At 39.2% G+C, this 57,671-nt stretch carries 38 protein-coding genes and 2 tRNA genes (1 of these 40 running past the window's edge); 32 read left to right on the forward strand and 8 right to left on the reverse strand.

Annotated elements, in window-relative coordinates; genetic code table 11:
- Positions 1-136: 136 nt before the first annotated feature.
- The gene (locus ACTJKN_RS25585) at positions 137-883 is read right to left on the reverse strand and encodes a DeoR/GlpR family DNA-binding transcription regulator (protein ID WP_440828458.1); all 747 of its coding nucleotides are present in this window, start codon (positions 881-883) and stop codon (positions 137-139) included.
- Between the two features lie 246 nt (positions 884-1,129).
- On the opposite strand from ACTJKN_RS25585, the gene ACTJKN_RS25590 reads away from it, so the two are divergent.
- From ACTJKN_RS25590 to ACTJKN_RS25610, 5 genes are all read left to right on the forward strand, one after another.
- Positions 1,130-4,222 (forward strand): SusC/RagA family TonB-linked outer membrane protein, encoded by a 3,093-nt coding sequence (locus ACTJKN_RS25590; RefSeq protein ID WP_440828459.1) that lies wholly within the window; start codon positions 1,130-1,132, stop codon positions 4,220-4,222.
- Positions 4,223-4,226: 4 nt separating this feature from the next.
- On the forward strand, positions 4,227-5,828 hold the full coding sequence (locus ACTJKN_RS25595) for a SusD/RagB family nutrient-binding outer membrane lipoprotein (RefSeq protein ID WP_440828460.1): 1,602 nt from the start codon (positions 4,227-4,229) through the stop codon (positions 5,826-5,828).
- 15 nt (positions 5,829-5,843) lie between these two features.
- Positions 5,844-6,608: a DUF4397 domain-containing protein gene (locus tag ACTJKN_RS25600; protein WP_440828461.1), complete on the forward strand. Its 765-nt coding sequence runs from the start codon at positions 5,844-5,846 to the stop codon at positions 6,606-6,608.
- 275 nt (positions 6,609-6,883) lie between these two features.
- Positions 6,884-10,114, forward strand: coding sequence for a SusC/RagA family TonB-linked outer membrane protein (locus ACTJKN_RS25605; RefSeq protein WP_440828462.1), 3,231 nt, complete (start codon positions 6,884-6,886; stop codon positions 10,112-10,114).
- A gap of 8 nt (positions 10,115-10,122) precedes the next feature.
- On the forward strand, positions 10,123-11,775 hold the full coding sequence (locus ACTJKN_RS25610) for a RagB/SusD family nutrient uptake outer membrane protein (RefSeq protein WP_440828463.1): 1,653 nt from the start codon (positions 10,123-10,125) through the stop codon (positions 11,773-11,775).
- 67 nt (positions 11,776-11,842) lie between these two features.
- Here the strand turns inward: ACTJKN_RS25610 and ACTJKN_RS25615 are convergent, their stop codons facing one another.
- Entirely contained in the window at positions 11,843-13,675 is a 1,833-nt protein-coding gene (locus ACTJKN_RS25615) for an outer membrane protein assembly factor BamB family protein (protein WP_440828464.1), read from the reverse strand.
- Between the two features lie 373 nt (positions 13,676-14,048).
- On the opposite strand from ACTJKN_RS25615, the gene ACTJKN_RS25620 reads away from it, so the two are divergent.
- The 3 genes from ACTJKN_RS25620 to ACTJKN_RS25630 are packed head-to-tail and all read left to right on the forward strand — an operon-like array spanning position 14,049 to position 19,424.
- A complete protein-coding gene (locus ACTJKN_RS25620) occupies positions 14,049-17,093 on the forward strand; it encodes a SusC/RagA family TonB-linked outer membrane protein (protein ID WP_440828465.1) in 3,045 nt (1,014 codons plus the stop codon).
- A gap of 10 nt (positions 17,094-17,103) precedes the next feature.
- The gene (locus tag ACTJKN_RS25625; RefSeq protein WP_440828466.1) at positions 17,104-18,699 is read left to right on the forward strand and encodes a SusD/RagB family nutrient-binding outer membrane lipoprotein; all 1,596 of its coding nucleotides are present in this window, start codon (positions 17,104-17,106) and stop codon (positions 18,697-18,699) included.
- A gap of 56 nt (positions 18,700-18,755) precedes the next feature.
- The gene (locus ACTJKN_RS25630; RefSeq protein WP_440828467.1) at positions 18,756-19,424 is read left to right on the forward strand and encodes an N-acetylmuramoyl-L-alanine amidase; all 669 of its coding nucleotides are present in this window, start codon (positions 18,756-18,758) and stop codon (positions 19,422-19,424) included.
- Between the two features lie 18 nt (positions 19,425-19,442).
- Here the strand turns inward: ACTJKN_RS25630 and ACTJKN_RS25635 are convergent, their stop codons facing one another.
- Complete coding sequence (locus tag ACTJKN_RS25635) at positions 19,443-20,045, reverse strand: porin family protein (protein WP_029280581.1); 603 nt, start codon at positions 20,043-20,045, stop codon at positions 19,443-19,445.
- Positions 20,046-20,282: 237 nt separating this feature from the next.
- On the opposite strand from ACTJKN_RS25635, the gene ACTJKN_RS25640 reads away from it, so the two are divergent.
- The 5 genes from ACTJKN_RS25640 to ACTJKN_RS25660 all read left to right on the forward strand — a co-directional run bounded on the left by ACTJKN_RS25640 (position 20,283) and on the right by ACTJKN_RS25660 (position 28,906).
- Positions 20,283-20,498 carry a hypothetical protein gene (locus tag ACTJKN_RS25640; protein ID WP_025141830.1) on the forward strand — a complete coding sequence of 72 codons (216 nt, stop codon included), beginning with the start codon at positions 20,283-20,285 and terminating at the stop codon, positions 20,496-20,498.
- A gap of 183 nt (positions 20,499-20,681) precedes the next feature.
- Positions 20,682-22,373 (forward strand): S41 family peptidase, encoded by a 1,692-nt coding sequence (locus ACTJKN_RS25645; RefSeq protein ID WP_440828468.1) that lies wholly within the window; start codon positions 20,682-20,684, stop codon positions 22,371-22,373.
- Between the two features lie 28 nt (positions 22,374-22,401).
- Positions 22,402-23,727, forward strand: a complete 1,326-nt coding sequence (locus ACTJKN_RS25650; protein ID WP_440828469.1) for an alpha-L-fucosidase — start codon at positions 22,402-22,404, stop codon at positions 23,725-23,727.
- 202 nt (positions 23,728-23,929) lie between these two features.
- A complete protein-coding gene (locus ACTJKN_RS25655; protein ID WP_440828470.1) occupies positions 23,930-26,188 on the forward strand; it encodes a GH92 family glycosyl hydrolase in 2,259 nt (752 codons plus the stop codon).
- 111 nt (positions 26,189-26,299) lie between these two features.
- Positions 26,300-28,906 carry a glycoside hydrolase family 2 protein gene (locus ACTJKN_RS25660; protein WP_440828471.1) on the forward strand — a complete coding sequence of 869 codons (2,607 nt, stop codon included), beginning with the start codon at positions 26,300-26,302 and terminating at the stop codon, positions 28,904-28,906.
- A gap of 596 nt (positions 28,907-29,502) precedes the next feature.
- On the opposite strand, the gene ACTJKN_RS25665 is transcribed toward ACTJKN_RS25660, so the two are convergent.
- From ACTJKN_RS25665 to ACTJKN_RS25680, 4 genes are all read right to left on the reverse strand, one after another.
- On the reverse strand, positions 29,503-29,829 hold the full coding sequence (locus ACTJKN_RS25665; RefSeq protein WP_025141835.1) for a 2Fe-2S iron-sulfur cluster-binding protein: 327 nt from the start codon (positions 29,827-29,829) through the stop codon (positions 29,503-29,505).
- 42 nt (positions 29,830-29,871) lie between these two features.
- The gene (locus ACTJKN_RS25670; RefSeq protein WP_029274634.1) at positions 29,872-30,882 is read right to left on the reverse strand and encodes an NAD(P)/FAD-dependent oxidoreductase; all 1,011 of its coding nucleotides are present in this window, start codon (positions 30,880-30,882) and stop codon (positions 29,872-29,874) included.
- Positions 30,883-31,039: 157 nt separating this feature from the next.
- Positions 31,040-31,570 (reverse strand): hypothetical protein, encoded by a 531-nt coding sequence (locus ACTJKN_RS25675; protein ID WP_440828472.1) that lies wholly within the window; start codon positions 31,568-31,570, stop codon positions 31,040-31,042.
- 11 nt (positions 31,571-31,581) lie between these two features.
- Complete coding sequence (locus tag ACTJKN_RS25680; protein WP_440828473.1) at positions 31,582-33,708, reverse strand: prolyl oligopeptidase family serine peptidase; 2,127 nt, start codon at positions 33,706-33,708, stop codon at positions 31,582-31,584.
- A 245-nt stretch (positions 33,709-33,953) separates the two neighbouring features.
- Here ACTJKN_RS25680 and ACTJKN_RS25685 point away from each other — a divergent pair, with 245 nt between their 5' ends.
- The 3 genes from ACTJKN_RS25685 (at position 33,954) to ACTJKN_RS25695 (ending at position 36,396) form a co-directional block, all read left to right on the forward strand.
- Positions 33,954-34,703, forward strand: coding sequence for a UDP-2,3-diacylglucosamine diphosphatase (locus ACTJKN_RS25685; protein WP_440828474.1), 750 nt, complete (start codon positions 33,954-33,956; stop codon positions 34,701-34,703).
- Between the two features lie 442 nt (positions 34,704-35,145).
- Positions 35,146-36,219, forward strand: coding sequence for a peptide chain release factor 1 (gene prfA / locus ACTJKN_RS25690; RefSeq protein ID WP_057933254.1), 1,074 nt, complete (start codon positions 35,146-35,148; stop codon positions 36,217-36,219).
- A gap of 103 nt (positions 36,220-36,322) precedes the next feature.
- Positions 36,323-36,396, forward strand: a tRNA-Asp gene (locus tag ACTJKN_RS25695).
- 276 nt (positions 36,397-36,672) lie between these two features.
- On the opposite strand, the gene ACTJKN_RS25700 is transcribed toward ACTJKN_RS25695, so the two are convergent.
- Positions 36,673-37,359 (reverse strand): hypothetical protein, encoded by a 687-nt coding sequence (locus tag ACTJKN_RS25700; RefSeq protein WP_440828475.1) that lies wholly within the window; start codon positions 37,357-37,359, stop codon positions 36,673-36,675.
- Positions 37,360-37,793: 434 nt separating this feature from the next.
- On the opposite strand from ACTJKN_RS25700, the gene ACTJKN_RS25705 reads away from it, so the two are divergent.
- From ACTJKN_RS25705 to ACTJKN_RS25780, 16 genes are all read left to right on the forward strand, one after another.
- Positions 37,794-37,867, forward strand: a tRNA-Asp gene (locus tag ACTJKN_RS25705).
- Between the two features lie 245 nt (positions 37,868-38,112).
- Positions 38,113-39,324, forward strand: a complete 1,212-nt coding sequence (locus ACTJKN_RS25710; protein ID WP_440828476.1) for a site-specific integrase — start codon at positions 38,113-38,115, stop codon at positions 39,322-39,324.
- Between the two features lie 1,270 nt (positions 39,325-40,594).
- A complete protein-coding gene (locus ACTJKN_RS25715) occupies positions 40,595-42,370 on the forward strand; it encodes a hydroxysqualene dehydroxylase (RefSeq protein ID WP_440828477.1) in 1,776 nt (591 codons plus the stop codon).
- A gap of 1 nt (position 42,371) precedes the next feature.
- Positions 42,372-43,595, forward strand: a complete 1,224-nt coding sequence (locus ACTJKN_RS25720) for a sensor histidine kinase (RefSeq protein ID WP_440828478.1) — start codon at positions 42,372-42,374, stop codon at positions 43,593-43,595.
- A gap of 3 nt (positions 43,596-43,598) precedes the next feature.
- Positions 43,599-44,237: a response regulator transcription factor gene (locus ACTJKN_RS25725; RefSeq protein WP_440828479.1), complete on the forward strand. Its 639-nt coding sequence runs from the start codon at positions 43,599-43,601 to the stop codon at positions 44,235-44,237.
- Positions 44,238-44,431: 194 nt separating this feature from the next.
- On the forward strand, positions 44,432-45,379 hold the full coding sequence (locus ACTJKN_RS25730; protein WP_440828480.1) for a hypothetical protein: 948 nt from the start codon (positions 44,432-44,434) through the stop codon (positions 45,377-45,379).
- Positions 45,379-46,068, forward strand: coding sequence for a hypothetical protein (locus tag ACTJKN_RS25735; protein ID WP_440828481.1), 690 nt, complete (start codon positions 45,379-45,381; stop codon positions 46,066-46,068). Before ACTJKN_RS25730 ends, ACTJKN_RS25735 begins: the two co-directional genes overlap by 1 nt.
- 11 nt (positions 46,069-46,079) lie before the next feature.
- The gene (locus ACTJKN_RS25740) at positions 46,080-47,372 is read left to right on the forward strand and encodes a hypothetical protein (RefSeq protein WP_440828482.1); all 1,293 of its coding nucleotides are present in this window, start codon (positions 46,080-46,082) and stop codon (positions 47,370-47,372) included.
- 170 nt (positions 47,373-47,542) lie between these two features.
- Positions 47,543-48,106 (forward strand): phage integrase SAM-like domain-containing protein, encoded by a 564-nt coding sequence (locus ACTJKN_RS25745; RefSeq protein ID WP_440828483.1) that lies wholly within the window; start codon positions 47,543-47,545, stop codon positions 48,104-48,106.
- A 49-nt stretch (positions 48,107-48,155) separates the two neighbouring features.
- The gene (locus tag ACTJKN_RS25750) at positions 48,156-48,407 is read left to right on the forward strand and encodes a tyrosine-type recombinase/integrase (RefSeq protein WP_440828484.1); all 252 of its coding nucleotides are present in this window, start codon (positions 48,156-48,158) and stop codon (positions 48,405-48,407) included.
- Positions 48,408-48,903: 496 nt separating this feature from the next.
- Positions 48,904-51,126 (forward strand): hypothetical protein, encoded by a 2,223-nt coding sequence (locus tag ACTJKN_RS25755; protein ID WP_440828485.1) that lies wholly within the window; start codon positions 48,904-48,906, stop codon positions 51,124-51,126.
- 86 nt (positions 51,127-51,212) lie between these two features.
- A complete protein-coding gene (locus ACTJKN_RS25760) occupies positions 51,213-52,592 on the forward strand; it encodes a hypothetical protein (RefSeq protein ID WP_440828486.1) in 1,380 nt (459 codons plus the stop codon).
- Between the two features lie 171 nt (positions 52,593-52,763).
- Entirely contained in the window at positions 52,764-53,882 is a 1,119-nt protein-coding gene (locus ACTJKN_RS25765; RefSeq protein ID WP_440828487.1) for a hypothetical protein, read from the forward strand.
- Positions 53,883-53,884: 2 nt separating this feature from the next.
- The gene (locus tag ACTJKN_RS25770; protein ID WP_440828488.1) at positions 53,885-55,816 is read left to right on the forward strand and encodes a hypothetical protein; all 1,932 of its coding nucleotides are present in this window, start codon (positions 53,885-53,887) and stop codon (positions 55,814-55,816) included.
- 420 nt (positions 55,817-56,236) lie between these two features.
- Complete coding sequence (locus tag ACTJKN_RS25775; protein WP_440828489.1) at positions 56,237-57,355, forward strand: hypothetical protein; 1,119 nt, start codon at positions 56,237-56,239, stop codon at positions 57,353-57,355.
- Positions 57,356-57,364: 9 nt separating this feature from the next.
- Positions 57,365-57,671: the 5' portion of a hypothetical protein gene (locus ACTJKN_RS25780; protein WP_440828490.1), read on the forward strand. 101 nt of this gene lie beyond the right edge of the window; only the first 307 of its 408 coding nucleotides appear in the window; the start codon lies at positions 57,365-57,367; its stop codon lies beyond the right edge, outside the window.

Raw genomic sequence — 57,671 nt, forward strand, 5'->3', positions numbered from 1 at the left:
GGTGAGCTAGCATCGGATACCTTAAAATCTAATTTAAGATACAAAAAAAAGAGCAGAGAAACCAAGGTTATCTGCTCTTTTTCAGCCCAATTATTAAGAGGACTTTTTCAGTGCCCTCGTTTTTGTCGGGACTTTTTTATAAAATATTAAGCTCTTTAGCGCGGTAACCGGCTAAAGATTCATGTCCTACTTCTAACTCTGTTATCAAATAACTAATGCTTTCTATCGGGCAAACCCTTAATCTTAAAGCAATATCCAGTTTCTCGGAGATGCAAAGCACGGCCGTTTTTTTTGCACAACCCAACATGGCTTTTTTAAGTTGGTTAATTTCCCAGTAAGTATCCGTTAAGCCCTCATCTGGGTGGATGGCGCTGGTTCCCATCAGGCATAAATCGGCCTTAATTTCCGATAACTGTGTAATTACTTGCCCGCCGTAGGTAACCTGCGAATTTTTCGAAAACAAGCCTCCAATCAAAATCACTTCAATATTATTGTATTTAGCCAGTTCTACTGCAACCAGCGGACTAATGGTGAAAAATGTAGCAGATAGGCCCTGTGGAAGTCGTTTCACAAATTCTAAAATCGTTGTTCCTCCTCCGGTTAAAACTACCATGCCATCTTTTATCAACTGAACGGCTTTTTTGCCAATCGCAATCTTACTATCTCTGGCATATACCGTACTATCGTCAAAAGAACTGTGATAAGATTTCGATAAAGCACCGCCATGAACCTTATAAAGTAAGTTTTCATCAACAAGCTCTTGTAAATCCCGTCTGATGGTATCTTCCGAAACATTAAGCAGTTGGACCAGATCAGAAGTTAATACGCGGTTATGTAAATTAATCTGGCGCATAATGAAGTCGTGGCGTTCTTTTTTCAGCATAAAGCAGGGTCTGGTTTTAAACGAATGTATAAAAGATTTTTAGAATTTTTAAATTTTGCGTGTTTTTGCGCTTTTGTGCGATAAAGTTTTGAAAAATATCGCAATTATTGCATTTGATTTTGTTTTTATATCCAAAAACATTTCTATATTTACGATAACTAAATGTTGAGATGCGTTATTATGCGTGTTTAAACAAAAACCGGAACAACAACTAATTTCATTTTAACCATTTCTTAAAGCAGTTTTATGAAGAAAAAACTACTCCTAACTTTTCTTGGTGGGTTTTTTTTGATTGCGCATCTTTTTGCGCAACAAATTACCATAACCGGGAAGGTCACATCCGATGATGGACCGGTGCCAGGCGTATCTGTTCGTGTAAAAGGAACAAATACTGTTGCACAAACTAATTCTACCGGACTTTACAGTATTAAAGCGCTTAAATCTGATGTTATAGTATTCACATATGTGGGTTATATAACTCAAGAAAAAGCCGTTGGCTCAAGCACCACAATTAATATCGTGCTCAGGCAGAATGCGAGCTCGCTAGATGAGGTTGTGGTTACCGCTTATGGGATTGAACGGAATGCTAAAAGCTTAGGCTACTCAACGCCCACTGTGCGCGGAGATGAAGTTACCCAAACAGGCCGCGAAAATTTTATCAATGGTTTGGCTGGAAGAGTTCCGGGACTTTTTGTAAACCCAACATCTGGCGATCCAGGAGCATCTTCCCAGATCATTTTAAGGGGTATTGTTTCCATGACGGGTGATAACTCCCCGTTGATTGTTTTGGATGGGGTGCCGATTGATAATTCTGTCTTAAATCAGGGCAGTACAGCTATGAATGGCAATAATAGGAGTCAGGATTACACCAACAGGGCATCAGATATCAATCCGGCAGATATAGAAAGTTATACTATTTTAAAAGGGCCTGAAGCTACGGCACTTTATGGTAATTTAGGCGCAAGTGGAGCCATAGTAATCACTACCAAGAAAGCTAAAGCGGGTAAATCAAGTGTCTCCTATAATGGTTCTTTAAGAATTGAAACTGTTAATAATTCGCCTGAGGTTCAGCAGGTTTATGGCCAAGGTGATGCCAATGGTGTTTTTAATGGGGGCTCCTTTAATTTTTTTGGGCCAAAGTATCCCGAAGGATTGCCTGTTTACGATAATGTGGGAAGTTTCTTTAGAACCGGTACCGCACAAAAGCATAATGTGGTAATAGAAGGAGGCAAAGAAGCATTAACATACAGGTGGTCTAATGAGTACACAGACAACAAAGGCACTATTCCAACAACCAGATACCAAAGGTTTGTATCTAGTGTAACCGGAGTAATTCCTATTTCGGATAAAATTAAGGTAACAACCCGATTTAGCTATACAAATGCATACAACAAGAAGGCAAATAAGGGTGTTCAGGGTTATTTAATGGGGTTATTGAGGTTTCCGTCGAGATTTGATGTAAACAATTGGATCGATCCTGTTGGGAACAGGGTAGTTACAACAGGTACAATTTATAATGAGAGTGATAATCCATTTTGGGATGTAAATAAAAACTTGTCAGAAGATAAAACGAATGCAATTGTCGGTAATGCAAATCTATCATACAGGCCAACTAAATGGCTAACAGTTACAGGTATTTTAGGAACTAATCTTTCAAATACAACCGGGTTGACGGTTTATCATACACAATCTTTTTCTGGCTCTGGAAGCGCGGCTACACCAACAGGCGGTACCATTAATACATACCAGGCTTTAAATAAAAGGTTGGATGGTTCTGTAACAGCATCTGCGGTGCATAAATTCTGGAAATTTAATAACACCTATATCATTGGTGCCAATTTTTCTGATGTAAACAATACCATTAACTCTGCCAGAGGGCAGAATATGTTCGATCCCGATTTTTATAGCATCAACAACACTTTGCCATCAACGCAGTCGGCCAAGCTTGCCATTAACCGTTACCGGAATGCGGGTGTTTTTGCCCAGGCTGTACTTGGTTATCAGTCTTTATTTTACTTAACATTATCTGGCAGGTTAGATGCAGCATCGAGGTTGATGCCAAGTAATCCATACTTTGCTTATCCATCAGCAAGTTTTGCATTTAATTTTACGGAGCTAGAAGCAGTTAAAAGTTGGAATATTTTCAGTAGTGGAAAGTTGAGGGCTTCTGCAGGTATAACGGGTAAGGAGCCGTACAAGGCGTATGCACTGGCTACCCGTTTATTAACCGTAAATAGCACTGGTGGCGGATTTAACTACGATCTTGCCAATGGTGGAAATCCTGATTTAGTACCCGAACAGACTAAAAACTTCGAAACCGGATTTGAGTTCGGCTTTTTGAAGGATAGAATTAGTGTAGATTTTACGTATTATAAACTCAATAGTCACAAGCAGATTATAGCACCAAGGATCAGCTATGGTACCGGTTCAGTAATCAGGTTAATGAACGGTGGCGATGTTGTTAATAAAGGTGTTGAAATACAATTGAAAGGATCGCCCATTCGATCCAAGGATTTTAACTGGGATATGACCTTCAATTTTACCCATAATAAAGGTATAGTACTGTCGATAGCTGATGAGCTTCCCGAGCTTTACGATTCTGATACCTGGGTTGCAAATGGACTAAGGGGAGCCGTTTTTCCTGGTGCAAGTACTCTTGCTATTGCAGGATGGGTTAACCAACGTAATAACAGGGGTGATCTTTTGATTAACCCGGCAACAGGCTTGCCGATTTTAGGAAGTGATCAGGAATTTCCTGTAATTGGTGATCGGACACCCAAATTTAACCTCGGTTTTGTGAATAACTTAAACTACAAAAATTTTAATCTTTCGTTTTTGTTGGATCTAAGGGTTGGCGGAGATGTTTATAACCAGACCCAATACGAGCTTTACAGAAGGGGTTTGAGTATGAAAACACTTGATAGAGATGTACCAAGGGTAATTACAGGAGTGCTAAAAGACGGCTTGGAAAATACTGCAAATCCAACAGTTAACACTATTTTGGTTACTCCATCGGCAAATACAAATTACTATAGTTCTACAACAAGCGGCATAGCGCCTGAAATGTTTGTAGAAAAAAATATCAAATCTTTAAGATTAAGAGATGTTACCATTTCTTATGATTTTCCCGCAAAAATGCTTTCCAGAACTAATTTTCTACAGGGTTTGGGCGCCTATGTAACCTTAACAGATGTTTTTTTAATTACGAATTATTCGGGTACTGATCCAGACGCAAACGCTAACAACCCATCGTTGGGTGGCGCTGGTGGCTATGGTATCGATTATGGGAATATGGGGAGACCGCTAGGGGTTAATATTGGTTTTCGTTTAAAATTGTAAGAATATGAAATATCTTAAAATAATAATATTTTCGGTCGTTGTGTTATGCATAACAGGCTGCAAAAAATGGCTCGATGTTAATACAGATCCTGCCACACCACAAGTTACAAAAGCTGAATACCTGTTGTCGCCAATTATGTTTCAAATGGCAAACAATACAGCTACGGATAACAGGTTAATTTTTAAATATACTCAGGATATGTTTGGGCAAGATGTAACAACATTTACTGTTGCCTGGGAAAAACACGGTTACCAATCGGCAAGTGATTTGGGTGGTTCTATGTGGAGGATGGTATACATAAACTTTGGTTTAAACCTGGAGGATATGATCAAAGATGCTGAGGCTACAGATAAATGGACTTATGCCGGAATTGGTTATGCAATTAAGGCATGGGGCTTTCAGTTGTTGACTGATGCTCATGGTCCGGTAATTTTAGATGAGGCTTATGCAAATCAGTTAAAATTTAAATACCAGGACCAGCAGGAAGTTTATGCAAGAGTGCGCCAGTGGGGCCAAAAAGCATTAGAATGCTTCAACAAAACCGATGCCGCAGGAACAGCTGCTTTGTTGGCTGGTGTTTCCGGCGATCAAATGTATAAAGGTGATCGGGTTAAATGGAAGAAATTTGTTTATGGGTTATTGGCGCAACAATACAGCCATCTGATTAACAAGGCTGAATTTAACACTCAATATGCCGACAGCGTTGTTAAATATGTTGATCTGTCTTTTTCATCGGCTGCTGATGATGCAACAATAAACTTTGGCGGAACGAATAGTAACGATTCAAATCCATTTAGCCAGAATTTTGGAATGTATACGGCCACTGCAACCACCGCCCCAACTTACGGAAGGATTGGGCAGCCTATTATTAGTCTGTTAACCGGTGGAATGAGGGGGACAGCTGCTATTGATCCCACGGTACCGGGTGCTGATCCAAGGTTGACCCGGATGATGAACCCAATTCCTTCCTCAGGTGTGTACCGGGGCGCATTGCCTTTTAATGGAACAGCAACTACGCCGCATATTTTAGGTGCATTGTCTGGAACGTCGATAGTGCCATTTCCAGGAAAATATATCTATTCAAATGCAGCGCGGTATCCGGTGATGAGTTATGCTCAATTGCAGTTTGCAAAGGCAGAAGCGTTGTTTAGAAAAGGAACAATGGCTACGGCGTTTACTGCATACGTTAATGGGATTAAGGGGCATATGGATTTTGTGAATCTTTATGGAAGGAACGGATCTCCTGCCGCGGCTACAATTTCTACTACCGAAATAAACAACTATTTGGCCAGCACCGAAGTAGCTCAAAATGCCAGCGCCTTAACAATCGCCGATATTATGCAGCAAAAATATGTTGCCCAATGGGGTTGGGCAGGAATGGAGCAATGGAGCGACTTACGCAAATATCATTATGATCCTTTAGTTTATAAAACATATAAACAACTTGAAGTTGGAGATTTTTTTGAACGGAACAATGGAAAATATGCCTACAGATTAAGACCAAGATATAGTTCAGAATATATTTGGAATCAGGATGAACTGGCTAAATGGGGAGGACTACAAACGGATTATCACACGAAAGAAACCTGGTCTAATCTTCCATAAATTAAACTTATAGACATGAAATCGATAATAAAAATATTTTTAGCGGTTGGCATTTTAACATTTGTAATCTCTTGTGGTAAAAACGAAATCAACTATGGTGATTTTGAAGTTTTGAAAGATGATCAGGCAATGTTGAAGGTTAATTACAATATAGCCTACACCGCAGATCCTAATGTTCAGATCAATATTAATGGACAAAGAGTGAGCACGCTTATTAAGACCCGATATCCGTATCCCGGTGGAGGTTATGGGACGTTAGGAGATTCAAGGCCGGATTATTTGGTTATTAAGCCTGGGACATCTGAAGTATCGATCTCTATACCTAAGAAAGGTACAAGTATAGATTCTGTCGTGTTATATAAAACCGCTGTTTCTGCTGAAGCAGGTAAGGCTTATACGCTGCATTTAACGGATACTGCAACAAATACAAAAAGTCTATTGGCCTTTGACAGTTTTGCGCTTCCAGATTCGGGAATGGTAAAATATAAATTTGTAAACCTAATGCCGAACGTTCCTGCGGTTGATCTTTATTATGGTACTACGCTTGTGTGTTCTAATGTTGGCTATTTAAAAGAAAGTGAATATTTTATCCGCCCGGTTTTAACCGGAACCGCTTTGGCCTGGACAGTTAAGGCTACGGGTGGAACAACTACTATTGCAACATATACAAGCGCAAGTACAATGCTTAACAGAAGGATTTATACCGCTTTTGCTACAGGGTATACGGGCAGAACCGATGCAGTAAGAAAACCCTACTTAGGCTTTTTTCTAATTAGATAATTTTCTCTCTTTTATTTTATTAGGTCGCCGCTGAATTAAGTGGTGGCCTTTTTTGTTAATTTTTTTAACATTAAGGTCTGTTTAGAGCCTATTTTAATTGCGCTATTATGCGGTTTTGTGCAATAATATCAAACTAATTACAATGTGAATACGCCAATTATTTGCATTTAAGTGAAAAACAATCGTGATATTTACTTAAAATTCAGGAATATGCGGTATTTTGCGTGTTTCTGGGTTCTAACTAACAACTATAAACTTTTTCCTCTTTGGTGATTATGAAAAAAAAACTACTATTAATTTTTCTTGGTATGTTTTTGTTGCTGGCTCATGCCATTGCACAACAAACTACCATTACAGGTAAGGTTACGTCTGAGGATGGACCAATACCCGGTGTTTCAGTTAAAATAAAAACAGGAACCACCGTAGTACAAACAGATGGCAGTGGAGCATATGCTATAAAAGCAAGCAAAGGTGATGTCTTGGTATTTTCATTTATAGGTTATGCTACTCAGGAAAAAACTGTGGGTGCGGGCAACACAATTAATGTTTCGTTGGCGTCCAATTCACAAGGGCTTCAGGAAGTTGTTGTTGTAGGCTTTGGTACACAGAAAAAAGCAAACTTAACGGGAGCAGTAACCACGGTAGATGTTGCAAAAACTTTTGGAAGCAAGCCCTTAAACGATCCTACAAAAGCATTACAAGGTGTTGTTCCTGGTTTAACCATTACTTATGGCAATGGTGGGTTAACTGCAGGGCCAAACATTAACATTAGGGGAGTTGGTTCCATAAATGGAAATAGCAGACCGTTAATTATTGTTGATAATGTAGAGACACCCGATCTTTCCATCATTAACCCGGCTGATATTGAAAGTGTTTCTGTTTTAAAAGATGCAGCATCGACTTCAATTTATGGGGCCAGAGCGGCTTTTGGAGTGGTTTTAATTAAAACCAAATCGGGCAAGAAAAACCAGCCGACAAAAATAGTTTATACTAACAATTTCTCTTGGAATAAGCCAACGGTATTGGCTGATTTCGCAGATCCTGTTCCAGAATTGCAGGCACTTTATGATGCATCGGTAAGGGCAGGCACTACATCGCCCGAAACTTTTGGTATGCAGCTAACGAAACTAAGGGACGGCATTGCCAACTGGCAGAATAAATATGCGGCTACAAATACCGGTAATGACATGATTTTGGGTCAGGATTTTGACTATGTAGATGGCCGTGTTTATTTTTATAAAGTTTGGGACCCAAAAAAGGAAATGCTGAAAGACTACACTGCTCAGTCTAGCCATAACTTGAGTTTACAAGGTGGAAGCGATAAAATTGGATATTATTTATCTGGCGGTTACGCAAATGAGGGTGGTATTTTTAAATTAAATCCTGACGAAATTAATAAATACAACATCAGCGGCTCGATAAATGTTGCCGCAACCAAATGGTTGGATGTAGACGCGAAACTTCTCTTCAGAAACTTCAAGTACGATTATCCATACCAATACCAAAACTACTGGTACTATTTCTGGAGATGGGGTTCTTACTTTCCGTACGGTAAATATAATGGAAACTATTTCAGGCATACACCTGCTTATCTAGCCAAGGCACAAACATCAAATGTAACCGAAAATTACAGTCGTGTGGATCTTGGTGCAACCATTAAAATCACAAAAGATTTAAGCATCCGTGCCGATTATACGCTTGGTAGAGCTAATGCGCTTAGGCATGAAGTTGGAGGGCCAATAAATGCGATCGATTTCTGGACGGCAGGCACGCCACCACTTGTTGCAAATATAGCAACCGCATCGCAAGATATTGTAAGTTATGGTGAAACCAGAAACATGGTCAACACGCTTAATGCATATGCAACGTATCAAAAAACGATTGCTACAAATCATAATATTAAGCTTACTGCAGGTGTAAACTCCGAGAACTATGATAATGTTCAGTTTACCGCAGCTAAAAATACGGTTTTAGACCCTTCAAGAGGTGAATTGGCATTGGCAGTAGGCACACAATTGGCCAGTGGCTACCATGGTACCGTAAATGGTACCATTTCATATCCAGTTGGCGCTTATGCCGGTTATTTTGGACGTTTTAATTACGATTACAAAGGCAAATACTTGTTGGAAGTAAACGGAAGATACGATGGTTCATCAGCCTTTTCTAAATTAGACAGATGGGGCTTTTTCCCTTCAGCTTCTGCAGGTTACCGTTTAACTGAAGAAAAATTTATGAACTTTATTAAACCTTATGTTGATGACCTTAAACTCAGAGCATCTTATGGTTCAGTAGGAAATCAAAACGTTGGGGGACAATATTATATTCCTACAATGACTGGTTCATCTGTTAATTGGATCACACCATCTGGAACTACATTGGTTCAGGGAGTTGCGGCGCCAATTGCAGTTGCACAATCTTTAACCTGGGAGAAAATTCAAACGCTAGATTTTGGTACGGATATACGTTTCTGGAAAAGTTACATTGGTTTATCGGTTGATTATTATCAACGAGATACCAAAGGCATGTTACAGTCAACATCTGTTCCATCTACTTTTGGTGCAGCCGGACCAAAAATTAATGCTGGAAATTTCAGAAACCGTGGTTATGAAATCAGTTTAGACTTAAACTATCCGGTTAATAAGGACCTTAATCTCTATGCTACCTTAACCTTGGCAGATAATAAAACGGTATTTACGAAATGGAATAACCCGTCTAATTTAATTTATCAAAACAATGCCAACTATCAAAATAATGGTTTTTATGTAGGCCAACAATATGGTGAAATTTGGGGTTTCGAAACTGAAGGTTTTTTCCAATCTGCAGACGAGGTAAAAAATTCTCCTAGTCAGGTAGCTTTGCAAAATGGAAACTTTGTTTACGGTGCAGGTGATGTGAAATACAAAGATTTAAATGGAGATGGTGTAATTAACCAAGGTAAAGGTACGGCTGACGACCATGGCGATTTAAAGGTTATTGGTAATAGTCAGCCCAGGTATCAATACAGTGCCCGTTTAGGTGGAGCTTTTAAAGGCTTTGATATCGATGTATATATTCAGGGCGTTGGCAAGCGTGATTATTGGGGCCTTGGCACCATGATTATCCCTGCTTATGGCAATGCCGATATTATGTATGCTAATCAGTTAGATTACTGGACACCTTCAAATCCAAATGCATTTTATCCTCGTCCTTACATTGGCAACAGCGCAACTAAAATTGCTCAGTTCCCGGCAAGCGGAAATAACTTCTACCCTCAATCTAAATATTTATTAAACCTAGCCTATGCCCGGTTAAAAAATGTAACCATCGGCTATACCTTGCCAAATAACTGGTTGAAAAAATATGGAATTGAGAAATTTAGAATTTACCTGAGTGGACAAAACCTTGCAACAATTTCGAACGTAGGTGCACCAATAGATCCTGAAATGACAGATGGAGAAGCTGGCTATACAGGGCGTACCTTTCCGTTTAACAGACAATATTCTTTCGGTGTTAACTTAACATTATAATAAGAGCCATGAAATTAATTAAATCAATATTATATTTATCATTTATTGCAGTCTTAGGCGTTAGTTGCTCCAAAGATTTAAATGTAGATACACCCGACCAATTTTCTGACGACAACTTTTGGACGAGCGAAAACAATGTCCGGACCTATAACTGGGGTTTTTATGCCTTGTTTACAGGTTTTGGAACAGGTACAACTGCCGATTTTTATTTTTCAACCCTATCAGATGATCAAAATGCGGCGACGTTCCAAAATTTTGCATTAACTGCACCAACAACTTCGGCAGATTGGGATTGGACTTATGTCCGTAAAGCCAACATCATGTTAGAGCGGATTAATCAGGTACCGATGAGTGATGAAGCGAAAAAGCACTGGAATGGAATTGCGAAATTTTTTAGGGCTATGGATTACTTCAATAAAGTAAAAACTTTTGGAGGAGTTCCATACATCAGCAAATCTTTAGATGTTGCCCAAACAGATGTGATTTACAAACCTCGCGATACCCGTCAATTAGTAATGGACAGTGTTTTAAGTGATATCAATTATGCCGTAGAAAATATCCGTGTTAACGATGGCGATAATGTTGTAAATCGCGACGTTGCGCTGGCTTTAAAAGCCAGGATTTGCCTTTTCGAAGGTTCTTATCGGGTTTACCATACAGAGTTATCCTTGCCGGATGCTGATAAATTTTTAACGCAGGGTAAAGATGCCTGCGAAAAACTAATGACAGGTAAATATACTCTTAATGCTGATTATAGAAGTATTTATAGTTCAATGGATTTGGCAGGAAACAAAGAGGTTCTGCTTTATAAAAGATATTTAGCTGGTGTATTAACGCACTCGGTAATTGGTTATACCAATGCTACCACCCAAATGAGTGGTTTAACCAAATCAGCTGTTGAGGCTTATCCTGCAACCGATGGTTTGCCAATAAGCCAATCTCCACTTTACCAGGGTGATAATACCATTACTACACTTAGGGCAAATAGAGATAACCGGTTATTGGGTACCATTGATAACTTTTTGTGCTATAACGGTACTTTGGTAAACGGTTATAGTTCGAGTACTGGTTATCGTCCGTCTAAATTTCTAAACCCGGCTTCCAACCAATTAGCGCCCTTTAATGAAACCGATGCGCCTATTTTTTACTATCCTGAAGTTTTGCTTAATTATGCAGAAATTACCGGAATCCTTGATCAAATAGGTAAGCTTACTTTTATTCAAGCCGATATGGATAAATCAGTTAACCTTTTAAGAACCCGCGCGGGAATTGCGAAGCTTAACGTTACAGGTGGCGGGAATGTATCTGCTGGTACAACTGCAATTGCCGATCCAAAAAGAGATGCAGATGTTTCTCCCTTGATGTGGGAAATACGACGTGAACGTAGGGTAGAATTAATGATGAACGGATTTAGGTATCAGGATTTGATGCGCTGGAAAAAAGGGAAATACTTAGATAGAGCTCAAAATGTTGAGGCCTTTTTAGGTGCAAAAGTGCCTGATAATGGTAAGGTTTTAAGAAATGCAGAGGGTTATATTGTTCCTTATGCTACAACTTTAACCAGAACATTTGTAGATCCAAAAAACTATTTATCGGCAATTCCAACTGGTCAGATTAGTTTGTATCCTTCAAATACACTACAGCAAAATCCAGGCTGGTAATTTTTTATAAAGAAATATTTTATAACCTCCTCAAACTTAATAAGATTGAGGAGGTTTTTTATGCTTATTATTTCGTGCTTAACCAAACTACTTTTCCATCCATTGTACTCGCAAGTATATTTTTTCCATCAATCACATTTACGGTATTGATCATCGAATTATCTATTTTGTGTGCCCAAACCGTGCTTTGTTGTTTAGGATCGATAGCATAAATAACACCATTCTTTGTTCCAAAAAACACCTTTCCGTCCTTTTCAATCAACATGGATGGCACATGTTCATATCCAAAGCCTACGTTATATCGCCAAAGTATACCCAGATCTTGTGCCTGTGCTTTATAAGCTACTATTTCGTCCTGCATGGTTTTGCCATAAATGATGGTACTGTCTGCAGATTGTCCGATCGATTCCCGAACTGTAGCTTCTTTGTTTCGCCAAAGTGTACTGCCGCTTTTCGCATCAATCGCGGTTAAATAACGGTCTGGAGCTGCAATATAAATTATTCCGTTATAAGCTACAGGAGTTACCATAGCTGGCGAAAACATTCTGTTGCCCTGGCCATTGTTCCATTTCCACAACAAGTTCCCGCTGTTAATATCAAGTGCGTATAGATGCCTGCCCCAGGAGCCAAAAATAATTTTACCCTGATAAATGAGTGGTTTGCCCACAATTGTACCTTCTACCTCTTTAAATGCCCATATTTCATTCCCTGTTTTAACATCCAGTGCCCTAAAGGTATTATCGCTGCCACCTATGTACACCTGTTGTCCGCTAACTACCGGCGAACCTAATACCGAGTTAGTTGTTTCTTTGCGCCAGATTTCCTTTCCTGTTTTTGCATTTAATGCGTAAATAGAGCCATCACCTGAACCGAAAATAACCATATTGTTAACAGCAACTGGTGATGAATAGATAGCGCCTTTGGTTTTAAATGTCCATACTTTTTTCCCTGTATTTTTATTTAAGGCTTCGACCAAACCTAAGCTATTGCCAAAAATAACATTGTTTGAGGTATAGGTTGGTGTATTTACCACATTGGCATTAGAGTGGTATGTCCAGACCTCTTTTGTGCCCGGGTATTTACTGTTGATGGCAAAATCAGGGCGTTCATATTTTTTTGAATCAGCCTGAAAAGTTTTTAGTGCAATTTTTCGCCATGCAGGAAGAATATCCTGAGTTGGTTTTTTAACCTGAAAAAATGCACTATCCCTGGCCATCGTTACAATGTTGTACCCACCAATACTATCCTTTGCCCTTAGGTTAGAGCGGCCCATTGTGGCTTCAATACCTTCAAAATTATAAGGATGATTATTGTGTCCATGGCCGCAAATGGCATACTGGATATTATATTTCTTTAACTTATCTGTTGCTTCGTACCAATTATCCAAGCTGTTATCCAATGGGTAGTGATTGGCAAAAATAATGGGCATATTTTTAGGTGTTGCTTTAAGCACACTGTCCAGCCAAACAGTAGCGTCCCTTGGAATGTGTCCATCGCTCATCCTTACATAAGGACCAGATGCACATGCAATAAAACGGTAGCCATTATGATCGAAAATAAATTTATCGCCGCCAAACGCTTTGATAAAATTTACACCACCTGATTCAGACCATCCGGTATCATGGTTTCCAGGGATAATGTGATATGGTTTATTTAATTTCGATAAGATATCTTTAGCTAATTTAAGCTCATTATTGGTGCCCATTTCGGTTATATCGCCCGTAATAATCACAAAGTCAATATCATTTAGCGTATTTAAATCAGCAACAGTTCTATTAAGATCTTCTTCGCCCATTGATGACCCGACATGGGTATCGGTTACAAAAGCATATTTAAAATTTTGGGCTTTTACAGTGAGCGAGAACAGGACAGCAAACAGTAAAAGAATGGAATGTTTCATTTGTTTTTCGTTAAATTGTTTGAATAAAAATCGGTATTTTTTGGGTTAAAACGGAGCTGTAATGCCAATATTACATGTTAATAAACGTGTTGCAATAAGTAAGAATTAGGTTAAACAGGAAACTAACTCAAACAAGTTAAAACCTGGTGATGGTGTCTTTTATACACTTGATTTAAGGTATGCTGTTAGGCTGTTTATCAAAGTTGATTTTGTTACCTAGGTTCACATATTTGATCAATCCTTAGCTTTTTATGTAAAAAGGCTGAGATGCTTTCTTTTGATAAAAAAATATTAGTGATATTTAAGATAAGGCACTGTTAGCCTGTATTTTTCGTGTTAATTCATCTTTTCTAATCCTTAATTAATTAATTTTATGAAAAAAAGACTACTATTCTTGTTTCTGGGAATGTGTTTTTTGGTGGGACAAGTATTTGCCCAGCAAGGCACCATTTCCGGTAAAGTAACATCAGCAGATGACGGTACGCCGTTGCCTGGTGTTTCTGTAAAGGTTAAAGGATCTACAGCCGGAATCAGCACTGATCCTGACGGGCGTTATACCATTAAAGCCAACAGCGATCAGGTTTTAGTTTTTAGCTACATCGGCTCTATAACCGAAGAGCGGCCAGTTGGAGCTAACAGGGTAATCAATGTTCAGCTAAAGCAGGATGCTAAAACGCTAAATGAGGTAGCCGTAACTGCATTTGGGGTAAAGCAGGAGGTAAGAAGCTTAGGTTTCTCTACCCAAAACGTTAAAGCCAAGGAAATTGTCGATTCTCAACAGCCAAATCTGGTTAATGCGATGCAAGGAAAGGTGGCAGGCGTACAAATCACCAATTCAAGTGGTGCGCCAGGCTCATCAGCAAATATTATGATCAGGGGCGGAAGCTCGTTAAGTGGAAATAACCAGCCGCTGTTTGTGGTTGATGGTATCCCGGTTGATAATACCACGCCAGTAAGTCAGGCAGGGCTTGTAGCCAGTACTGCTCCGGCGTCAAACCGGGCCATCGATATTAATCCTGAAGATATTGAGTCGTTAACAGTATTAAAAGGGCCTGCCGCTGCGGCACTTTATGGAATCAGGGCCGCTTCTGGCGCCATTGTAATTACCACCAAAAAGGGTTCTGGCGGTGCAGCAAAGGTTACTTATCAGAATACTTTTTCGCTGGATAATGTTAACCAACTACCCGAGTTGCAAGGTAAATATAAACAGGGCGAGGCGGGTAATTTTAGCGCAACAGCTCCAAATTCGTGGGGGCCGGAATTTGCTGCAAATGAAACCGTTTACGATAACCTGAACAATTTCTTCAAAACGGCTTTCTCCCAAAGCCACGATCTTTCGGTAAGTGGAAGTTCTGAGCGAAGCACTTATTATACTTCTGCATCACTTTTAGATCAAGGCTCTATAGTAGATAATTCTGATTTTAGAAGAAAATCTTTCAGGGTGAATGCGGATACCAAAATCGGCGAAAAACTTACAGTTGGTGGCTCTGCGAACTACGTACGGACAGATCGTACTTCAGTACCGCAAGGGAGTGCTAATGGTACAATGGGTGCGTTATATTGGCCACGTAATGATGATATGACCAATTATTTGAACCCGAATGGCTCGCAAAGGGTTTTTCCGGGAGGTAATGACAATCCTTACTGGACCATCCAAAACAAACCGATTACCAGTGGGATCAATCGCTTTATCGGGGTGGCCAATATCAACTACGATCCCTTTAGCTTTTTAAATCTAACCTATCGCCTGGGTACCGATCTTTATACCGAGAATTTTAAGGCAGTACGGATGCCCGGAACTTTAGAGACTGATGCCTTGAAAGGCGCCATCGCCCAGAATACCAATACCAATCAGATTACCACATCTACTTTTATTGCCACGGCTAAAAAAACTTTCTGGGATGATTACAATTTCAGCCTGGCCATTGGTAACAACATCGAAAATACCAGGGTGCAAACCCTAACGGCTAATGCCATCAATTTTATTGATCCAACTTTTCCCAGTATTAACAACACCGTTGCTACCGATCGGTCTGTTTCTGAAACCCTAAACCGCAGAAGGATTGTAGGGGTATTTGGAGATTTTAACTTCGATTGGAAGAATATTATCTATGTGAACTTAAGGGCGCGGAACGATTGGACCTCAACTATTCCGGTTGGCGATAATGCTTTCTTTTATCCGGCAATAAGTACTTCTGTTGTTTTAACAGATTTATTGAAAGAGCTTAAGCTAAAATCTGATGATCAGATTTTTTCATACGGAAAGATCAGGGCGGCATATTCCAATGTAGGTAAAGATGCACCACCACATGTAACTACAACATCACTTGCTGCCGTTACCAATACATTCACCATCAATCCACGTGGTTTTATTACCAATGCCAACAATGCATTTGGAAATCCACAGCTTGTACCCGAGTTTACCCGGGCATTTGAGGTAGGGGCAGACTTAAGGTTCATCAAAAACCGATTTGGTATTGATTTTACCTATTACAGAAGCAAATCCGATAACCAGATATTGGCAACCAGGGTTCCGCCATCAGCAGGAGCTTTTCTTACCTACTTAAATGGAGGGGCCATTCAGAATAAGGGGATCGAGGTGGTGTTAAATGCACAGGCGATCGTCAAAAAAGATTTCAGGTGGACCATCGATATCAACTTTGCGCATAATAAATCAATTGTGAAAGAGCTTCCAGGTGCTTTAGATCGGGTCGAACTATCTGATGCCTGGGTGGCTGCAAATGCCGCTCAGGGCGCCGCATTCTTAAACGGAAGTTTATTTGGTATCAACGGTAATGTTTGGAAGCGGAATGCTCAGGGACAGCTGTTGCTGAGTAATACCGGCTATCCGCAAGTGCAAACAGCTTTAGCTAATATTGGCGACCGAAACCCCGATTTTACTTCGGGCATTACCAATACCTTCAACTACAAAAATTTCTCACTCTCCTTTATGGTCGATATCCGGGTAGGCGGCGATGTATTCAACGCGACTGAGAATTCATTGGTCCGTTCGGGCTTAAGTACAAAAACATTGGATCGCGGATCAAAAGTTTTTGATGGAATTATAGAATCTACCGGATTGCCAAGTGCGCTATCAGTTCCGCTAAATCAAAATTATTATCAGACCATCTATGCCAACCAAGGCTACGACTTTGTAGAGGATGGTAGTTGGTACAGATTGAGATACGCCACTTTAACCTACAACATGCCAAACAGCTTTTTAGCTAAAACGAAATTAAAAGGCCTGGCATTTACCGTAACTGGTAGAAACCTGGTTCTGATTACCAAATATTCGGGCGTAGACCCTGAGGTTTCGGGCAGTGGTGCAGGCGTTGGTGGATCGGGTTCTTTCGGTTTCGATAACCTCGGTATTCCTGCTACACGTGGAGTAGATATGGGTTTAAGATTAACTTTTTAATTGCATCGTCATGAAAAATAAAATAATAATAGCATCATTAATCAGTGGTATGTTTTTAAATACTTCATGTAAGAAGTACCTTGATGTAAATAAAGATCCAAATAATCCTACGAAAATTTCAGCAGCAAGCCGCCTGGTTGGTGCCATTACCACCTCAAACGGAGCTGCATTATGGAGGGGTACGAGAGAAGTATCGGGGCTTGTGCAGTACGGAACAACTAAATTGCTTACTGGTACCAACCGTAACGCAGAACAATGGCGTTTTACAGCCAGTTATTTTCTTTGGCAAAACGCCTATGTATATACCATGCCTAATTGTGTAGATCTGATCAATTTAGGTGAGGAAGAAGGAAGCCCTTATTTTGTGGGTGCCGGAAAAACCTTGTTAGCGATGAATTTTGGATTGCTTACTGATCAGTATGGCGCGATCGTGGTTGATGATTATTACGACGGCAAAACCCAGCTAAATTTACTGCCCAAAATGCAGCAACAGCAAGATGTTTACCAACGTATTGATAAATTGTTGGATGAAGCCATTGTTGCTTTTAGCAGTACAACAAATGCTACCGGACTTAATGCCAATGGGGGTGATATCATGTTTCAGGGAGATGTAAGCAAATGGAAAAGATTTGCCTGGGCACTAAAAGCCAGATATCTAAATCATTTATCTAAAAAAGGCGCATTGTACAATCCTGCAAAAATTATTGAGGCCTGTAGCAATGCTTTTAATGCCGATGGTATGGATGCACAGTTTGCTTATTTATCAGGAGGGATCCAAACAGACGAAAACCCATGGTACAGTTGGGGCGGTTTTGTGCTTACCACAACAGATCCGAACAATGCACTTTACGATCCACGTTATTTTGCCTGGAGCCAATTCTTTGTTAATATGTTATCATCATTTCCGGTTACCAATGCCACTTTTCAAGATCCAAGGATAAGCAGGATTATGCAACCAGCTGTTTCTGATGGACAGTATCGTGGTTTAAAAGCCGGTGCTGGTCTGTTAGGCGGTCAAGGGTTATTGTCCAACGGACAGCCAGGAGATGCCACTAAAACAAATGGAAATGATTATGGCCGTTTTAGTAATAGTGGATTTTATACCAAACAAACCTCACCTATCCCTTTCATCACTTATTCTGAAATTAAACTGATTGAAGCAGAAGCTAAGCTGCGCTCTAATGATGTTGCTGGTGCACTCGCCGCTTACGAAGAAGGTGTTAAAGCCAATATGCGTAAACTAGGAGTTACCGCAACCGAAATTAATACCTATTGGACTGCACAGTTGGCAGATGGGCTTGCAGCACACTTTACAAATCTTACCCAGGGTTTAAGCCACATTATGCGCCAAAAGTATATTACACTATGCTTAAATCCTGAAACCTGGGTTGATATGCGAAGGGTTGATTTTAGTCAGGCAATTTATGGCCCGTCATTGGTACGCCCGGTAAACCTGAATACGGTTGTTTTCGATGCCAATAATGCCAACCAGTGGATTAGGGCAATGGTGTATGAATCCAATGAACAAACCCGTAATCCAGACGCTGTGGGCGATAATTCGGAGAAATACCGGTTACTAACACCGCTTTGGTGGGACACTAATTAATGATAATACACTTGAAAATCCCCTTTTTGGGGATTTTCTTTTCTAATTCGATTTCGATGAAAATTAAACAATTATTTTTCCTATCCTCCTTAATAGTCTTCGTCATTGGTTGTGCCAAACCAACCTTCCGGACATTCTATAAACCCATTATCTTCGACGATCAGCGTAAACAGCTCAGTATCGATTACCTACAGGTTCGGCACGGCATTAAACAGGATAATGCAGTTATTAAGCCAGTTATGGTGGTATTGCATTGGACAGCCATACCAAGTTTGGAGAAAACATTTGATGCTTTTAATAACCCAACTTTGCCAGAAGCCAGAAAGGCGATATCCACAGCCGGAACGCTAAATGTATCCAGTCAGTACCTTATCGATCGGGATGGAACCATATTTCAGTTAATGCCCGATTCTATATTTGCCAGGCACGTAATCGGCTTAAACTATTGCGCAATCGGGGTAGAAAATGTGGGGGGCGAAAGCGCACCCTTAACAAAGAAACAGCTGCTGGCTAATGAAAACCTGGTGAGGTACCTGAAAACTAAATATCCTATCGAATATGTAATTGGACACTACGAGTACAGGCAATTTATTGGAACAGGCTTATGGAAAGAAAGTGATCCGAATTATCTTACCGAGAAAACAGATCCTGGTAGGTCTTTTATGAAACAGATCAGAAATAGATTAAAAGACCTGAATTTAAAAGGAGCGCCAGAGAAAAAATAATCTGGCGCATTTTAATCCTTACAAAATTTTGAATCCTAAACTCAATTGAAACAAGTTAGGTTTTTGGCTGTATTTTTCACTTTTACTGATGTTGGATAAACCAGCTTCGTAGCGTAAATCAACCGAAATGTTACCCACATCTACACCAGCACCTGCCTGTAGGCCCAGTGCCTGGTTTTTGTAGTTATCGAAATCGGTAGCTTGTTGATAAGCAGAACTAAACGAAGAATTTTCGTCCAGAATAAATGAAATAACCGGACCAGCCATTAAGCGGAAGTTTAAATTTTTAGCACCAAATTTTGTTCCCAATAAAACAGGAACATCTAAAGTGGTAAATTTTACTTTTCCTTCAGCTGCAACTTCATTCCCATTATCTTGCGTAATGCTGATAAATTTGTTGCCTTTACTGCCAATGTAAGCCTCTGGTTGCACATAAAAACTAGCGCCACCAATACGTGCCCAGGCACCGATCTGATAACCTAAACGGTTTTCTTCACTTGCAAAATCTGCATTTAACTTGGCTAAGTTTACGCCTGCTTTAACCCCGAGGTTAAACGTTTGTGCCTTAGATGTTGCCCAACCCAAGGTTAGGAAAACAATAGAGAAGATGATTTTTTTCATGTTGTTTAATTTGTTTTTTAAAGGTTATAAAACCATAAACGATCAGTAATACCTGCCATGGTTTCATTTTTAAAATTTGTTTTAAGCGGTTTTTATACCGATTAGGTTTTATAACGTGCTTTTAACACAATTATCGTGCAAAAAGAATCCGCGAATCTCCACTTTTTTTGTCACATCACATAAAAAGGTATTAACCTGAGCAAATATTTTTTACTTTTGCATCAAATAAAATATGCCATGGCTAATTTTCAACTTACTTCAGAAACTGCATTTAAAGTAAAAACCAAGTTCTTAAGGAAATACCGCGATCTGGCGAATGAGCCTTTAGAATTTACGCCAGGCAAAGAAGATCAACTGATTGAAGATTTAATGCGTTTGGTAAAACGCGATCGTACCTACATCGAATTTACCATTCAAAAAGCACTTGCCGATACCAAGGGTAACAGACTTTAGTAATCTTTCTCTGCTTTCATGCTCTTTTTTTAGCGTAACGCTTAATTTACGCTTAGCCCAAATAAGCTGTTTTTAATATTTATCGGTTTTTGTACATTTACGTTTGTACTTAATCAATAATAATCTTCCAAAAAGAGCGGTATTTCATTTAACTTGCCCTTCGGAATTTAAATATATAAGGGAATGAAGAAACTAAAATATAGTCTTTTAGCAGCTGGCTTAGGCGTGGCTGTTCTGTCTTTTTCATTTAAAGAAGATTTATTCCTCGTATCTAAAAATCTGGATATTTTTGCTTCGCTCTATAAAGAAATCAATATCAATTATGTTGATGACACCAATGCTCCCCAATTAATGAAAACGGGGATTGATGCCATGTTGGATAGTTTAGATCCCTATACCGAATATGTTCCAGAATCAGAGATTGAAGATTACAAACTGAAATATGTGAGCACTCAATACGGAGGCATTGGTGCAGGTACTGTTTTTATTGAGGGCAAACTGTTTATCAATGAAGTAAGCGAAGGTTATCCTGCAAATAAAAGTGATATTAAAGCCGGCGATCAGGTGGTGAGCATCAATGGGATTGCCATAAAAGGGAAAGACCGTCAAGAAATTAGTCAGTTGTTACGCGGTCCGAAAGGAACGCCGGTAGATTTATTGGTGATCAGAGATGGGAAAGAAATCACTAAAAAACTTGTCCGTGATGAAATAAAACAGCCTAACGTTTCTTACTCAGGCATGGTTGGCGATGGCATTGGTTACATTAAACTCGATAAATTTCTTGAAAATTCCGGACAGGAAGTTAAAGATGCACTGCTGGCTATTCAAAAAGAAAATCCAAAAGGTGTGGTTTTAGATTTGAGAAACAACGGCGGAGGTATTCTGCAGGAAGCGGTTAAAATTGTGAACCTCTTTGTGAATAAAGATCAGCTTGTTGTGACCCAAAAAGGCAAAAATGTAGAGAAAACCATTACCTATAAAACACTTTTAGCCCCGGTTTCTACTTCAGTTCCTTTAGTAGTGCTTGTAAATGGAAATTCGGCCTCAGCCTCAGAAATTGTGGCAGGTTCTTTACAGGATTTAGATCGCGCCATTGTAATTGGTCAACGTAGTTACGGCAAGGGCTTGGTTCAGCAAACTTTCAACCTGCCCTATAATAGCTTGGTTAAAGTAACTGTGGCAAAATATTATACACCATCAGGCAGGTGCATCCAAAAATTAGATTATGCACATAAAAATGCAGATGGTATTGCAGAACGTTTTGCCGATTCGACCATGGTAATGTACCAAACCAAAGCAGGAAGAAATGTGTACAGTGGTAATGGTGTTTATCCCGATATTGTGGTAGATGCCATAAAGCTCAGCCCGATTACCATTTCAATGCTTAATAAAAATCTCTTCTTTAACTACGCAAATCAATACAGGAAAGATAAACCAAGTTTGGCATCAGCAAAAACTTTCCAGTTATCGGATGCAGATTATGCTGCTTTTTCTGGCAGTTTGGCCGATAAAGATTTAACCTACCTCAGCCGTACCGAAAGGTTGCTTTCTGATTTACGTTTAGAGGCCGAAAAGGAAAATAAATCTGCCGAAGTAAAAACCGATCTCGAGAATCTTAAATATAAACTTACCTCTTCTAAAAAAACTGATCTGGTTAGCCATAAAGCAGAAATAAAAAGAGTTTTAGAAACACAGATCATCAGCCGATATTTTTATGAAAAAGGAAGAATTGAGCAGAGTTTCCAGTACGATAAAGAATTGGCCGCGGCAAAAAATCTTTTTACCAACCAATCGCAGATTCTGGCCATTTTAAAAGGCGATGGGAATTATAAGGTGATTGGAAAACCGACCAAAGCCACCGCATCAATAGACTAAAACCTAACCAAACGATACTACTATCCCTATGAAGAAATTAACCCTGATATGCCTTGTGCTATTAATTGCATTACAGTTAAAAGCACAAGATTACACCCCTACGGCCTCTAATTTAAAACAGCGGGCATGGTTTAACGATGCCCGTTTTGGCTTATTTATCCACTGGGGGCCTTTTAGTATACCAGGGAGCGGCGAATGGGTAATGAACGAGCGAAAGTTGAATGTTCATAATTATACTAACCTTAAAGATTTTTTTAACCCCGTTGAGTTTAATGCCGAACAATGGGTGAGCATGGCGAAGAATGCCGGAATGAAATACATTACGCTGATTACCAGGCACCATGATGGTTTTAGCATGTGGGATACCAAATATTCTGATTTCAATATTATGAATACGCCCTACAAAAAAGATATTGTAAAAATGATGGCCGATGAGTGCCACAAGCAAGGCATAAAACTATATCTCTATTATTCGCTGTTAGATTGGCGCAGAGAAGACTATCCGCACGAAACGGGCCGTACCGGACAGCACTCAGGTAGAACGGGCAAAGGCGATTATGCAAGCTATTTGCAGTTCATGAAAAACCAGTTAACAGAGTTGTTAACCAATTATGGTGAAATAGGCGGGATCTGGTTCGACGGGCATTGGGATCAGACTGAACCAGAAGGATCAAAAGACAGAACATCGCGGATTGACTGGAAATACAACGAAATTTATGGCTTAATCCACAAACTTCAGCCACAGTGTATGATTGGTAACAACCACCACCTTACACCCTTTGCAGGAGAAGATTTTCAAATGTTCGAACGCGATCTTCCTGGTGAGAATAAATCAGGCTTAAGTTTTCAAAAGGCATCAGATAAACTACCGCTCGAAACCTGCGAAACCATTTCAAATTCGTGGGGATATAACCTGAGCGATACCTATTACAAATCGAATAAAGAACTGGTGCATATGTTGGTTAAAGCCGCAAGTTTAGGTTCCAATCTTTTACTGAACATCGGGCCAATGCCGAGTGGTAAAATCCAACCGGAGTTTCAAGACCGATTAGCCGGTTTAGGCGATTGGCTTAAAGTATATGGCGAAAGCATTTATGGTACAAAAGCAGGATTTATAAAACCACAGACATGGGGAAGCATTACGCAAAGCGACAAAAAAGTTTATATCCACCTGGTTGACGGAAAAACCACTACACTTAACTTAGAAAACGTTCCGCTAAAGAAAATAAAAAAAGCGTATTTATTGAAAGATAAAAGTCCGGTAAACTATACCTTTAAAAAATCAAAATTAAACATTACTACAACTTTAAATAGTGCAGAACCGGATCAGGTAATAGTTTTGGAGATTGGGTAAGACTGCGTTTGCTTGTGTGATCGTCATTTCGAGCGAAGTGCAACGCAGTCGAGAAATCTAACTAATATAGATTTCTCCATTCCACTGTGTTCCAGTCGAAATGACGGACTTTTTATATAATTCTTTCCTCTTTATGAGAGAATAAACGTAAAACGTTTTACTTTTAGGCTTTAAATTCTAATGTAAGAAATTATAAGCACACATGCAGTTCAAGAAAACCTCGTCTATTCTATTTCTAACGGCCTCTCTATTCTCCCTTAATGCAGCTGCGCAGCAGAACACCAAACTTACCCGGTATGTAGATCCATTAATCGGATCGGCAAAACACGGTCATGTTTTTGTAGGTGCAAATGTTCCCTTTGGTGCAGTTCAGCTGGGGCCGAACAACATTTTTGAAGGCTGGGACTGGTGCAGTGGCTATAACTATGTTAGTAATACCATTACCGGTTTTGCACATACGCATTTAAGTGGTACCGGAATCGGCGATCTGGGCGACATTTCGATCATGCCTGCAACTGGTAAATTATTGCTCGAGAAAGGCAAAACAGCCGAAGACCAGAATGGCTACCTGTCTAAATTTTCGCATCAAAATGAAATAGCCAAAGCTGGTTATTACAGTGTATTACTTGATAAGTATGGCATTAAAGCTGAACTAACAGCAACCGAAAGGGTAGGTTTTCATCAATATACTTTTAAAAAAGGTGCTGAAAACCCACATATTGTTATCGATTTAATAGAAGGTATAGGCTGGGATGCACCTGTATCGGCATCATTTAAACAGCTCGATGCGACCACTATTGTAGGGCATCGTAATTCGAAAGGTTGGGCCAACGATCAGCGTTTGTATTTTGTAATTAAACTTTCACAACCGATTAAAAGTATTGCATTATACGATAGCACAGCCGTTAAAAGCGGTATAACATTATCTGGCAAAAAACTAAAAGCAGCGGTAAACTTTAATGCCATTAATCATGATAAACTACAGATTAAAGTTGCTTTATCTCCGGTAAGCATTGAAAATGCCATTTTAAACCTAAAAACAGAGTTGCCAGGCTGGGATTTTACCGCTACAGTTAAAAACAGCGATGCGAGGTGGGAAAAAGAACTGGCCAAGGTGAAAATTGAGGCCTCAAATACAACCAAAAAGATATTTTATACTGCTTTGTACCATACTATGGTTGCCCCGTCACTTTTTAACGATGTAAACAAAGATTACCTCGGTACAGATAAAAAGGTATACAAAAAGGCCAGTTTCAATAACCTCACTACCTTTTCACTGTGGGATACTTACCGTGCGGCTAATCCATTGTACACCATTCTGCACCAGGATAAAGTAAACGATGTAGTAAATACGATGTTGGCCATCTATAAACAACAGGGTAAATTACCCGTTTGGCATTTAATGGGCAGTGAAACCAATACCATGGTAGGCTACCATGCCGTTCCGGTTATTGTTGATGCCTATTTAAAAGGGTACCGGGGCTTTGATATAAATCTGGCATACAAAGCGATAAAACAATCGGCCATGCAAAAAACAGATGGCATCGAATACATTCAGGAACTTAAATACATTCCTGCTGATAAAATAAACGAATCAGTGGGTAAGGCTTTGGAGTATGCTATTGATGATTATTGCATTGCACAAATGGCTAAGGCACTAAATAAAACAGCAGACTACACTTACTTTAGCAAAAGATCGAAACTGTATAGTTTATATTTCGATCCTAGTGTTCAGTTTATGCGTGGTAAACTTGCCGATGGAAACTGGAGAAGCCCGTTCGATCCCTTTTCATCTAAACACCGTGAAGATGATTATGTAGAAGGGAATGCCTGGCAATATACCTGGCTGGTGCCGCAGGATGTAGAAGGGTTGATTAATCTTTTTGGAGGGGATAAAGCTTTTATCAATAAACTAGACTCGCTATTTACCTTGCCCTTAGATTTGGGAACCAACGGTTCGCCGGATATTAGCGGGTTGATCGGTAATTATGCACAGGGAAATGAACCCAACCACCACATTCCTTATTTATATACTTACGCAGGCCAGCCATGGAAAACTGCCGATCTGATCCGTAAAATCGACAAAGATTTTTATTCTTCAAAACCTGATGGTTTGTGTGGTAACGAAGATGTAGGCCAAATGAGCGCCTGGTATGTTTTTTCGGCAATGGGTTTCTATCCTGTAAATCCGGCAAACGGGGCTTACGTTTTCGGAACGCCATTAATTAACGATGCAATCATTTCGCTGCCCGGGAATAAGAAATTCAATATAAAGGTTGTGGGTAATAGTGCAGAGAATAAGTACATTCAGAAAATTGTGCTGAATGGCAAAGCTTATACTACATCATATATCCTGCATAAAACGATAGCAGCTGGCGGAAATATGCAAATTTATATGGGCAATAAACCATCGGCAACCTGGGGTGTAAAACAAGAAGACAGACCGGTTTCAACTAAGTAATGATTAAATTGAAAATGATTGAATGCTTACTATACCAATAGTGAAAATTCTCATTCAGTAAATAAAACATTCTCTCATTCAATAAATCACTCATTCAATAATTCAATAATAATGAAGAAAATATTCCTACTTCTCTTACTCTGTTCGGTTTTAACCGTAAATGCACAACAGCGTTATGAACTAAATTCGGGCTGGGTATGTACCAATATCAAAGATGCTAAATCTACTGGTTCAGAAATTTCGAAAACAGGTTTTTCGCTTAACAGTTGGATGCCTGCAACTGTACCAGGAACAGTATTAACTACTTTGCTGAACAACAAAAAAGTGCCCGATCCATTTTATGGAATGAACAATGAGAAAATTCCTGATGTGTATAAAACCGGTAACGATTATTACACCTATTGGTTTGTAAAAGATTTTGAAGAGCGCGCTGTGGGTAACGAACAGGTTTGGTTGCAGTTTAGGGGAATAAATTACAAAGCCGAAATTTATTTAAACGGAAAAAAAGTTAATCCAAAAACCCAGGTTGGGATGCACCTTAGGGCACAATATAATATTACCAAACTGTTATCTCCGAATGGGAAAAACAGGCTGGCTGTAATTGTTTATCCTCCGGATTTTCCAGGTAACCCGAACGGTGGCCAGGGTGGCGATGGCACTATTGCCAAAGGTTTAACCACACAATACACAGCCGGTTGGGATTGGATTCAGCCTACACGTGATCGTAATACGGGTATCTGGGATAAAGTGACCATTGAGAAAACCAAAATCATCAACATTCAGAATCCACAGGTAATTACCTTGGTTCCAGGCAAACGTTTACCAGAAGGGAAACAAAATCCGGCTACCATTAAACTTTCGGTTGAAGTTGAAAACCCTACAGGTCAGGCTATTTCGGGTACTTTGCAATATCAAATTGCCGGAAAATTGGTTAAACAGCCAACTATTATTGCAGCAAATAAAACAACTACAGTCAAACTTCCTGATTTACAGCTCGACAACCCTAAATTATGGTGGCCAAGTGGATACGGACCGCAGAACCTGTATGATGTGAAGATCGAATTTATAGCTGCCAATCAGGTTTTGGATCAGGAACAGCTTAAAGTAGGGGTTCGCCAGATTGATAATATCTGGAATGAGCATACCAAAAGTATGGGTGCCTATGTAAACGGACAAAAGATTTTTATTAAAGGTGGTAACTGGATTATTTCTGATGCGATGCTCCGTTTTAGCGATGCCCGTTACGATGCCGAAGTGCGTTACCATAAAGATATGAACCTCAACCTGATCAGGATTTGGGGAGGAGCAATTTTAGAAAGACCTGAGTTTTACAACGCCTGTGATAAATACGGTTTGCTGGTTTTTCAGGATTTCTGGTTTAGTGGCGATTGTAACGGCCGATGGGTAGATCCAATGAAAAAAGAAGATCAATGGACAAGGAGAAATTATCCTGATGATCATCATTTAACCTTAACAGCTATTGAAGATCAGATCAAAATGATCAGAAACCATGCTTCACTTGCTTTTTGGTGTGGTGGAAATGAGATTACACCACCGGAAGATATTTTGGAGCCTTTAAAGAACGATATCCTGCCGCGCTTAGATGGAACGAGAAAACTTTTTGATTTCTCCAATAGCGACGAAATGTCGTTCAATTCCATTGGAGGGAACGGTGATGGTCCATATGGCATACAGGATATTAAAACTTTTTGGGGTACCAGAACATTCCCTTACAATTCGGAAGTAGGATCGGTAGGGGTGGGCGACTACGTTTCCTTGCTCCGTTTTATCCCAAAAGAAAACCTGATTGCGCCGCAATACAAAGCCAAGCCCGATTCGGTATGGGATTATCATAAATACATCTCTTACGAGCAATATCTTAATCCATATGGCAAGCCAAAAAGTGCAGAAGATTTTGCGATGAAGGCTCAATTGGCCAACTACGAACAATACAGGGCATTAATGGAGGGTTTCTCGAACAAAATGTGGGACTGGTATACCGGTTCTATCATCTGGAAAACCCAAAACCCCTGGACAGCCATGCGTGGACAGATGTATGATTATTACCTTGATCCTAATGCCTGTTTATATGGTTTAAGAAAAGGCAGTGAGCCTTTGCATGTGATGATGAATCCTTTGGATAGCATGGTTACCATCGTAAACAATGGGTTTAGCACCAAAAACAACCTGATGGTGCAAGCGAAAGCTTACGATATGGACGGAAAGGATTATTTCTACGCTCAGGCCTTCAATTCGGTTGGCCCATCTTCGGTGAGAAGACTTTTTCCTATGAACGATTTCCTGGCAAAACTGGATAAAAAAGAAGGTGTATTTGTTTCCTTAAGGATTTTAGATCAAAAGCAAAATATTTTAAGCGAGAATATTTATTGGCTTCCAGGAAAGGATGGTGAATATTCGGGTTTAAAAAGCATCAAACAGGCGCCGTTAAAAATTGCAGCTGTTGATCAGAAAAACGGTAAGGTGGCAGTTACTTTGAGCAATGCAAACGGAAACCCTGTAGCATTTTTTAACCGTGTAGCCTTAATAAATGGCAACACTGGTGAACGCATGCTTCCTGCTTTTTATGATGATAACTACGTGAGTATTTTGCCTGGCGAAAGTAAAACGGTAACGGTAGAATATACAGGGAAGCAAAGTAATCTTGCAGTAGAAGTATATGGCTGGAACGTAGAAAAGCAGAAAGTAACTATTCAATAAGTTGCCATCCAGACCTCGCAGGTTTAATTCGTAAATTATATTGTTTTCAATGGTCTCATTGAGGGCTGCGCCGTTTCAAAACCTGCGAGGTCTCTGATACAAGATTCCGTTATTCGGGATTTGTAATCCCATCGTTAGAAATTAAGGATTTTTAATCCTGAAGCGTAGGCTTATTTTCGTTGTTTTTGGAAATGTTGGGCTCTGTTGTCGTGGCGGATCGTAGCCCTGCTATCGCTGCAAGTCCTCGCTGCGCTCCGGGCTTTTCGCTTTATCAGGTTTAATAACAAAGGGGGCTGCTCCAAAACCTTAAAGGTCTAAAGTTGCGATGAGTCCGCGTTAGGGATTGTAAGGGTTCAGTAACGATTAAGCATCTGTTTTTATTTAATCATGGTATGCTTGCTTGTTTCACAGGTTTTCATCGGTACCGGAGCGAAGCGTAGCCCTGAAAAGCCCGGACCCTTTCCCGATTCCACGGGATTGGGTAACGCCCAAATCAGTTTGCAGTCTTCGGTTGGCCGTTTACAATTCGGATCTATTGAAAACAAAAAAAGGCAATACATAAGTATCGCCTTTTTCCATTTAATATCTTTTACAACCTAGCTTACGCCATGTAATTTCACTTTTAATCCGTCCATATTATTGTTTAACTGCAATTGGCAGGCTAAACGCGAATTTGGTAACAGATCAGGCAAAGTGTCCAACATGGCATACTCATCGTCTGTCATTTCGTTAAGTTTTTCTTCGCCTTCTAATACATCAACGCAGCAGGTAGCACATAAAGCCATTCCGCCACAAGTAGCTAGAATATCGTACTCTGATGCTTTTAAAAACTCCATCAGGCTTAAACCCATGTCGGTTGGTGCAACGTGTTCAGTAACCGAGCCATCCGGCTCTTGCATGTATATATTAATATTGTTTTCCATTTTTTAGCTTACTTATATTGATTCACAAATATAGTAGAAAGCTTAAAATTCTGAAACTCCGTTTACAGTTGTATATTTCATGGTATATTTCACACCTGGGTTCATGTAAGAATAAGCACTATGGCTCATTAATGCAGCCTCGTGGAAACCACAAAGAATCAATTTTAGTTTATTGGTGTAAGTGTTAATGTCGCCAATAGCATAAATTCCTGGGATGTTTGTCGAATAATCATCAACGTTAACCTCAATTGCACTTTTGTTGATATTTAAGTTCCAATCTTCAATCGGACCTAATTTAGGGCTCAAACCAAACAAAGGAATTAAGTGATCAGCCTCTACGACAGTTTTTTCCATGGTACGGTTCTGTACAATTTCAACTTGCTCTAATTTGTCAGTTCCCTGTACCGCCTGAAGGTTGCTGTTTAAAATCAAATTGATTTTACCGCTTTCTGCCAATGCCATTACTTTAGCAACCGAATCTGGAGCACCACGGAAACTCTCACTTCTGTGCACCAAAGTTAGTTCTGAACAAACTTCTGCTAAGTAAATGGTCCAGTCTAAAGCAGAGTCGCCACCACCGGCAATCACCATTTTCTGATCACGGTACTTCTCAGGATCAAGGATCATGTAGTTTACACCTTTACCGTTCTCAAAGTTCTCTAAATTTTCTACAGCAGGTTTACGTGGCTCAAAGCAACCTAAACCACCTGCAATTACCACAACTTTGGCTTCGATAACAGTACCCATATTGGTTGTTAAAACGAAATCTGCTTCGCCACGTTTCTCTAAACCTTCAATACGCTCGCCTAAAGTAAACGTTGGATGGAAAGGTTTTGCCTGCTCCATTAAGTTATCGATAAGTTCCTGGGCCAACACAGAAGGATAACCCGGGATATCGTATATCGGTTTTTTAGGGTAAATTTCAGACAGCTGACCACCAACCTGAGGCAGGTAGTCAATTAAATGGCAACGCATTTTTAATAAACCGGCTTCAAAAATGGCAAATAAACCAACCGGACCAGCGCCTATTACGGCTATATCAGTAGTGATCATTAAAAAAAATTTGACGCAAAGTTACAAAATAAAGTCTTATCAATCCTGCTATTTAGAAATATTCTAGATAATTTTGTAATCCTGTTGTATTCAATATTTTATATGCTTTGCATTGGTGTAAAACAAAAGTTAAGGGTTTTTAGCGGTTTAAAGCAAATTATAATTGGTCTATGGATTTAGTGGGAAATTTAGTTCCTCCATCTCCTGAATCATAAAAAGATAATATTCTAGCTTTGCCAATAACCCGTTCCCCTTCATGAATATGCCATACCCGCCCAACATGTAAATATTGATGGAGGGAAGGAAAATCAAGAAATCTAATTTTTACGATCTTTTTCTCTCCAGGTTCTATAGTAGGCCATTCACTAAAATTAATATCACCAATGTAGGTTTGTACTATTTGGCTTTGCTTATATTCAAATACGTGATTAGGCCTGTATCCTGATATAATACCCGTTTTCCTTCCCCCGTCATTTGTTAGGTGTAATTCCAATTCTGCTTGTACTGAAACTAATGAATTTGAATTTCCGTACTCTACTTCATTAAAGCTTACTAATGTGTATTTGTCGTAAGCCATTAAATCGAAAACTTTTGATTCGCCTGTTGCTAACCATTTTTTATAGATAAGCGCTCCGTTTTGATATAAATACAGCTGATTATTTTTAATTTCTTTATGTATTTTCATCATAGCTGACAGCTTTACCAACTCATTCCTAAATTCTGAAACACAAAGCTCCATACATCAGCCGCTTCTTCAATCACTTTCGTTGTTGGTTTGCCTGCGCCATGGCCTGCTTTGGTTTCGATCCTGATTAAAACCGGGTTTTCGCCTTTGTATTTATCCTGTAAGGTTGCTGCAAATTTAAATGAATGTGCAGGTACTACGCGGTCATCGTGATCTGCTGTTGTGATTAATGTTGCAGGATAATTAACATCGCTTTTTAGGTTATGGAGCGGCGAATATTTAATTAGGTAATCGAAATCTTCCTTTTTGTCGCTGCTTCCGTATTCAACTGCCCAGCCCCAGCCAACCGTAAATTTATGGTAGCGCAGCATGTCTAAAACACCAACAGCTGGTAAAGCCACTTTAAACAGATCGGGTCTTTGGGTCATACAGGCACCTACCAAGAGTCCGCCGTTGGAACCACCAGATATGGCAATTTTAGATGGATTGGTGTACTTCTCTTTAACCAGGTATTCGGCTGCAGCAATAAAATCGTCGAAAACATTCTGTTTTTTTGCTAACATACCGGCTTTGTGCCAGGCTTCGCCATACTCGCTTCCACCACGTAAACTCGGCTGAACGTAAATGCCGCCACGCTCTAAAAACAACAAACGCGAAAGACTGAATCCGGGCGTTAAACTAACCTGAAAACCACCGTAGGAATACAAATAAACAGGATTGTTGCCGTCAAGCTTGATCCCTTTTTTATGTACAATAAACATAGGTACCTTGGTGCCATCTTTTGATTGGTAAAACACCTGTTTGGTTTCGTAGTTATCGGTATTAAATTGAAGTCCTGATTTTTTATACAATACCGATTCGCTCTTGTTGATGTCGTAACGATAAATGGTACCTGGAGTGGTGAAATTAGAACAACTGTAAAAGAATTCTTTATCTTCTTTGTAGCCGCCAAAGCTATCAACAGTGCCAATTGCAGGCAATTTTACTTCCCCGATATTCTTCCCTGTCAAATCAAACTGGACAATATTCGTACTTGCATCTTTTAGGTACGATGCCCATAAAAATCCTCCTCCGGTTCCGATTCCCTCTAGCGCCAATTTCGATTCAGGGATAACCTTCTGCCAGTTTTTAGGATCTGCATTTTTTGGATCAACCAAAACTACTTGTTTGTTTTCCGCTCCTAAATCGGTGTTTACCAATAATTTGTCGCCGATATTATCAACAACGCTATGGTTATTTTCATAACCCTTAATCAAAGATTCGATTTTGCTTCCCTGTGCTTTTAGATCTTGATAATATAAAGCATTGCCCGAAGTACCTGCACTGGCATAAACCACCAGAAAGCGTTCATCTTCGGTAACACTGGCGCCGAAATATAGGTTCGGATTGGTTTTGTCTTCAAAAATTAATTGATCATTTTGCTGCTGATCGCCCAATTTGTGGAAATATACTTTTTGATATTTATTGGCTGCAGAAAGATCGGTTCCCTTAATAGGTTCATCAAATTTACTGTAGTAAAAACCATCGCCTTTCCAGGCTGCGCCAGAGAATTTGGTCCATTTCAGTTCATCAGCTAATTTGGTTTTGCTGGCTATTTCCATTACATAAATATTGCTCCAGTCTGACCCTGCCTGTGCGACCGAATAGGCCAGGTATTTTTTGTCGTGAGAGAAGCCCAAAAGCGAAACAGCTGCCGTTCCGTCTTTTGTAAGTTTATTTGGATCAAGAAAAACTTCTTCTTTGCCATCTAACCCTTTTTTAATAAACCAAATGCTTTGATTTTGAAGCCCGTCATTTTTGATGAAGAAATAATATTCGCCAACCTTAAATGGCGCACTTTCTTTAGGGTAGTTCCATAATGCTGTTAAGCGCTTTTTAATATCGGCACGGTAAGGAATCTGCTCCAGATAGTTTTGAGTAACCTTATTTTCGGCTACAACCCAGGCTTTTGTCTCTGCCGAGGTATCGTTCTCTAGCCATCTGTAAGGATCTGCAATGGTGGTTCCGAAATAATTATCTTTTGTGCTGTCTTTTTTTGTTTCAGGGTATTTCATCAATGTTATTTTTTCTGCAGGTTTTTTGCCCTGGTTGCAGGCAAAGAGACTTAATGCAAATAAGCTTAATAGAATTTGTTTTTTCATCTTTAATAAGATTTGTTTACTAATATATGTCTTTTTTTCCTTCGGGTTGATTACACAGATTTAGAGATTACACCGATTTGTTAAGGCGATTTTAGTTTTGGTGTTCTTGCTTTGGTCTTTAAGCTTTGTACCCTTTCCCTTTCGGGTTGATTACACCGATTTTAGGATTTCACAGATTATTGAGCTTTAGTCTTTCGGCTTTAGTCTTTAAGCTTTCCACTTTTTTCTTTTACCTTTGAAAATCCATGGCAAAAAATATTTATTTCGCTTCCGATTTTCATTTAGGCACGCCAAATTATGTCGAAAGTCGTGTCCGTGAAGCGCGTATTGTAAGTTGGTTGAATTTTATTGAACCGAATTGCAGCGAACTGTTTTTAATGGGCGATATTTTCGATTTCTGGTTCGAGTATGCTAAAGTAATTCCGAAGGGATTTATCCGTTTACAGGGTAAGTTGGCGGCCATGGCCGATGCCGGGATAAAAATCTATTTTTTTAAAGGTAACCATGACATGTGGGTGCGCGATTATTTTACGCAGGAAATCGGCATGGAAATCATCAGCGATGAACTGATCATTGAAAGAGGGGGAAAGAAGTTCTACTTACACCATGGCGACGGTTTGGGACCTGGGGACAAAAAATATAAATTCTTAAGAAAGATTTTTAGAAGCAAGTTTTGCCAATGGTTGTTTGCCCGTTTACATCCAAATCTGGGGATCGGTATTGCCAATGGATGGAGCCAGGGTAGTAGGGCTGCACAAACCGAAAAAGAAGTTTTTTTAGGAGAAGATAAAGAATGGCTGGCCATTTATGCCAAAGAGCAGTTGCAGAAAGCACATTTCGATTATTTTATTTTCGGGCACAGGCATCTGCCGCTAGATATAGATTTGGGTAATGGGAGCCGGTATGTTAATATTGGCGAATGGCTCAACTATAATTCTTATGGGGTTTTTGATGGTGTGGATTTGAAACTGGAATATTATAACCCAAAACCGTAATATTTTTGTTTTTTTGGAAAGCGAAGTCTGTAGCTTTTTTTAATGTTCGTCGGGCTTTTCGTTATAGTCCCGATGCTAATTTAGTGCCGATTTATCGGTAAAGAATCGGGAGCTGCCACTTTAATCCCGTTTAGATACATCAGTTTCTGCTTCTATTTGAGGCTGCATGATGCCTAAAATGCACCGTTCTTTGTTCCTAAACCCGATAAAACGGAAAGCCCACAGCGTAGCGAGGACTTGAAGTGATAGCGGGACTATCGGCTGCCATAAGTACAGAACCTTTCATTTTCTAACTAAACTAGAGCAATTTCCATTTATGGTTAAAGGATTAACCAATTAACCATCCTTCCTTCCCAAACTAATTCAGCTTTTTTCCTTATTTTTGCATTTCCTGAATTTTTGGGCCTATACCGACCGTCAGGAAATTTCAACAAGAATAAATATGTTAGATAAATTAGAAGCTATAAAGCTGCGTTGGGAAGATGTGGAAGAATCGTTGAGCAATCCGGATGTAATTCAGGATATGAAACGTTTTGCGGCTTTAAATAAAGAATATAAAGACTTGGGCAAAATTGTAGACGAATATAAAATCTACAAAAATGTGATGAGTAATATTGATGCCAACAAAGAAATTTTAGCCACTGAGAAAGACGCCGAAATGCGTGAGATGGCAAAAGAAGAACTCGATCTTTTGTTAAAACAACAGGAAGAAATGGAAAGCAATATCCGCTTGATGTTGATTCCTAAAGACCCTGAAGATGCCAAAAACGCGGTATTCGAGATCCGCGGTGGTACCGGTGGAGATGAGGCGGCTTTATTTGCCGGCGATTTATACCGCATGTATACCCGTTATTTCGAAACCAAGGGATGGAAGGTAGAAACCGTTGATGTAACTGAAGGTACAGCAGGTGGTTATAAAGAGGTAATTCTGAAAGTGAGTGGCGATGATGTTTATGGTCAGCTGAAGTATGAAAGTGGCGTGCACCGTGTACAGCGTGTGCCAGATACCGAAACTCAAGGGCGTGTACATACTTCGGCGGCATCTGTAGCGGTTTTGCCAGAAGCAGAAGAAATTGATCTGTATATTAACCCTGCTGATATCGAACTGCAAACTTCGCGTTCAGGTGGCGCAGGTGGACAGAACGTAAATAAGGTAGAAACCAAGGTGCAGTTAACGCACAAGCCATCGGGTATTGTGGTGGTTTGCCAGCAAGAACGTTCGCAATTGGGTAACCGTGTTATTGCAATGGAGATGTTGCGTAGTAAACTTTACGATATCGAATTGCAGAAAAAGAATGGTGATATTGCTGCTAAACGTAAAACAATGGTTTCAACCGGCGATCGTTCGGCTAAGATCAGGACCTACAATTATCCTCAGGGCCGTGTTACCGAACACCGTATCGGATTAACGATGTATAACCTGCCAAGCATTATGGATGGCGATATTCAGGAGATTATTGATGCCCTTCAGTTCGCAGAAAATGCAGAAAAGATGCAGGAAGGTGCTGTAGGATAGTGAGTTATATATTTTTTGAAAAAAAGTTTGCGAATTAAGATATAGTCTCTATATTTGCAACCTCGAAAGAGACAAGAGGTTCGAACTTTAAAGAAGAACAAAAGGAGTGGTAGTTCAGCTGGTTAGAATGCCTGCCTGTCACGCAGGAGGTCGCGGGTTCGAGTCCCGTCCATTCCGCAACAAAAGCCTTAACTTGAAAAAGTTGAGGCTTTTTTGTTTTCTGGAAACACCAAATTATTCATTTTTTCGCAAGAAAAAGGTGAGCAATTCGGTGAGCACATTAAACGGTATCAATGCTCATCAATTATAGCTTAAACAGTTGTTTGTGAGTTGGTTAAATCATTAAACATCTTGGCTGTAAGCGACAGAATTAACAATTTTGTTTATATTAATAAGTTATCATGAGAACAAACTTAAATCTGCTTCCTAAGCGTGTTAATTCCATGTGATTATTTATTTGAAGTCAAAGATTTTATATAAGTTCATAAGATTTCTATATTGATACACACGATCAGCATTCTCACTATAAAAAGCAGAATACTTCATTTCCCTAATCTTTCCGTTGACATTTATTTGCATATAAATATTTGCTTCACCCGTAGCCTTAAACTGGGGATAGCTCGCGCTAACGATCTTAACTAACTCGGCCTCAGTTGGTAGGTCGAATAAATGATTGTCTGTTAATTTTTTGAAAAGTTCTTTAACCTGATTTGAATTTAATTGTTTAACGGGTTCTTTAGAAAGCATTATATTATAGTTCGCACTGGCGTTAGGCGGGCCAATATTGCGATATTTTGACTCATCAATATTTTGCCTGCCCTTTGCACTTATATAGCACGAGTATTTACATATTACTAAATGAGAACCATCACATTTTAGATCTATTAAAATATCAATATTTCCATATTGGGTACTCCAAAACCTTATCTCTAGATTTGAGCCCGTTTTTTCTATTGGACCTAAGATTTTTTGTATAATATCGGTCTGTGCATTTTTTTTAATGAGTGATGTTTCTTCAAAGTGTGGGATGTTTAGTTGAATTCCACATGATTTGACAATCACTTGTGCGTCAATTGTAAAAACGTTGATTAGAAGGATTAATAAAAAGAAAGAAGATACTTTCGTTATTTGATAATTCATTGAGCGCTATTATATTCTACTTGTGAAATTATGATTTTTTGTTATTCTGCAAATACTTTTTCTCATTAATTCCACATATTTCTATGAACAAAGAAAGGCTCATTGAGCTTTGCGTCAAAAAATGGTCTCATACATTTCGATTATTACAAAAGCCTTGAAAATAATATAATTAAAATCCTGCTAATTGATCATCAGACTAGTACTATTTCAATCATTAATATGTACCAGGACAATCATGTGTCCCGTCGTAAAATAAGTGTCAACCTATTTTAAGATTAGTTAATAACCTTTTTGATTAAAATATTTAGAATGAGGTTCAGCGTGTTACGTAATTATTGATTAAAAAGTCGATTACTATAGTGATAAACTGAATATAGTGTCTATATTTGCAACCCTGCAAGGGGAAAGAGGTTCGAACTTTAAAGAGAACAAAAGGAGTGGTAGTTCAGCTGGTTAGAATGCCTGCCTGTCACGCAGGAGGTCGCGGGTTCGAGTCCCGTCCATTCCGCGAAAATAGTTTTAAATTTAACTAAAAGCCTGTAAATTAAATGTTTACAGGCTTTTTCGTTTTCTGGAAACACCAAATTATTCATTTTTTCGCAAGAAAAAGGTGAGCAATTCGGTGAGCACATTAAACGGTATAAATGCTCACCAATTATAGCTTAAACAGTTGTTTATAAGCTAGTTCAATCATTAAACATCTTGACTGTAAGTGACAGAATTAACAATTTTGTTTCACTTTAATCATTTGTCATGAGAACAAACATGAATCTGCTTTTTTATTTAAAAAAGCGCTCCACTTACAAAAACGGTCCGGTAACCATCTATTTGAGGTTTACGGTCAATGGTAGACGGGCAGAAACCTCAACGGGAAAGTCATGTGACCCCAATCGCTGGAACGCACAGGCCGGAAGAGCCTCGGGCACAAAAGAAGATGCTAGGGTTTTAAATGCTTATCTGGATAAGTTACAGTCGAAAGCTCAGGAGCTTCACCAATTAATGACGGTAGGGAACGAAACCGTTACGGCAGAAACGGTTAAAAATCGTTTTATCGGAAAAGCTCTGCAATCACGGACTCTTGTTACGGTTTTTGAAGATCACAACTCAAAAATGAAAAGCCTCATCGGAAAGGAATATGAAAGAAGTACCCTTCAGCGCTATGAAACCTGCCTGATGCATGTTAAGGACTTTATGCAGTTAAATTATAATGTTTCAGATATTCCCGTTGCAAAGATCAACTTTGCTTTCCTGGTTGATTTTGAATACTATCTTAGGAGCGTCCGAAATTGTGGCAATAACTCTGCAATCAAATACATCAAAAATCTCGGCAAAATTGTCCGCATATGTTTAGGTAACGGATGGCTTGCTGTTGACCCGTACCTCAATTACAAGCCAAAACAGAATGCCGTTCACCGTGAAGTCCTCACAAAAGAAGAGCTAAGCCGAATAAAGGAAAAGAAATTCAGTATGGAGAGGGTTGGTACAGTTAGGGATATGTTCGTTTTCAGTTGTTACACGGGCCTTGCTTATGTAGATGTATGTAAATTAAAACGCTCTGAACTGGTTAACGGTACTGATGGCAATTTATGGATATATACGAGCAGAAAGAAAACCGACACACTTTCACGGATTCCTGTGTTGCCTGCAGCCCTGTCCATAATTAAAGCTTATGAAAACCACCCCCAATGTATTGTCAAAGATACCTTGCTTCCAATGATGAGCAACCAGAAAATGAATGCATATTTAAAAGAGATAGCAGATCTGTGTGATATCAGCAAGTCGCTGACTTTTCATATTGCCAGGCATACTTTTGCCACTACAATAACATTGAACAATGGCGTACCTATAGAAAGCGTATCGAAGATGCTCGGCCATACTAGCATTAAAACAACGCAGATTTACGCAAAGGTACTGGATCATAAGATTGGTTCTGATATGCAAAAAATTATTGGGAAAGTGGATTGATATAAAGTTCGTTAGCCGATAACGCTAACTATACACTGTTTTTTAAATTCTGCTGTTAAGTAGCCTTAAGAAAAAGATGTGGCACTCGCTGTTGCATCTTTTTCATTAACGCTCTTAATCTATGATTGATGCAAGGCTCTCACCCCTTGCTTTCGCAATATGTAAATAGTAATTTAATGTTGCAAACAGTAAATTTAATGGGAAATATCTTTTTGGTTAAAATCCTTTAGTATTTCCTCATAATGTATTCAAATATATCCGATCTTATCAGTAGAGCTATCTTATTGTTGCTTATAGACTTTCTTCCGGTCATAATGAAGTCATCTACAATTTTCTATAGGACAGATTATCTTTTATCGCTTTTTCAGTAGATCCGCATAAATGATAGAATGTTGTGTTTTAGATCTCATCCCAACCGCGTTCGATGAACATTCAGTACAAACTTGAAATAATCGGAAGATCTGAAATCAAACTATTTTTTAATTCAATAGATTCAAACGTTGAAATCCTTTACTGAAATTCGTTAATATAAGATCTTTTTTGTGAATCTGTCAGCGTTATACATTCTAACACCTTATGAATAATTGACTGGAGTTTCCAATCAAAGTGCTCATACAGGTTACGGTCATTATTCTCAATACAATTCGATGATTCCGATCAGAGCATCATGTTGCGATCTTCAAGATATATCTAAAACGATAATAGTCCTCATGATGGGCATATCTATTTGCTTTTAATACATTCGCCTTCAATTCTCATAATTAGCACCAAATAGTAGCGAAGAACCACTTTCGCCGAAATATACACTTATCATTGCATTGCTGGACCTTACACCTGAGAAATAGCCATCTATCCGAAGCAGGTAGAAAATTTAAGTGAGATACTTCAACTGCTGGAGAACGGTATAAAGGTAAATCTGGCACTTCGTAAAACCTGGATAATCTCAGGGTAATTTTACCGATGACGTTGCTGAGAGTATTTTTTATGATTGAACAGCCTTTTTGGCTCCGTTGCGTGAATCTAGTGGAAAACCTTTAGGAATTTATTCCTTGATTGGAAAGTTCATATTCTCTAATGGCTGCAGATTTATTACTTCTGTTTAGCTGCAAGGATAATTCATCAGAGTAGCATATTTCGATGATGCTTTGATTCTATTCATAATACTTTATGTGCGCCTGAAACTAGCTAATTGACTGATGTTAAATATTTTGGCTCGAAAACTTTCTATTTTGTTTTTAAACACCTAACTTAACTCCTCTAAATTTCGCTCATGAATAAACACGTTCTCATTTTGGGTGGTGGGGTAGCAGGAATGAGTGCTGCCCATGAACTTATTGAACGCGGCTTCATGGTAACGGTGCTGGAAAAACAGCGTGTGCTTCCCGGAGGAAAAGCGCGCAGCATTCCTATAGAAGGAACTGCTCCGGACGGCGGAAAACCCCTTCCCGGCGAGCATGGTTTTCGTTTTTTTCCTGGATTTTACCGTCATATTATTCATACCATGGAGCGCATTCCCTACCTTGAGGGTAAGATAGCTAAAAGGGTAAGTGATAATCTTGTTGCCTGTCCAAACATGATGATGACGCGCATGCGTCAGAATCCAATCATTCTTCCAAGTCATTTTCCAAGATCTATTTCCTCGCTGAAGCAGCTTTTAAAAAAGATTCGGGATATTGATACTGGCCTTACCGAAAAAGAAATATCCCTTATTGCACGCAAATTGTGGCAGCTGCTCACCAGTTGCAGCGAGAGAAGAATTAATGAGTATGAACGCATGGGCTGGTGGGAATTCACCGAGGCTGCTGTAAATAGTGAGAACTACCGAACGGTTTTTGTGGAAGGGTTAACCAGGACGCTAGTTGCTGCTAAGGCTGAAACCTGTAACACGAAAACCAATGGGGATATTCTAATACAGATGATGCGTTGTATTGCCAATCCCAATATCGAAAATGACCGGATTTTAAATGGTCCTACAAATGAAAAGTGGCTTTTTCCATGGCTTGAATACCTGAGAGGAGCTGGTGTAGAATACCTCTTTGATGCAGAGGTTCTTTCCATAGATACTCACGATCGTTCCGTGTCGGGCGTGAAGGTCAGGTTAAAAGGTCTGGAAAAAAGCTTTTCGGCGGATTACTACCTTTGTGCCCTGCCGGTTGAAAGGGCGGCTTTAGTGGCCACAAATCCTAAATTGTTGGCGCTTGATCCCAACCTTATTTTTCTCAAAGAGTTGTCTGCTTCCGTGGCCTGGATGAATGGAATCCAGTTTTATCTTAAGCAGGATGTGCCGATTGTTGATGGTCATATTATTCTTGCAGACAGTCCGTGGGCGCTTACCGCAATCTCTCAGATCCAATTCTGGAATATAGACATTAGCAGATATGGTAATGGTGATGTGAAGGGAATAATTTCTGTTGATGTATCCAACTGGGAAAAAGATGGCCTGGTTTTCGGACTTCCGGCAAGGGAATGCACCCGAGAGCAGGTTATTGCAGAGGTTTGGGTACAATTGAAGCTTTCTTTCAACCAACCGGAAAAAATTTTGCGGGATGAGGATTTGATCATGGCCTATGTTGATGAAAGTATTGTTTTCGCTGGGGAAATTTTAGCTTTGGTTCGGGAGCCCCTGGTGAGGCCTGCAACTAAGGGAAGGTATTTCCCCGGGTATGGGAGTAAAGTCGTAACCAGTAATGAGGAACCTTTATTGGTCAATGAGATAAATACCTGGGCCATTCGTAGTGATTCAAGGACGGCGATTTCTAATTTTTTCCTGGCTGCGGATTATGTGCGGACCTTTACTGATTTGGCAACAATGGAGGGAGCCAATGAAGCGGCACGAAGGGCGGTGAACAATATCATTGAACAATCTGGCAGTGAGGCCGCTTTGTGTAAAGTATGGGATCTGCACGAGCCTTGGTGGCTGCTATTTTATAAATGGAGGGATAGGTCAAGATTTAGGAAAGGCCTGGCCTGGAAGTATGATGAGCCCTGGTTCGGGCGCCTGCTGAATTTCATTCTGGGTTTATTTAAAAAGTTTAATGTGATATGAAATGTTAAAGCGCATTTTTTCTTTCCTGATTCCCAGAGCTGTTCAGGATAAGCCCGAGCTTTTTCGGCGCTACCGGTTAATTGTGGGCATTATTCTTATTACAGTACTATTTGATTTTGATTACGGGTTTACAACCCTAAGCATCAGAATGGATAGAGCAATTGTGATGCTTTTTATCGCCGCTATCATCCACTTGCTGCTCCTTATACTCATCCGCAAAAATGTTTCCCTTTTTATCGTCACCAATATTTATGTGTTGACCGGGGTGTCTGCCATTGTGGTTTCAGTTGTCAATTCTGGCGGATTTGATTCTCCGGTATTACCCTGGCTGGCAACTTCGCCTATTATGGCGTTGTTGATGGATGGCCGCAAAACCGGTGTTTTCTGGCTGGTGGTCAATATGCTTCTGATTTTCTTTTTTGCCTTTTCGGATAAGCTGGGCATTCATTTTGTACCTGCTTACGATATAAGTTTTCATGATAATTTACTTCTGAACTGTGTGTTTGGGTTGATAATGATTATTTTCTTTGTATCCCTGGTCTTTGAAAACGGGAAAAATGTTGCGATGAAAAAACTGGAAGAAAATAGTCTTTTGCTGTCTGAGGAAAAAAGAAAGAATGCCTTACATCAGGTTTCACAGGAAATTCACGATGGGGTGGGTCAGACTTTGTCAATTATTAAACTTAACCTGCATCTTCTCAGTAAGGGTATTGAAACCCTTACTGAGGATAAGCTCCGGGAAACCGTTGATTTAGCAAGCAAGGCGATACAGGACTTACGAAATATATCCAATAACCTTTATGCTGAAAATTTAAGTGAGTTTGATTTAGGTCATGCTGTATTGGGGGATATTGGCAGGATAAATAAGTCCGGATCTTTACGGGCAAAACTGGATATCATTGGCTCACCTTACCTGCTTGAGCCCAGGACTGCTTTTGTTTTATATATGGTGACCAAGGAGGCTGTGAATAATGCCCTCAAGCATAGTCAGGGTTCCGAAATTGTGGTCCGCTTGGATTTTGGAGATAATTTTTCATTAAGTGTAAGTGATGATGGGATAGGTTATAAGCGGACCTTTTCCGGGAGTTCTGGTCAGGGCGTTATGAGCATGAAAAACAGGATGGCTTTACTTGGGGGGAGTTTTGAGATTGAGGACAACCCAAACGGCGGGGCATGTTTAAAAGTAAGCCTGATGGCTGAAAAATTACCGGTATTAAATAACTAAATCATGATTAAGGTTGCCATTGCTGATGATCAGCAGTTATTCTTAAAATCCCTGTCCATGCTGATTGACTCCTTACCGGGATTCAGCATCTCTCTTCAGGCGCTTGATGGCTCCTTGGTAATTTCTCAGTTGGCTCAGGTTGCTGGTCTTCCGGATATTGTTTTGCTTGATGTAAGAATGCCGGTGATGAACGGGCCACAAACTGCGCTGGAAATCAAACAAAGATATCCCCAGATAAAGCTTGTTGCTCTTTCGATGAATGATGATGATGATTCGGTGATTGCGATGTTGAAGGCGGGATGTTGTGCTTATTTTTTAAAAGATATTCATCCGGATGAATTGGAACGGGGACTAAATGAAGTTTATCATTTTGGATATTATAATGCCGATTCTATTAACAGGCATCTTCGTGACATCATTTCTTCTGGTAAAGCGGAACATAAGCTGATTTTAAATGATCGTGAAAAGACTTTTTTAAAACTTGCCTGTAGTGACATGACTTATAAGCAGATTGCGTCTATCATGTGTTTATCGGAAAAAACCATAGATGGTTATCGGGAATCAATTTTTGTAAAACTTAATGTAAAGAGTCGCGTTGGGATGGCGCTGGAAGCCATCCGGCATAACCTGGTTACTATATAATTACCGGAAATCTCCGGTATAAAATAGGGGATTTATCCTGATAAGTATCCCTAAGCCCATCTGTAATTTTGAGTCAAATGATTCAAATTATGGGCCAGTCAAATACAGGTAAATCAGATAGTGGGAGCCCTGCCTCGATGATACTTTTCGGGGGAGTGCTTATCCTTCTGCTAGTCTTGTTAAATTCTTTTAGTATGCACGATAAAGTCAACCCGGACAAGAAAATCGTAGGGGGACTGCTGCTACAACTTATTTCCTTTTTATTCACGGGATTTCTTTTTCGTGTGTCTATCCGTTATTTTGCCAGGATAAGTTTTAAGGAAGGGTTTTTAAATTTTCTTATTGGGGATAATGGGACCTATAGCCTGAGCAGGCTCCAGGCTGTGCTTTGGGGAGTGGTGATTATCTCCGTTCAGTTATCTTCTCTTATTGCGCTTATGGTCAATTCCGGAGGATACTTTAACCTTTATGAACCGGTGTTTTCTGAATCTTCCATGTGGCTTTTAGGTTTGAGTTTGACCAGTTATCTGATGGTGAAGACCGTTACGGTGTCTAATGCATCTAAAGATCCTGCTTCACTAAAGTATAAAGCAGGCAATGCAGACTGGAAGGACATACTCATGGGGGAAAATGGGGTTGATTTCAGCAAGTGTCAGATGCTCATATGGACGGTTATTGCTGTCTTAGTTTACCTCAATAAATCTTTTGAATTTAATGATGTTCTGTTGCGGGGGGGAAGGGATACGATTACAAAGATTCTGTTGAATTATTATGATGAACATAAAATTCTCAAAAGCGAAAAGATATCAGATTTTGCCTACGTACCTTATTTGCCATGGTCTTTCGTGGTACTGATGGGTCTGAGCCAGGGGGCTTACGTTGGTAAAAAATTAATTCCTTCTTTCAAACTTGATGATGTTAAGCAAGGGAAGAAGGCGGAGCTGATGCTCAAGATGGCGGAGCTTGATAAGCAAAAAACCAATGTGTCGGCCATGCTTTCCATGGCATCGAAAACCAATACCGCACTAGACCTGCAAATCATTGCAGCAGCAGAGGCGGAGGTGACAGCGCTTAGCTCGGAAATCGATGACCTGCAGAACCAAATTGATGAAATTGACAAATTAATTAACCAACAAGCATAATGAAAAAAATAGCAATTCTCGTTGGCCTTGGAAATTATTATCAATTCTCCAAAAATGGCTACTACAGACTTGGGTTCGTGGAAGAAAATATCCCGAAGATGATGAGTTTTTTGGCCGGCCGGGGATGGGAGGTCCAGATGCCGCTTCGCAATGAACTCGCGTCCAAAACCAACATCATCATGCGACTTAAGGAAGCGCTTGTTTCTGTTGGTGAGGATGGTCATGTTCTATTCTTTTACAGTGGTCATGCAGCAAAACCTGTCAATGGTACAGCTGGTAGTACAGAGATAAGGCTAATGACAAGTTCCCCATTACTGGGTCAGGGCCTGCCGATTCCTTTTGATGAATTCTATAACGAACGTGATTATAAAGCTTTTGCAAAATTATGCAAAGTACAACTTAGCAAGGGGCATTTGATCACTATTCTTGACTGCTGTTATGCTTATGGTTTGCTAGATGAGTTCGGTTTTGATATGGATAACCACTCCATCGTGGCCGCCTCATCTTCAACTTCGTCGGCGCAATTTCTAGAGGAAAGCATCTTTTTTTCTGCATTTTCCAAAATGTGGGATGTGTCCATTGATAAAATTACTCCGGCTATCGATAATCTCTATCTAAATGATAAAAGGAAGCCCTTTCGTTCCTACGTGATTAAGCCAGCTGTAAACTTTCCAAATTATATTCTCTAAATACAATCATCATGAAAAAAAACTATTCAATTATTTTGGTATTGCTTTTATTTTATAGTAGTGCCTTTGCCCAGTCGGGTTCCAAGGATTTTGAAAGCAAACGGATGGATTGCTCCTTAAATTCAGATTTGTCTAAAAAATTGTTTGACGCACTCAATAACGGAGATGTAGACATACAGAAAGCGATGAAGGCTATTTTTGCAGATTCAGTAAATGTAACAACATCAAACAAGGTGGCTGCTAATTTATATACTGGCTTTCGCAAAGAAATATCAATGACGCTTGCGGACATCGAGAAAGGGAAGAATGCAGCTGTAATTGTCATCTATCGAAAATTGCTAAACGGAGGAGCGCTCAATGGCACTACAGAATATCAGGTTGATTTGTCGAATCTTAATACGACTGTTATTCATGGCAAAGTCAACGACTTCAAATATGATAACTATTTGCTCGCGACTAAAAGGGTGTATGTTATTTTAGTTGATCTCCATGAAAAAGTCTATCTCGATGATCAAAGTAAGCGTCAGGAAAAGTTATCGCTTGCCAAAATAGATCTCGTATATCGCCAGAGTAAGTTTTCTCAAAGTTTTAAGGAAGTGGTAAATCTTTTCGATATGGGTGGAGGCGACGGAGATAAGTTAACTTTAACGTTGATTAAGATAAATCCCGATAGGATAAAAGACCCATGCGATATTGTGGTGAGCCATCCTAAATTTCCAAAAGACTTAGTTTATACCATTCACGAACAAAATCTGGCGACCTTTCAGGTTGGTGTTACAAATAGTAAAATTGCAGTGAAAAACATTTCCTTAACCGGTAATGATTTAGTGGTGAAACCGGATGACCAGCAGAAGAAGGACTGGAAAGGGAGTGCTTATGCGCTTCTGGAACTACATTTGCCTAGGGATATTGATCGCTTTCAGCCGCTATGGAAGTCGATATTTAATGGGAATGCCAAATATGCAAATGACCGAAATTTCGGAGATTACTTATATGATATCACGCTGTCAAGAATTGGAATCTACGCTGGTATTAAGTTAGCGAAGGACCCATTTTCTAATCTGTACGCCGGGCTGAATTATTCGATTACCAATGACTTTGCGGTGAATTTTGGCTGGGCCTGGGCAAATGAATATGATACGCAGGTTACTGAAATTGGAAATATTACATCAGTTGATGATGCACTTAAATTTGCAAAACGCAGCTATGGTAAGGGTGATTTCTCTATAGGAATCAGTTTTGCGCCAAGTATTTTTGCCAAGACTTTGGGGTTAAAAACTAAATCAGAAGATTCCGGAAACTAATTTTTGATTACTGTCCTCGCTCCCGAAAAGCAACTGCGAGTAAATGCGGTTGCTTTTCATTGTTGTGACAAATTAAATATTTAGTATATCCTGATATTAGGTTTTTTTACCAGAATACAAATTGGTTGATTCCTTCTTAATTCTTTAGTGAGGGTTTTTTGCAAATACTTTTGAAAGATAAACTTTTGTATATCGGTAAGGAATTTGAAAGAAGTACCCTTCAGCGCTATGAAACCTGCTTAATGCATGTTAAGGACTTTATGCAGTTAAATTATAATGTTTCAGATATTTCCGTTGCAAAGATCAACTTTGCTTTCCTGGTTGATTTTGAATACTATCTTAGGAGCGTCCGAAACTGTGGCAATAACTCTGCAATCAAATACATCAAAAATCTCGGCAAAATTGTCCGCATATGTTTAGGTAACGGATGGCTTGCTGTTGACCCGTACCTCAACTACAAGCCAAAACAGAATGCCGTTCACCGTGAAGTCCTCACAAAAGAAGAGCTAAGCCGAATAAAGGAAAAGAAATTCAGTATGGAGAGGGTTGGTACAGTTAGGGATATGTTTGTTTTCAGTTGTTACACGGGCCTTGCTTATGTAGATGTATGTAAATTAAAACGCTCTGAACTGGTTAACGGCACTGATGGCAATTTATGGATATATACGAGCAGAAAGAAAACCGACACACTTTCACGGATCCCTTGTGTTGCCTGCAGCCCTGTCCATAATTAAAGCTTATGAAAACCACCCCCAATGTATTGTCAAAGATACCCTGCTTCCAATGATGAGCAACCAGAAAATGAATGCATATTTAAAAGAGATAGCAGACCTGTGTGATATCAGCAAGTCGCTGACTTTTCATATTGCCAGGCATACCTTTGCCACGACTATAACATTGAACAATGGCGTACCTATAGAAAGCGTATCGAAGATGCTCGGCCATACTAGCATTAAAACAACGCAGATTTACGCAAAGGTACTGGATCATAAGATTGGTTCTGATATGCAAAAAATTATTGGGAAATTGGAGTGATCTAGAACTTTTGGTAGATAATGCCTGTAGACCACTACTTGTTTGCAAACCTGCCATAAGAAAAAAAAGGATGCAACACTCGCTGTTACATCCTTTTATCTAAATTAACGCTCTCAATCTATGATTGATGCAAGGCTCTCATCCCTTGCTTTCGCAATATGTAAATATTAATTTAATGTTGCAATATTACCCGATAACTATTCTTTTCAATCCACCAGGCCAAACCAATTGCTATGGATAGAGATTGGTGCCTTTGATGGCTTGTCCCATGGTTAATTTTGATAGAGCTGAGAAAAAAAATGAAGTGGAGGAGAAGACTTAGGAAAATTTTCAGGATGAATAGACTTTAGCCAAGTTTAATTCCAGAAACATCTCGATAATACCCGATGAAGGAGGACATTGCCATTTCTTGGATCTTTTCCAGATGTCAGAGGATTCGTATCTTTAGAATTGATTTCTAGATTTATTTTGAAATTTAGTTAACGTATATCATTGAATGAATAATTATCAAATCTCAGTTAGGCCAAGACACAAAAGATATGTCTTTTGTGTAGAAGCAGGATGTAACTATAAGGACTTGTATAAACTGATTACACGTAATCAGTCTTTATGGGGTGGGCGTTTCAATCCTATAATTCCGGTTAATAACAATGAGATAGATAGCAGATACCTTGATATTGTTAAACATTATGATCCTGACGCAGTATTTTATACAGCAGGAATTGACATAGAGAAACTAAAAAGTCTTTTAAATTTCAATCCCACGGGCTATTTTGGTCTAAATGAAAAACTTGAATCCCAAGAAATAACGGGTGTTAGTACCTTCTTCTTTCTTACGCAATTTGACCAGCGGGAGATGGTGTTATTGCCTGAAAAATATTTCTCTGATGAGGACGTTTTGCCAAAGTTCTATGAGCTTAATTTTGGATTGAGTACGACCCCGCTTCACCATGAGTATGAATTAAGCAAAATGTATAAACAGGTTAAGGTAAATGAAGACTTTGGCGATCTCAACAAAATAATTCACCAGAACAAACCAATTAACTTTGCTACACTTTCAAAGATTAAACTTAACACCAAAATTCTAAGAAACCTGAAATATGGAGGAGTAAATGATTTTGAAATCATAATAGCTAAGGATGATACCCAAACTTTAGACCTGTTTTATTTCTGGAACAGAGGACTTTATCAACATAAAAACCTAATGTATGTTACGTTAGAGCAGTTAGAAAAACTATCGGGAGACAAATTCTTCGGCGGGGTACTTTATGATCTGAAAGGTGATCATAGTGTACGGATCGTATCTATGTCATTGCAGAAAGAAACGCTTGATGAAATTATAGAGAAAACGCTTAGACCAATCGCTCATCTTACGGACTTTAGATTTTTTGATATCAGTGCTTTTCCTTACGAAGTACTCGATAATGGAGGACTTCTTGAAAGAGACTTTGGGGAATCGGTCGAGACCCAGATGTTAGTGTCTGATAACGGACTATTGCGTATACCCAAACTTAGCTTTGGTGACAATATGGGATTCTTGTCGAAAAATTTTGCGGTTGATTTAAAAATTACACAAGAAGTATTTTCCCAGCAACAATCATTGCTTTTTCCACTCACGACTGATACTGGATATATTGTGAAAAATGTTAAAGGAAGGGTTTTGCTTTCTAGAAATCTTTCGGTGTTTTTCAATGGTCACAGACAAGAAGCCGATGCCCTTCCCCTGCAGATCCCACATTTTAAAGATTTAGTTCGTCAGCTGATTCAGCGACCAATTGTAAATGGAGAAGCAATTGATAACAAGATTATACATGTGGGTATGCATGACGCCAGTAATAGAGTTAAAGCATTCATAAAGATCTTTAGGGGAGACTTTAGAGAAATTTACGATTATCTTTCAGACCGTTTTTGGATGGATATTTTCGAAGAGTTAACTTTAAGCGAGAAATTAGCAGGTGATAGTTTGACCTTTAATGAGCTAGTCGAGAAAGCTGTGGGCATGTATCGCAAGCTGGGAAGGAAACTTGTTGATAGAGAGCAAGGTTGGTTCAATATAGAAAACCTTCAGCTAGGATTGAAACGGACACTCCAAGAATTGACAGAATATCAGGTGTTCTTCAAAGGATTTAAGCTAAAGTGCAACCACTGTTCATCCAAGTTCTGGTATCATATAAATGAGGTTAGAGATTCAGTTAGCTGCCGTGGATGTTTGGAAGATTTCGCACTTCCAATAGAACCGCTCTTTGCGTATAAACTGAATGACCTAATTAAAAACAATATTTATGCAACGAGTAAGGATAGAGACGGGAATCTAACAGTAATAAGGGCATTGGCTACATTTGGTCACAGCTCTACCCCATTCCAGTATAGCCCACAATTGAATCTTTATGATGATATACATAGCAATAAACCTTTAGGCGACTTAGACATAGTTATAACAGAAAACGGAAAGTTTGTTGTCGGAGAGGCAAAGCATGATGCTAAGGGATTTTTCGAGGATGATATGAAGTCTTTGAGATCTCTAGCAGAACTTACGAGGATTATTTTTCCTGAAAAAATAATCCTCGTAGCAAGTGAAGACGAAAAAAAACTATTGAAAGCTGCTAATAGTATGAAGTGGTTACTCAAAGATGCAAAACATATTCCCGAAATAAAACCAATGCTGCTATCAAAACCAGATTACTGGCATGTAGAGTCCTATAGATATTTCAAATATTGAAAAACTTACAAAAGATTGAATTTCCAATAGTGGGCAAGAATTAACAAAGGCATATAATGATCAGATTGTATATAGACTGGAATGTAATGAGCCAGCTTAAAGCAGGCAAACATTGCGAATTTGCAGAAATCATTTCCGATGACCAAAAATTCCTAAAATTGTTTTCTACATCTCATATTGGCGACATTGCAGCAAGTGACCAGAGCGAGCATAATAGAGCTAATATAGAATCTGATCTTGAATTTATTCAAGAAATCACGAATGGATGGTGCGTGTATATCAGCAGTAACAAGGCAGTATTTGAAAAAAGATCTGCATTGGAGCTTTATGATGATCGCACGGAACTAAAAGATATACAGAAGGTTTTCGAACCCGGGGGACTGAAAAAAATGCTCGAAGATTTGGATTTGGACGACCAGACCACCGAAAAGATAACTCCATTTATACAGGCTTTAGAAAACCTTCCTACGGCTGAAGTTTTCAGAGAAACATTCGAAAATCCACAGACATCGGAGACAATGAGGCAATTTCTTCCTGGACTCGAGAGTGATAACAGTCAGATGGGAATATTTAATTCATTTTTGTCGATGTTCTCAAGGTTGAATGAAACCGAAGACTATAAAAAATTACGCCTAAATCTTCAAAAAGGGATAAATCTCAATAGAGATAGACTTTTTGATGCCAAAGAACCATATAAATTGATCGAAAAGGCCTATCAAAAGTTTAACATTGAGGTTCCATCGGATGGAGCCGATAGTAATCATGCACCACAGTGGTATAATGAACTCTGCAATGAGTATATCCGATTGGATATGCATGGTTACCAAGAAGATAAGATCACTGTGGAAAAAGGAAGGAAGCAGACATTTCGCAACACCGTAGAAGATGCGTTTCATACTGCGTTTGCCACAACCTGCGATTTCTACATCACCAACGATGATCGGAATCTGAAAAAATCGGAAGCCGTATATCAAAAACTTCAAATCAATTCCTTGGTTATGAAACCCAATGAATTCGTAGCCCACTACAATGATTGGCTTCATTTAAAAGCCAATCAGTCAATTAGACTAATTGCTGGAGTCCTCAAACACGTGGATCCGGTAGTTAGCGAAGATGGAAAGAAGCAATCATATTTTGGATGCTTTTTTATATTTGATTATTTCAATAAAATATACCAGCTAGAAGATGATGCACTTTATCTTATATTATCACGAGAAAAACCAACAAATGCCCGCATGGTATTCGAAAAAGAACTTTCTGTCTTGATAGATAAAATGTTGGACGTTTTTGGGGAAGACAATGAAAAACTTGGCGGTTTCCAATCTCATGAAATTGCAATGGCGAGAGAGGACAAATGGCTAGGAAGAAAATGGATACACGATGGTTTATACTTTAACCTCTTGTTGCTAAACGGTCATCTACAATTGTATATAACGGCCCGGGAATTTAGACAGTCTATATTATGACCGATAAAATGGACATTATCTTAGATTAGCGCTACCGGGTTAATTTGTCTTAGATAGGTAGGCAATAAATATCTTTCTGATTGTTGTATTTGTAGGTTACAACTGTATTTGTGTATGTTTGAAGGAAAGTAGTAACGCTCCATGGTACTTAAAAAATTAACATACTGTATAATGAACCTGTTCTCCTCTTCGCTCACACTTTCAGGGCGGACTCGGAGAGAGATCAAAGAAGGTGATGAGTTTTTATATGACCTTTACAAATCTAAAAAAAGACAAGAACTTAGGGTTAGGATGAACAGCCTTAGATTTGCGATGATCTCTGTGTCAGTCGCTTTTTGTTTTGGGTTGGCTTGTTGTTTTATCCCCCGCGAAATTATAGACACATACCTTGGATTTCTTGGGTTATTTTTCTTTAGCGGTGATGGTGCCAAGGAAATGATTTCTGATATACTTGCGTCTTCCGCAACCATCATAGGGCTCAGTTTTGTAGTTATTGGCTTTTCATTTGAAGTTGTAAAAAATGCAAGTAACCAGACGCTACGATCGATCTTTCGTGAAACCAAACTTCATTTTGTTTTTTCGATATCAATCGTCAGCATCTTATTTTTAGTAGTAATGACTTCGCTTAAACATACTGTGAATCAATATATAGTCGGTAATTTCGCCATTTTTAGCTGTTGGCTGTTAATCTTGACAACAGTCGCGATTGCTTACATGTTTGCAAAGGTCATTACATTCTTCAATCAGGAAAAAATTTCGCGTATGTCAAGGGAATATTTTGCTAGGCTGGCAACCTTTGCTTTCGTAGATTTCGAGTATACAAGGATTTCCGAAGAGCATTATGGTAGCTATCTACAGTCAAGGGGATTCACACGGCACATTAGTTTTACATCCGACGGCGAAGGACAGACGGTCCTGCGGTACGCAAATCAGAAAAATGCTGAAATTGTAGATATTTGTTTACCGCTGGTTGCCTCACTGGTAGCTAGGATCGGTAAACGTTCTGGTGAAGACATGCCTAAGTACCAGCTTCTTCGTCATAAGTTACAGCTGAAACCTGCCCAGGGTCTATTTTACTTTGATCAATCCAGCGAAATAAAATGGATTGAAAATAAGTTGGTTAACTTTTGTTTTCATACACGTGAACTGAGCAGTTCTATGGAAGAATTTGCTCAGCAAAAAGCGGAAATTCAGGAGAGCTTGATCCTCGCTGGTGATCAAGGAGACATCAAACAGGTAAGGGCAAGGCTCGAGGATATTAGAAGCTTATATGAAAAATTTCGTTCATAAATATGGGAAGTTATAATGGCAATGCAGTTGCATCAGTATTAGAAGGTCTGGATTGGACTCTTTCCAATGCATTTTTAGCTGCCTATAAAAATAAGAATGAATCAGTTTGGAAAGAGCTAGTAGAGTTCACTTCTACTGAATTGCTTCTGGCATTTACAAGTAAATCTATTCCCCTTGCTAGACATCTCGCATTGCTGCCTGCGCGGTTCTTGTACGGTTGCTTGGAACAGGAATATGGAGCGGAATCGGTAATACGAAGTTTTGGAAATACATTTGAGTTTAGCCAATCATTTTTTTCAGGCAATGTAGAATCGGAGCAGGATGAGAAGGCTGTCATGAACAAGTTGCTCTATGATAGTATTGCTCAGTTTTTCTTTCAAGCGCTACGACTGAACAACGATGAAAATCTATTTCTAAGTTTCAAAAGTTATAACAAGCTGCGAGAACGGGGATATGACTTTGGTTCAGAGTTCAAAATCGCAAAATATCAAGGTGCTTCTGATGAAAAACTTGCAATTCTGAGAAGAAAATCAGAACTGGAAGGATTTAGACCGCTACTACATAGAAGACTTTCGCTCAGTTTACATTCGTGGGTAATTTTTCTCTTAAGTATTGACAAGATAGAGGGATCAAGAGCCGCTAAGGTACTTAGCGGAATACACCTTCGGTACGATAGCACTCCACAGATTTTAAATGATGCAATATACATCCGGAAATTCAGCTATAACGGGTATTTAGGAGTTCAATGGTGGGATTATATGGCCCGCCCATCCGGAGAAAGTTATACGCCGCCTTCTGCTTACGAATGGATAACCCTCGGAGCAACATACCATTTATTAAATTCGCCCTTGCTTGACGTCGATCTTTCCGATATACCTGAGAGCAATGATTATATATTCTTACTGGAGACGGTAAAAAGAAATTTGGCATCTTTTGAAAAAGATTGGAATAAATGGTCTAGCGTTTTCAATGTTGGGCCCACAATTACAAATGATGAAACCAAAGAGAGAAGTTTAGAGAACTTCAAATCGCAGAGTAGAGTGCTCCTGAGCATCCTCGCACGGTTGAAAAACCGGCAACAATCGGCAGAGGATAAAGCTGTAGCAGAAGAGAAATTAAGTAATGAGAAAATAACCGATTTTAAAAATGCTGCCTTCGCAGAATGGAAAAGAAATAACAGAATATTAAACTTCTTTGATCATTTTGGAAATGTGCAAAAAAATAAGCAGATAGAAAAGTTACCTGCAATTGGGACAAGTCTATATCTGCAGGGCTTCAAGGTGATGTTTCTCAACGAGAATTTTAAGGAAATATATGGGAGTGCTCAGATCGGAGGAGAGGTCGCCAGGTCTGTAGACGGTAGGTTTATCAGAGAAATTATGATGGGGAGCAATATTGATGATACAAGACATGAGACCTTAAATGAGGGATTAAAGCTAAGTATCAAGTCGCTCGTTGATGAGGGTTATTCTCCAAACTTAATCATTGTGCCGCCCGAGTTCATCTATAGAACAGATCTATATGCACTCGAAGGTTTTACGAGAAGTGAAGGCAATGAAAATGATCTTGCGGACTTTGGAAGCTATGAAGGAATACCGATAACTACTTTCTATACACCGCTTTTAAATGAAGAGGTATTCGTTTTAGATTTCCGCAGTTCTGTTAAACTCGAAATTTATGAAGATAATGAGAGAATCAATAATAGATTGTTGATGGAAGTAAGGGAAATGACATCAGAAGAGATGGAGACCAAATTTGAACAGGAAGCAGCAGCGATGCGCAGTGGCGAAGAAGGATCCGAGCTCACAGACGGCGAAATCAAGTTAAAAATCGCCTCGTCTTTGTATTTAGATATATGGATAAATGCAAAATTTAGTGTAGTCGAGCAAAAAGCGATCAAAAGGTTCACAATCAATAACCTCGGTGCAATTTAATATTATTATTATCGTGCATCATCTGGTAATCAAATTGGTGGCCAGTTTGGCCCGAAACAGAGGGTCACTTTCAGGTTCTTCCCCACTTTTGGTGGTAACATCTGGTGTCGCCTTAGCTTTGAACAAAAACTGTCATTTAAGCAGCAACTTGATGGTGTTGCTACTCAATTTAATCCTAATTTATCCTACCACCAAAAGTGGGAAGAACCACTTTCACCGAAATATACACATAAAGTCATTTTTGTAACATAGGGTAATTATCCAGTATTTTAATATCCTCCCTAAAATAAAAAATGACTACGATTAGTTAAAAAGATGTTAATATTGATTGAAACATTTGCAGAAATCAATTTGTTGCTTACCTTTAAACCCAGCGTTTTGTAATTTTACTTAACTGCGAAAAATTAATGCTCTCTTAAAATGTCTGATATTAAACACTTTTTATCGCCCAGACTCACTGGCAAACGGTTTGATGAACATTCCGTTCCTGTGGAAATACTGCAAGATTTTGCAGCATTGCAGGAGCTTATGACTGAAATAGCTAAAGACTTCTACCTTCAACAAAACCCAGCAAGAAAACGTGTGCCTAAAGGCTTTGCGGAAGGTGTAACACTTAACCTAGAAAAAGTAGAGGAAGGTAGCGCGATATTAAAATTTTTATTGGCAGCAAACCTAATGGCCTCGTCTATTTTGGGTGAAAACTCAAATCAATATTCTTATTTTGAAAAGGCTAAGGAAAAAGTAATAGAAGTAATTAATGCTGCAGAGAACGGTAAAGATGTTAAGGGCTTATTATCAGACAAGCAATTAACATACTTCCATAGGATTGGACGTAGCCTAAAAGATGATGAAACGATCTTCATTAATCCAGAATCAACAAGTCAAGTCGCAAAATTAAGCAAAACAACAAGACATAAGATACTGTTGTCTGCTAGCGATAATGCAACATATACTGACACATTTGATATTACTGCGCTGATAACTTCGATTGATAAATCAGATAAAACATTTAGCCTTTTAATTAATAACTCGAAAATTTCAGCCAAGTTAAATAGCCAAAACTTTAAAACTGTGGTTGAAACGTTTAAAGCGTTATATTCAGATGTATATGTTAACGTAGTGGGTGAAGGGGTTTTCGATGCAAGAGATAAAATCATAAAGATTGATTCTATTGACAAAATGGAGATTCTAAACCCTCTTGATGTATCATTGCGATTAAATGAATTGTCTCTACTACAAGATGGTTGGTATAATTCTTCAGGACGGGCACCCTTAAAACAAGCATTGATCACTTTCGAAAATACCTACTCAAGGTATTATCCACATGATTTACCGCTCCCTGCTATTTTCCCTACGTTAGAGGGCAATATTCAACTGGAATGGACTACTGAGACTTTTGAGATTTCTTTAGAAGTGGATTTAGATACATTTTCAGCCGAATTATTTTCTGTAAATACAATTAATCAACAATCTATTGAAGAGAGTTTAGATTTAAATTCAGAAACTGATTGGACTAAATTAAAACAGTACCTACTTTAATTCTCTCAAATGCAAGATTCAACACTTTTACATAGACAAGTTCATCCCAATTTTATTCAAGATAACAAAATATCGTCGCAGGTATTCGAAAAAGATGTACAACCTATTGAGGCTATAACCTCATTAGTTTTCTCCCCAACGGATAAAGATGAAAACAAGTTATCCGTGTATAATGGTGATAAATATTCAGCACAGGAATCGCACACCCACTTTACGACTTCTTTCAAGTCAGCCGGTGTTGTTTCTGTTAACATAGACGAATGTAAATCAATTGCATTAAGTGCCGTTGAGGATAATAATCCTTTTAATGGACACT

It is taken from the genome of Pedobacter sp. 22163, from assembly GCF_052045595.1.
GTDB lineage: Bacteria > Bacteroidota > Bacteroidia > Sphingobacteriales > Sphingobacteriaceae > Pedobacter.

Bases quoted from the DNA above. Each gene is read 5' to 3' on its own strand.
- ACTJKN_RS25635 (WP_029280581.1), bottom strand. From the start codon at position 20,045: ATGAAAAAAATCATCTTCTCTATTGTTTTCCTAACCTTGGGTTGGGCA.
- ACTJKN_RS25595 (WP_440828460.1), top strand. From the start codon at position 4,227: ATGAAATATCTTAAAATAATAATATTTTCGGTCGTTGTGTTATGCATA.
- ACTJKN_RS25770 (WP_440828488.1), top strand. From the start codon at position 53,885: ATGGGAAGTTATAATGGCAATGCAGTTGCATCAGTATTAGAAGGTCTG.
- ACTJKN_RS25665 (WP_025141835.1), bottom strand. From the start codon at position 29,829: ATGGAAAACAATATTAATATATACATGCAAGAGCCGGATGGCTCGGTT.
- ACTJKN_RS25630 (WP_440828467.1), top strand. From the start codon at position 18,756: ATGAAAATTAAACAATTATTTTTCCTATCCTCCTTAATAGTCTTCGTC.
- ACTJKN_RS25765 (WP_440828487.1), top strand. From the start codon at position 52,764: ATGAACCTGTTCTCCTCTTCGCTCACACTTTCAGGGCGGACTCGGAGA.
- ACTJKN_RS25670 (WP_029274634.1), bottom strand. From the start codon at position 30,882: ATGATCACTACTGATATAGCCGTAATAGGCGCTGGTCCGGTTGGTTTA.
- ACTJKN_RS25730 (WP_440828480.1), top strand. From the start codon at position 44,432: ATGCACGATAAAGTCAACCCGGACAAGAAAATCGTAGGGGGACTGCTG.
- prfA (WP_057933254.1), top strand. From the start codon at position 35,146: ATGTTAGATAAATTAGAAGCTATAAAGCTGCGTTGGGAAGATGTGGAA.
- ACTJKN_RS25715 (WP_440828477.1), top strand. From the start codon at position 40,595: ATGAATAAACACGTTCTCATTTTGGGTGGTGGGGTAGCAGGAATGAGT.
- ACTJKN_RS25620 (WP_440828465.1), top strand. From the start codon at position 14,049: ATGAAAAAAAGACTACTATTCTTGTTTCTGGGAATGTGTTTTTTGGTG.
- ACTJKN_RS25685 (WP_440828474.1), top strand. From the start codon at position 33,954: ATGGCAAAAAATATTTATTTCGCTTCCGATTTTCATTTAGGCACGCCA.
- ACTJKN_RS25725 (WP_440828479.1), top strand. From the start codon at position 43,599: ATGATTAAGGTTGCCATTGCTGATGATCAGCAGTTATTCTTAAAATCC.
- ACTJKN_RS25640 (WP_025141830.1), top strand. From the start codon at position 20,283: ATGGCTAATTTTCAACTTACTTCAGAAACTGCATTTAAAGTAAAAACC.
- ACTJKN_RS25650 (WP_440828469.1), top strand. From the start codon at position 22,402: ATGAAGAAATTAACCCTGATATGCCTTGTGCTATTAATTGCATTACAG.
- ACTJKN_RS25740 (WP_440828482.1), top strand. From the start codon at position 46,080: ATGAAAAAAAACTATTCAATTATTTTGGTATTGCTTTTATTTTATAGT.
- ACTJKN_RS25590 (WP_440828459.1), top strand. From the start codon at position 1,130: ATGAAGAAAAAACTACTCCTAACTTTTCTTGGTGGGTTTTTTTTGATT.
- ACTJKN_RS25710 (WP_440828476.1), top strand. From the start codon at position 38,113: ATGAGAACAAACATGAATCTGCTTTTTTATTTAAAAAAGCGCTCCACT.
- ACTJKN_RS25775 (WP_440828489.1), top strand. From the start codon at position 56,237: ATGTCTGATATTAAACACTTTTTATCGCCCAGACTCACTGGCAAACGG.
- ACTJKN_RS25615 (WP_440828464.1), bottom strand. From the start codon at position 13,675: ATGAAACATTCCATTCTTTTACTGTTTGCTGTCCTGTTCTCGCTCACT.
- ACTJKN_RS25735 (WP_440828481.1), top strand. From the start codon at position 45,379: ATGAAAAAAATAGCAATTCTCGTTGGCCTTGGAAATTATTATCAATTC.
- ACTJKN_RS25700 (WP_440828475.1), bottom strand. From the start codon at position 37,359: ATGAATTATCAAATAACGAAAGTATCTTCTTTCTTTTTATTAATCCTT.
- ACTJKN_RS25645 (WP_440828468.1), top strand. From the start codon at position 20,682: ATGAAGAAACTAAAATATAGTCTTTTAGCAGCTGGCTTAGGCGTGGCT.
- ACTJKN_RS25750 (WP_440828484.1), top strand. From the start codon at position 48,156: ATGATGAGCAACCAGAAAATGAATGCATATTTAAAAGAGATAGCAGAC.
- ACTJKN_RS25660 (WP_440828471.1), top strand. From the start codon at position 26,300: ATGAAGAAAATATTCCTACTTCTCTTACTCTGTTCGGTTTTAACCGTA.
- ACTJKN_RS25760 (WP_440828486.1), top strand. From the start codon at position 51,213: ATGAGCCAGCTTAAAGCAGGCAAACATTGCGAATTTGCAGAAATCATT.
- ACTJKN_RS25720 (WP_440828478.1), top strand. From the start codon at position 42,372: ATGTTAAAGCGCATTTTTTCTTTCCTGATTCCCAGAGCTGTTCAGGAT.
- ACTJKN_RS25655 (WP_440828470.1), top strand. From the start codon at position 23,930: ATGCAGTTCAAGAAAACCTCGTCTATTCTATTTCTAACGGCCTCTCTA.
- ACTJKN_RS25605 (WP_440828462.1), top strand. From the start codon at position 6,884: ATGAAAAAAAAACTACTATTAATTTTTCTTGGTATGTTTTTGTTGCTG.
- ACTJKN_RS25675 (WP_440828472.1), bottom strand. From the start codon at position 31,570: ATGATGAAAATACATAAAGAAATTAAAAATAATCAGCTGTATTTATAT.
- ACTJKN_RS25625 (WP_440828466.1), top strand. From the start codon at position 17,104: ATGAAAAATAAAATAATAATAGCATCATTAATCAGTGGTATGTTTTTA.
- ACTJKN_RS25585 (WP_440828458.1), bottom strand. From the start codon at position 883: ATGCTGAAAAAAGAACGCCACGACTTCATTATGCGCCAGATTAATTTA.
- ACTJKN_RS25610 (WP_440828463.1), top strand. From the start codon at position 10,123: ATGAAATTAATTAAATCAATATTATATTTATCATTTATTGCAGTCTTA.
- ACTJKN_RS25600 (WP_440828461.1), top strand. From the start codon at position 5,844: ATGAAATCGATAATAAAAATATTTTTAGCGGTTGGCATTTTAACATTT.
- ACTJKN_RS25755 (WP_440828485.1), top strand. From the start codon at position 48,904: ATGAATAATTATCAAATCTCAGTTAGGCCAAGACACAAAAGATATGTC.
- ACTJKN_RS25680 (WP_440828473.1), bottom strand. From the start codon at position 33,708: ATGAAAAAACAAATTCTATTAAGCTTATTTGCATTAAGTCTCTTTGCC.